A 55673-nucleotide genomic window follows, 5' to 3' on the forward strand; every position below is an offset into this window, starting at 1 on the left:
CCTAGCCGAGCCGGGCAGGGGCCTGCAACCGGCACGCGCGGCGACAATCTCTTGCGAATGGTTCTCATTGTCGTTAAATGGGGGCTCAACGTCGGGAGAGACCCATGCACCGCCGCCTTCTTCTGCCTGTCCTCGCCGCCATCGGCCTCGCCCCGTTCGCCGCGCCGGCCGTGGCGCAGAACGCCGGGGAGGTCGCGGTCTATTCCGCGCGGCACTACGACACCGATCGCCGGCTCTACGACGCCTTCACGCGCGAGACCGGCATCCGCGTCCGCCTGATCGAGGGCAATGCCGACCAGCTCATCGAGCGCATCCGCAACGAGGGTGCGAACAGCCCGGCCGATGTGTTCATTACCGTGGACGCCGCCCGCCTCGCCCGTGCCAAGGAGGCGGGGATCACCGCGCCGCACGGCTCGGCGCTGATCGACCAGCGCGTGCCGCAGGGCCTGCGCGACCCGCAGGGCAACTGGTTCGCCCTGTCGCAGCGCGCCCGGGTGATCATGTACGACAAGCAGCGCGGACTGCCCCAGGGCCTGCTACGCTACGAGGATCTCGCCGATCCGCGCTTCCGCGGCCAGATCTGCGTGCGCGCGGCGAACCATCCGTACAACGTCAGCCTCGCCGCCTCGATCCTCGCCGCCGATGGCGAGGCTGCGACCGAGTCCTGGGCGAAGGGCGTGGCGGCGAACCTCGCCCGCCCGCCGCAGGGCGGCGACCGCGATCAGTTCCGCGCCATCCCTTCCGGCCAGTGCCAGCTCGCCATCGCCAACACCTACTACCTCGCGGGCATCGGCGCGTCCCAGGCGCCCGCCGACAAGGAGCTGTTCGAGCGTATCGGGGTTATCTTCCCGAACCAGGCGCCGGGCGATCGCGGCGCGCATGTGAACATCTCCGGCGCCGCGCTGGTGAAGACGGCGCCGCATCGCGCCAATGCCGTGCGTTTCCTGGAGTTCCTGACCAACCGCGAGGCGCAGGAGATCCTCGCGCTGGGCAACATGGAATACCCGGTGGTCGAGGACGTGCCGCTGCATCCGGCGCTGGCAGCGCTCGGCCGCTTCCGCGCGGAGCCGATCAATGGCGACCGGCTGGCCGCGAATTCCGCCGAGGCGCTGCGCATCATGCAGCGCGCCGGCTGGCGCTGAGCCTGCGCCGCGCTGGCCGGACAGGCCGGCCACAATGACGGGAACGGCGTGCCGCATCCTTGGTGCGGCACGCCTTCCCGTGCTCCCCTCCCGCCAATGCCATTCGGATAAGGGCCGGACGAATGCTGCGTGACCCAAAGGTTGTCGAACACCTCAACATCCAGCTCACCAACGAGCTGACCGCGATCAACCAGTATTTCCTGCATTCCCGCACGCTGATGCATTGGGGCGTCACGAAGCTCGGCAAGAAGGAATACGAGGAATCGATCGAGGAGATGCGCCACGCCGACTGGCTGATCGAGCGCATCCTGTTCCTCGGCGGCCTGCCCAACGTGCAGCGGCTGAACCAGGTGCTGATCGGGCAGAATGTCCAGGAGATCCTGGAATGCGACATGAAGCTCGAGGAGAAGGCGCTCAACGACCTGCGCGAGGGCATCGCCTATTGCGAATCCGTGCGCGACTACGTCTCCCGCGACCTGCTGCTCAAGATCCTCGCGAACGAGGAGGAGCACGAGGACTACCTCGACCGGCAGTTCGACCTGATCCGGCAGATCGGGATCGAGCGCTACATCCTGCTCAACAGCGCGCCGGCGACGGAGCAGGAAGGGGAGTGAGCCGGGGCGCCTGACGCTCCCCGGCCCCCACCCGACGTCAGCCCCAGGTCCAGGGCGACGCCACGAACGCAAAGCCCTGGCCGCGGCGCTCGACATGCCCGAGGCCGGGCCAGGGGAAGTGATAGCCCAGCACCTGCAGGCGGTCGGTCGCGGCCATGTCCAGCACGCGGCGCCGCGTGGCGGCGGCGATCGCCGGGTCGGCGTCGAAGCCGAAGGGCCAGTCGGGGCGCTGCAGGGCCAGCACCGCGTGGTTCGCCACGTCGCCCATCGCCAGCAGGCGCTGACCCTCGCTCTCGATGAGGAAGCTGACATGGCCGAGCGTGTGGCCATGCGTCGGCATCGCGCGGATGCCGGGCACGACCTCGGCGGAGGTCGCCAGCGTGCCGAAACGCGCGCGGCGCGGCAGCACCACCTCGCGCGTGCCGGCCACCAGCGTGCGCAGCGGCTCCGGCAGGGCGAGATTCGCCTCGGCGGTCCAGAAGTCGATGTCCGCGCCGGTCATCAGGAAGCGCGCATTGGGGAAGACATCGGCGCCGGCCGCGTCCGCGATGCCCCAGCTGTGGTCGGCATGGGCATGGGTGAAGGCGACCACGTCCACATCCGCGGGCGAGATCCCCGCGGCGGCCAGCGAGGCCGGCAGGCGTCCGGTGCCGGGGCCGAAGGCGGGTTTCGGTCCGACGCCGGCATCGAGCAGCACCAGCGACGGGCCCGTGTTCACGACCAGGCAGTTCACGAAGGTCGGCAGCCGGTCGGTCGGCAGGAAGGCGGCACGCAGCGCCTCCGTCACCTCCGCCTCGGTCGCGACGCTGCCGCCGAATGTCGGATAGGGCGGCGCCAGGTTGATCGCGCCGTCGGAGATCACCGTGCATTCGAAGGCGCCGAGCCGGAAGCGGTACCACCCCGCCACCTGCCCGCCGCGCATCGGCGCCGCGGCCTGCGCCGCACCCGCCCCGAGCAGCGCCACCCCGGCGCCGAGCGCCATCCGTCGCGTGAGCATCGATCCCTCCTGTTCCGTCAGCCCTAAGAAGAAGGTGTGGCGCGCCCGTCCGAGGTCAACGCCGCCGCCGCTGCGGCGAAGCGGGCGGGGTCGGCGATGACGCGCGGGACCTTGTGCTGGCCACCGAGCTTGCCCTGCGCGCGCATCCAGGCTTCGAAGCGGCCGGGCGGGACGATGTCCACCGAAGGCGGCAGCATCTGGCCGCCCTGGCGGTGCGCCGCGTAGTCGGCATTCGCCGCCGACAGCGCGGCATCCAGGCGCTCCGCCAGTTCGGCCGCGGCCATTGCCGCATTGCCTTCGGCCACCAGCCGGTGCCGGCCGAGCTCGCCCACGAATTCCGGGCCGCAGCACCACTCGCCGATCGCCGCGCCGGTGGCCGCCAGCGCGGCGGCGATCTCTTCCCCCGTCACATGCTCGCCGAAGGCCGAGAGCATCCAGGCGGTGCGCCCCGTCACCAGCAGCCGCGGCGGCGCGCGCTCCACGAAGCGCACGACATCGCCGAGCACATAGGCGAACAGCCCGGCATTGCTGGAGAGCACGACGGCGTAGTCCAGGCCGGTCTCGATCGTCGCGGCCCAGTGGCGCGTCGGGCTCGGGGCATCGAGTTCCCCGACCGGCACGAATTCGAAGAAGCAGCCGCGGTCCAGCACCAGCCGCATGCCCTCGCCCTCGGCGCGGTCCTGAATGGCAACGAAGCCTTCGCTCGCCGGATAGACCTCCCGCGTCGCGCAGCCTGGCGGCAGGAAGGGCGCGATGCGGTCGCGATAGGGCGCCCAGGCCACGCCGCCGTGGATCAGCAATTCGAGATTGGGCAAGGGCGGTGTGCCCTCCGCCGCCATCCGGTGCAGCAGCATCAGCAGCCAGGAGGGCGTGCCGGTCAGCGCGCACACATCCGCGCGCGGAGTCCGTTCGACGAGCGCGGCGAGCTTCGCATCCCAGTCCGGGATCAGCGCGAGATCCTCCGGCGGCCAGGCGCGGCGGCGCAGGAACCACGGCACCTCATGCGCCGCGATGCCCGAGAGGTCGCCGGCGCGCACGCCCGGTGCGAGTTCCTGCAGCGCGGTCGAGCCGCCGAGCAGGAAGGTGAGCCCGGCGAAGGGCCGCGCGCGTGGATGCGTGTGCAGGTGCCAGGCCAGCGTGTCGAAGGCGGCGCCACGATTGGCCGCCATCTGCGCGCGCGTGACGGGGATGTATTTCGTCGTGCCGGAGGTCGTGCCGGAGGACAGCGCGAGATAGGGGATGCGCCCCGGCCAGGTGACGCCATCCAGCACCGGGAAGGCGGGCTGCCAGAACTCGGACCAGACCTGCTCGTAGCGGCGCAGCGGCACGCGGGACTGGAAATCCGCGACGGAGGAGATGCGGTCGAAGCCGTGCGCGCGGCCAAAGCGCGTGTCCTGCGCGGTGCGGACCAGGCCCAGCAGCACGGCCTGCTGCGCCGCCGCGGGATCGAGCGCCAGCATCCGCGCGGCGCGGCGGCGCGCGAGGGGGCGCAGCAGCGGCGTGCCGTCCAGCATCAGGGCGGTGCCAGCCGCGTCACGCGCGGGAACTCCGCGGCGACGGTCTCGGGGCGAAGCGGGACGCGGATGGAGCGGCCCTCGCGCCATGGCGCTACCTGGTCCATGAAGGCGGCCGAGCCGAGCCAGCCATCCTGGCCGCCCCACAGCGTGAACCAGTTGGCGTCAGGGTCCGCCATGTCGCTGACATGGCGTGCCATGGAGCCGAATGTCGCGGCGCGCGGGGCATCGCCGACAAGTCCGTGGCTCGTCTTCATCGGCGTCTCGCGCGAGCCGCCGGTCGGGTAGTCGGCATAGACGAAATAACGCCCGAGGACGGGCAGGTTGACCAGCCAGTGCGACGCGCGCAGCCGATGCAGCTCGCCCCAGGTGCCGAGCCGATCGTGATCTGCCTGCGCGGCCAGCGCGGATTGGCGCAGCACGGCGTCGCGGCGCGCGGGCTCCAGCGCATCCAGGTCGCGCAGCAGGAAGGCGTTCAGAAAATTCCACTGCGTCTCGGCGCCGCGCGGGTTGCCGGTGGCGTCGCGCCGGCTTTCCGGAATGAGCGCCGGTACGAGGTGGCGCAGCAGCGCCTCGAACGCCACGGGCGCGCGGCTGTCGGCGGCGTAGTCGCCCTGCCAGCCCCGCAGCGCGGCGGCAAGGCGCGGCGCGGGATGACCGCCCGGCAGCGCCACAAGACGGCCGTTCAGCTCGGCCGAGAGCTGCGCGGCGCGCGGCGAGCGGATGTCGCGCTGGATCGCGGCCATGCTTTCGGGCGTGTGGCGCGGCGTCTCGGCCAGAAGCTGTTCCAGTCGCAGCACGCGGTCGTCGTCGGAGAAGAAGAAGCCGAGCGGTGGCGCGCCGGCCACCTCCGCCCAGCGCGGGCGATTGTTGGCGGAAGCCAGCGCGCCCTGCGGCGACGCGGTCTCGGCGGGCAGGGTGCGCGAATCCCGCAGCCGCGCCCAGGCGCCGGTGGCCTGCGGGTCGCGCGCGTCGAGCACGAAATCCTGCGCGGGAAAGCCGGTGCGGTCGGGCAGCGTCGCGGCGATGAAGCGGCCGACGCGGCCCTGGCTGTCCGCCCACAGCATGGTCTGGGCGGAGACGCCGAAGCCGGCGAAGGCCGCCCGGAAGCTGTCGCCATCCGTCGCGCGGGCGCCGCGCAGCAGGGCGGTGATCTCGTCGGTCGGGGTGTGTCCGGCCCAGCGCAGCGCCAGCGTCGCGCCGTTGCCGGGCAGCAGCGCCCCATCGGTCATCACCGGGCCGAGCGGCGTGACCCGCACCCTGCGCTCCGTGGTGAACCACAGGCGCTGGCGGATGCGCGCGGTCTCCGTGCGGAAGGCGTCGGGCGGCAGCGCGCCGACGTCGAACAGGTCGGAGGAGGCGGCGCGCAGGTTGGTGCCGCCCCAGGCGACATGCGGGTTCCGGCCGACGCCGAGGATCGGCAGCCCCGGCACCATCAGGCCGACCGCGTGGAAGCCCGGCGAGCGCATGCCGACCACGAGCCAGAGATTGGGCATGTTGAGCCCGAGATGCGGGTCCGACGCGATCAGCGCGCCGCCGGTCGCGCTGCGCGCCGCGCCGACGGCGATGGTGTTGCTGCCGCTGCGCGAGGTGCCTTCCAGGATGGTCTGCAGCAGACCGGCCTGCTGCGTCCCGACAGGATTGCCGCCGGCTTCCCGCGTGCGGGCCCAGAGCTCCGCGAAGCCCGGCTGGCCGCGCTGCGGCAGCAGCGACAGATAGGCCAGCCAGTTGATGTCGGTGCCGGCAAGGCGCCCAACGGCAAGCAGATCCTCCGGCGTGATCTCCTCATGGTCGAGTGCGAGCAGCCCGGCTTCCGGCGGGCGCGGTGCGTTGCGCAGCGCATGATTCAGGCCGCGCAGGAAGGCCAGGACGAAGCGCCGCGTCTCCGGCGGCCAGGCGGCGACGATCTGCGGCGCGGCGCGGCCGAAGCCCAGGATGCGCAGCGCGTGGTCCACATCGGCGGCCGGCGGTCCCGCGACCTCCGCAAGGCGGCCGAGCGCGACGCGGCGCATCAGCATCACCTGCGCACCGCGCAGATGGCCATGCACGAGGCCGAGCGCGACGGCGAGATCCTCGTCGTTCTCCGCGGTGATCCAGGGGATCATGGCGTCGTTCCAGCGGATCTCGACCGGACGCGAGACCGGCGCGCCGGCGACGGGCAGCGCGGCCAGCCGGTGCTCCACCGTCACCGGGCGCGGCGACATCGCCGCGCAGCCCGGCAGCAGGGCAAGGGCGGCGAACAGCAGCGCTCGCAGCCGTGACGTGAGGGGATTGCCGGTCATCGCCCGCGGGACATGGGGCGGCGCGCGGCCGCGCCAAGCGCCTGCCGGTGCTGGCGGAGGCGGCCGGCCTTGCCTAGGCTTCGTGCCGGCTGCGCAGCGTCCGCGTCGCCGGAGGATGGAGTGCGGCCGTGCGACCCAGGATCCTGGTGATCGATCCGCTGTTCGAGACCGAGGCCGACATCGAACTCGCGGCAGCCGGCCCGGATGTGGAGCTGGTGTTCCGACGCTCGGTGGAGGGGCGGCTGCCGGATCCGGCGGAGTACGCGGCAGCCGATGCCGTGCTGAACTGCCGCAGCGCGCACCGGCTGCCCGCGGAGGCGATCGCGCGGCTCACCCGCGCCTGCTGCATCGTGCAGGGCGGCGTCGGCGTCGGGCATATCGACCTGCAGGCGGCCGGCGCCCTCGGCATCCCCGTGATGCACACGCCGGATTACGGCACCACGGAGGTGGCGGACCATGCCGTGGCGTTGGCGCTGACCCTTCTGCGCGGCGTGCTGGCCTATGACCGGCGGCTGCGACGGTCCAACGCGTCCTGGGATGCACGGCAGTTGCGCACGGTGCGGCGCATCCCCGGGCTCCGCCTCGGCATCGTCGGGCTCGGGCGCATCGGCACCGCCGCCGCGCTGCGCTTCGAGCGGTTCGGGATGCAGGTCGGCTTCTACGATCCCTACCTGCCGGTCGGGCACGAGCTCGGCTTCGGCTGGCAGCGCTTCTCAAGCCTCGATGCGATGCTCGCCCGCAGCGACGTGCTCAGCCTGCATGCGCTGCTGACGCCGGAGACGCAGGGCATGATCGGGGCGGGGCAGCTCGCCCTGCTGCCCGAGGGCGCGGTGCTGGTGAATACGTCGCGCGGGGCCCTGGTGGATCTGGACGCGGTGCACGCCGCGTTGCGCGCGGGCCGCCTGGGCGCTGCGGGGCTCGACGTGTTCGAGACGGAGCCGCTGGACCGCGCGCATCCGCTGATCGCCGAATGGGCGGCCGGCGCGGAATGGCTGGATGATCGCCTGGTCCTGACGCCGCACAGCGCCTTCTACAGCACGGCCAGCATCCTCGACATCCGGCGGCTGTCGATGACCTACCTGATGGACTACCTGCGCGACGGCAGCCTTGCGACCTGCGTCAACGCCGCATTGCTGCGCGAGCCGCGCCGGCCGCGCATTGGTCCAGGGCGGCGGGCGTGACGCCGCCGCCGCGCCGGTGCAGGCTGGCCCGCGCAACCGGAGAGATCGCATGGCCCTGACCGACGACATCGCGCGCAAGCTCTCCGCCTGCGCGGTTCCGACCATCAACGCGGTGATGGCGAAGTCGGGCCTCGGCAGCAACCACATGCGCCAGGTCGCGCCGGTCGGCCCGGCACGGCGCTTCGTCGGCCGGGCAGTGACGCTGCGCGCCATCCCCACGCGGGAGGACCTGAAGAAGCGCGTGGCCGCGGGCGAACTGCCGGACCTGCAGGCGCGTGCCTTCGCGGAACTCGGCCAGGGCGACGTGCTGGTGATCGAGGCCGGGGGCGACCTGCGCGCCTCGGTCTTCGGCGACATCATGGCGACCTATGCGATGGTGCGCGGCGCGGCGGGCATCGTGATCGATGGCTGCGTCTCGGACCAGGAGGCGATCGCGAAGCTGGACCTGCCGGTCTTCGCGCGCGGCAATGCGGCGACCTCCGCCTCGCTGTTCCTGCACTTCACGGAGATGGGCGGGCCGGTGGGCTGCGACGGTGTCGGCGTGATGCAGGGCGACATCCTCGTGGGCGACGGCAACGGTGTGGTGCTGGTGCCGGCGGCGCATGCGCAGGCCGTCGCCGACGCCGCCTTCGAGCGCGAAGAATTCGAGGCCTACATCGTCGATCGTATCAAGGCCGGCGCGCCGCTGATCGGCACCTATCCGCCGAACGAGGCGACGCGCGAGGCTTATCGCAGGTTCCGCGAGGGTCGCTAGGGAACCTGCATGCCGCGGGCCACGCCGGGGCGGGCTGCCATCGTCGCCATCCAGCGGCGCAGCGCCGGCAGGCCTCCTGCGCGGTCCAGCAGGCGCGTCCGGAAGGCGGCGGTGGGGTAGAGCGCGAAATCCGCCACCGTGATCTCGTTGCCGGCGAGCCAGGGCGACTGTGCGAGCTGCGCATCGGCCTGGCCCAGGAAGCGCAGCAGCCGCGCCTCGTAATGCGCGATGATCGGCGCCGGCGTGTCCTTCAGCTCACTGGTGAGGACGAAGATCGGATGCGTGGCGCTGATCACGTCCGTCATCACCTGAGACATCCATTGCAGAGTCGCGGCGCGCGCGGCGGGCTCGACCGGCAGGAAGCGGCCTGCCTTCTCGCAGAGATGCAGCATGATCGCGAAGGACTGGCTCATGCCGATCCCGGTCTCATGATCCAGCATGACCGGGATCGCGCCGGAGGGGTTGATGGCGCGCATCGCGGCCGGCTTCGTCGCCTCGTCATCGATGTCCACGGCATGTGCCGTGTAGGGCAGGCCGAGCTCCTCCAGCATGATGGAGACCCGCAGCCCGTTGGTGGTGCGGGCGGTCCAGATCTCGATCATTGCGGTGCGAAGCTCCTGAGCACCGGCGCCCAGAGGACCTCCTGCGCGCGCATGAAGGCGAGATGGTCGGCGGCGGAGGAGGGTGTCGGGTTCGTGCCGAGGCGTTCGAAGGTGGCGCGCGCGGCGGGGTCGGCAAAGACGCTGTCGAAGCCCTCGCGCAATCGCGCCAGGATGGGGGCGGGCACGCCCTTGGGCGCGAACAGGCCCTGCCAACTCAGCACGACATAGCCGGGCAGCCCGGCTTCCTCGAGCGTCGGCAGGTCGGGGAAGGCGGGCGAGCGCGTGGAGCCGGTGGTGGCCAGCGCGCGCCACTGGCCCTGCTGCACCGGCTCGATGCTGCTGGTGATGGCGTTGAACATCACCTGCACGGCGCCATTGGTCAGGTCGGCCCGCGCCAGCGCGTCGCCGCGATAGGGCACATGCACCATCTGCGTGCCGGTCATCTTCATGAACATCTCGGCGGAGAGATGAATGGAGCCGCCGGCGCCCGCCGACGCGAAGTTCAGCTTGCCGGGGTTGGCGCGCAGATAGGCGATGAATTCCGGCACCGTCCGCGCCGGTACGGAGGGATGCACTACGAGCACGTTGGCGGAGGCGAACATCAGCCCGATCGGATCGAGGTCGCGCTCCCACTGGAAGGGTGTGTCGCGCAGCAGATAGCGCGTGTTGATGACGTTCGGCCCGCCGATCACCAGCGTGTAGCCATCGGGCGGCGATTTCGCCGCGGCATCGGTGCCGAGATTGCCGCCGGCGCCGGGGCGGTTGTCCACCAGCACCCGCTGGCCGAAATAGGCGGACAGGGCGTCGGCGAAGGCGCGGGTCTGGATGTCCGCGGCCCCACCCGCGGGGAAAGGCACGATGATGCGCATCGGCCGCGTCGGGAATTGCTGGGCGGCCGCGGGCCGGAAGGGCGACGCTGCGCCAAGCAGGGGCAGCATTCGCAGCAGCGTGCGTCGGCGGATCATTCCGGCTCTCCAGGAGACGCGCCACAGTGCGGCGCGATGCGGCGTCGCGCAAGCGCTTCGATCGCGGCTGCTCAGCCGCGGCGCATCGCGCGGACCAGCACCGCAACCGGCAGCAGGCCGACCAGCACGATCAGCAGTGCCGCGGTGGACGCCTCGGCGAGCCGCTCGTCGGAGGCGAGGTTGTGCACGCGCACCGCCAGCGTGTCGAAGTCGAAAGGACGGACGATCAGCGTCGCCGGCAGTTCCTTCATCGTGTCGACGAAGACCAGCACGGCGCCGGTCAGCAGAGCGCCGCGCGCGAGCGGCAGCTCCACCTCCCGCACCGCCTGGCCGGGGCGGCGGCCGAGGACGCGGGCGGCGGCGAAGAGAGAAGGCCTGATCCGGGTCAGCCCGCTTTCGACGGCCGAGAGCGCGACGGCGAGGAAGCGCACGATATAGGCGAAGACCAGCGCGGCGATCGTGCCGGACAGCAGCAGGCCGGTGGAGACGCCGAAGGTCGCCCGCATCCAGCCATCGAGCGCATTGTCGAAGAGCGCGAAGGGCACCAGCGCGCCGACCGCGATGACCGAGCCTGGGATGGCGTAGCCCATCGACGCGATGCGGTTCGCCGCCGCGCGGATGGGCGAGGGATAGAGCCGCTGCGCCCAGGCGAGCAGCGCCGCCAGCACGATCGCGATGCCGGCCGCCACGATGGCGAGCGTCAGGCTGTTGAGCGCGAAGGGCACCGTCTGCGCCGCATCCAGCGGGTCTCCCACCGTGACGGCCAGCACCAGCATGGCGCCCGCGGGGATGACGAAGCCCAGCAGCACCGGCATCGCGCAGGCGGTGATCGCCGCCGCCTGCTTCCACCCCCGCAGCACCACCGGCCGCAGCGGCGGATGGCGCGTGGTGGTGGGGTGGTAGCGCCGCCCGCCGCGGGAGGCGCGTTCCAGCACTAGCAGCAACGCCACGAGGCCCATCAGGCACACCGCAAGCTGGGCCGCGGCAGGCCGGTTGCCCTGCCCGAACCAGGCTTCGTAGATGCCGGTGGTGAAGGTGCGGACAGCGAAGTGGTCGACCGTGCCGAAATCCGCCAGCGTCTCCATCAGCACCAGCGCCACGCCGGCGGCGAGCGCGGGGCGCGCCATCGGCAGCGCGACATGCAGGAAGGTGCGCGGCAGGCCGTGGCCGAGGGTGCGGCTGGCTTCCAGCAGGCAGACGCTTTGCGTCAGGAAGGCGCCGCGGCAGAGCAGGTAGACATAGGGGTAGAGAACGGAAGCCAGCATCAGCGCTGCGCCGGGCAGGCTGCGGATCTCGGGGAACCAGTACTGCCCCCATCGCAGGCCGGTGACGTCGCGCAGCGTGGTCTGCACCGGACCTGCCACGTCGAGCAGCCAGACATAGGCGTATCCACAGACATAGGCCGGCATCGCCATGGGCAGCAGCAGGGCCACCTCCAGCACGGCGCGGCCGCGGAAGGCGCAGGCGGCGACGAGCCAGGCGCTGATCGCGCCCATGCTGGCCGCCATCAGCCCGACCAGCAGGGCGAGTGCCAGGGAGTTCTCCAGCAGTTCCGGCAGGTCGGTGCGGAGGAGATGGCCCCAGGCCTCGCCACCCGGGGCCAGGGCCGTGACGACGACCGAGAGGATCGGGGCGGCAATCAGCGCGGCGACGGCGACGGAGGCCCAGGCCCAGCCCGGCACGCCTCGACGCCGCACGGCGGGGCCGCGCTGCGCGACCGGCGGCGGTGCGCCCGCGGCATCGCTGAAGGACATGCCGGATGTCTACAACGCCGATGCGGCGACGGCCATGCGGTGCAGGCCGCCTTCAGGAGCGGGGCGGTACGCGCCCCATGTCGTTCAGCTCCGCCTCGGCCACCAGTTCGGCGGAATCGGCCAGTGCGGCGGTCAGCGGCAGCCCGAGCGCATGCGCTTCAAGGCTGAGCGAGGCGATCTTGGCGCGCAGCCGCTCGGCATCGGCATGGTTGGCGGCCAGTGCGCCGCCGAGCGCACGGGCGGGGTCGGGCAGGTCGAACACCAGGGTGCGGCTGCCGTCAGGATTGCGGTTCACCAGGGGCGTCTGCAGCATCAGCAGATGGAACACGTCGATGTCGGGATAGGTGTCCAGCTTCCCGTCCCGGTCCTGCACGAACAAGGTGATGCGAGCCGCCCGCCGCATGGCCGTCACGCACCGAACCGGCGGTAGATCGTCGCTTGCATACGAATGGAACTTTCCAGGCTGAAACACACGCCTAAAAATTGTGCCATCCGCCGTGAATGTCAATCTTTAGTTGGACAGATGTTGTAAGGTTTTGCATTTAAGTTAGACGATCAAGTGCAACCTTTGCGTGTAGGAGAACTGCATCAAGGTTGCCGAGCGCACGCTCTCCCATGGCGATGCGTGTCTCGATCGTGGCGCTGCCGAGATGCGGAAGCAGCGCGACGTTCTCGAGGTCGAGATAGGCGGGATGGATGCGCGGCTCGCCGTCATACACGTCGAGCCCCGCCGCCCGGATGTGACCGGATCGCAGCGCCGCGGCCAGCGCCGCATCGTCGACCGAGCCGCCGCGACCGGTGTTCACCACCAGGCTGCCCGCCTTCATCATCGCCAGGCGATCCGCATTCAGCCATTTCCGTGTCGCATCGCCACCGGGCATGTGCATGGAGAGGATATCGATAGCACGCAGGAACGTCTCGTCATTGTCATGAAATGTGGCGCCCTGTTCGAGATCCTCCGGCGCGCGGCGCAGGTCGCGGTAATGGATCCGCATGCGGAAGCCGCGCGCCATGGCTGCCAGCTCCCGCCCGATCCGCCCGAAGCCGGCGATGCCGAGCGCCTTGCCTTCCAGCGTGACGCCCATCAACTGGGTCGGCGCCCAGCCTTCCCACTTGCCGGCGCGGACCATGCGCTCGCCCTCGCCGGCGCGGCGGGCTGCCATCAGCATCAGGGTGAAGGCGCATTCGGCGGTGGCGAAGGACAGCACCTCCGGCGTGTTGGTCACGACGATGCCGCGCGCCTTCGCCGCGGCGAGGTCGATGTGGTCGTAGCCGACGGAGAAGGTGGCGATGATCCGCACGCTGTCCGGCAGGGCGGCGATGGTCGCGGCGTTCATCGGGTCGCCGGCGGCGCAGAGGATGCCCTGCGCCCCGGTTGCCGCGGCGCGGCGCGCGATCTCCGCCCCATCGCGATACCAGGGCTCGTCCGTGCTGTTCAGCGTGGCGGCGTAGTCGCGCGCGGCGCGGGCCTCGATCGCGTCTGGCAGCCTGCGGGTGAGCAGCAGCACGGGCTTGGACATCGATGTTCTCTCCTGGGCTTGTGCCAGGGATAGCAGGGCCGGCCCGCCTTGCCAGCAGGGGCGCCCGGGGACATGGTCGCGCCCAATCCGCCAAGGGAGTTTCGGTGATGGATCTCGGCCTCAAGGGCAAGCGCGCGCTGGTGATGGGGGCCTCCAAGGGGCTCGGGCGCTCGATCGCGGATGCGCTGGCGGCAGAAGGCGCCGCGGTGGTGGTCAGCGGGCGCGATCAGGCCTCGCTGGACAAGGTCGCGTCCGAGCTGAAGGCCGCTGGCGCTTCCGCCGCGCATGGCGTGGTGGCCGACGTGGCCAAGGGCGAGCAGATGGACCATCTGGCGGACGAGGCGGTGCGGCTGCTCGGCGGCGTGGACATCCTGGTGCTGAACCATGGCGGCCCAACGCCCTGCACCGCATCCGAGATCACGGACGCCGCGCTCCGCACCTGGTTCGAACAGGTAGTGGCCTCGCCCATTCGTATCGCGAACAAGCTGATCCCGGCGATGCGGGAGCGGAAGTGGGGCAGGGTGCTGGTGATCGGCAGTTCGGGCATGCAGCACCCGATCCCGAACCTGGCGCTGTCCAACGTTCTGCGCTCGGCGATATGGGGCTGGCTCAAGACCTATTCCGGCGAGGTCGCGAAGGACGGCGTGACGATGAACGTCATCGCGCCGGGCAGCATCATGACGGACCGGATCATGCAGAACGCGTCGTCGCGCGCGTCCAAGGCCGGCACGAGCGCCGAGCAGGAGCTGGACAAGATGGCCGAGGAAATCCCGGCCGGGCGCATCGGCACGCCCGCGGAATTCGGCCCGACCGGTGCGTTCCTGGCCAGCGAGCAGGCTGGCTACATCACCGGCAGCATGATCCGGGTCGATGGCGGCCGCGTGCGCAGCATGTTCTGAGCGGTCCGATGATCCCCAACCTCACCCCCGATGTCGCGCTCGCCGAACGGCTGTTCGACGAGCTACGCGCGGCGACGCATGACGGCGTCGGCATCACGCGCACGGCCTATGGCGAAGGCGAGCGCAAGGCGCACGCCATCGTCCGCGCCGCGGCGGAGGCGGTGGGGCTGGAGACGCGCGCGGACCCCGTCGGCAACCTGCTGATGACGCTGCCGGGCGCCGACCGTGCGGCGAAGCGCGTGCTGCTCGGCAGCCACCTCGATTCCGTGCAGTCCGGCGGCAATTACGACGGCGCCGCCGGCGTGCTGGCCGGGCTGGCGGCGGTGGCGGGGATGAAGCGCGCGGGCTTCGTGCCCGGGCGCGACGTGACCGTCGTCGCGGTGCGCGCGGAGGAGGCGGGGAGCTGGTTCCCGGTGAGCTATCCCGGCAGCCGCGGAGCGCTCGGCCTGCTGAAGGCTGAGGAACTTGCGGTGAAGCGGCAGGATTCCGGGCGCGCGCTAGCCGAGCACATGCGGGAGGAGGGGTTCGATCCGGGCTTCGTCGAGGCCGGCGGAAAGACCTTCTCGGCGGCCGACACCGCGGCTTTCCTGGAACTGCATATCGAGCAGGGGCCAGTGCTGGACGTGGAGGGCATTCCCGTCGGCATCATCACCGGCATCCCCGGCAGCCGCCGCCTGCGCGCGGCGCGCGTGGTGGGGGAGTACAACCACTCCGGCGCGACGCCGCGCAAATACCGGCGCGACGCGGCGATCGCGCTGGCTGAACTCGCGCATCGCGTGGACGAGCGCTGGGTGGAGTTGGAGGCGCAAGGCCATGTGCTGGTCTGCACCTTCTGCGTGCTCGGCACCACCGATGACGCCGGCTTCACCAAGATCGCGGGCGAGGCGGAATTCCAGTTGGATGTGCGCAGCGTCAATCCGCACAGCGTGGATGCGCTGATGGAGACGCTGTACGACATCGTGCCGGAGATCGAGGCCCGCCGCGGCGTGCGCTTCGAACTGGGCAAGGAAACCAGCAGCCGCGCCGCGCCGATGGATGCGGCGGTGCAGGCCGGGCTGACGCGCGCGGCGGAGCAGCTGGGCATCAGGCACAAGGTGATGGCGAGCGGCGGCGGGCACGACGCCGCGGCCTTTGTGCAGGCGGGCATCCCCGCGGGCATGATTTTCGTTCGTAACCAGAACGGCAGCCACAATCCGAACGAGGCGATGCGGATGGACGACTTTGCGGCGGCCTGCGCCGTGGTGACGCGCTGGGCGGCGGAGGCGGCGCAGTGACCGCACGGCTGGCAGTCGATATCGGCGGCACCTTCACCGACCTCGCCATCGAGCGCGGCAGCGGCGAGGAGACGGATCGCTGGACGGCGAAGGTGCTCACCACGCCGCATGCGCCCGAACTCGGCGTGCTGGAGGGCGTGCGCGTCGTGCTCGGGCGCGCGGGGCTGCAGGCCGCTGACATTTCCGTGGTGATCCACGGCACGACGCTCGCCACCAACGCCGTCATCGAGCGCAAGGGCGCCAGGACCGCGCTGCTGACGACGGAGGGTTTCCGGGACGTCCTCGCGCTGGGCAATGAGAGCCGCTACGACCAGTACGACCTCAACATCGAGCTGCCGCAGCCGCTGGTGCCGCGGCGCTGGCGCGTGACCGTGCCGGAGCGGCTGGACAACGAGGGCCATGTGCTGCGCGCGCTGGACGAGGGCGCGGTGCGCAAGCAGCTCGACTTCCTGCGCGCCGAGGGCATCGAGAGCCTGGCGATCGGCTTCCTGCACAGCTTCGTCAACCCCGCGCATGAGAAGCGCGCGGCGGCAATCGTGCGGCAGGTTTTCCCCGAGTTGCCGGTCTCCCTGAGCAGCGAGGTCTCGCCGGAGATGCGCGAATGGGAGCGCTTCTCCACCACCGTCGCGAATGCCTATGTGCAGCCGAAGATGGCGTCCTACCTGCACCGGCTGGAGGAAGGGCTGCGCGAGGCCGGGCTGACCTGCCCGCTGTTCCTGATGCTGTCGGGCGGCGGGCTCACCACGCTGGAGACCGCGGCGCGCTTCCCGATCCGCCTTGTGGAATCGGGCCCCGCGGGCGGCGCGATCTTTGCCGCCCATGTCGCGCGCCAGAAGGGCTGGCAGAAGGTGCTCTCCTTCGACATGGGCGGCACCACCGCGAAGGTCTGCCTGGTGGATGACTACGCGCCGCAGGCGGCGCGCGCCTTCGAGGTCGCCCGCGTCGGCCGCTTCAAGAAGGGCTCCGGCCTGCCGCTGCGGATCCCCGTGATCGAGATGGTGGAGATCGGCGCCGGCGGCGGCTCGATCGCGCATCTCGATTCCATGGGCCGCATCCAGGTGGGGCCGGAGAGCGCCGGTGCCGATCCCGGCCCCGCCTGCTACGGCCGCGGCGGCAAGCAGCCCGCGGTGACCGACGCCAACCTGTTGCTCGGCCGCTACGAGCCGGACCTGTTCGCTGGCGGTGCGCTGAAGCTGCATCCCGGCGCGGCGAAGGACGCGATGGGCGCGGAAGTTGGCGCGCGGCTCAATCTCTCGCCCGAGATGGCGGCGCTCGGCGTGGTCGAGATGGTGGACGAGAACATGGCGAATGCCGCGCGCGTCCACGCGATCGAGTCCGGCAAGGGCTATGAGGGCCGCGCCATCATCGCCTTCGGCGGCGGCGGGCCGGTGCATGGGTACCGCGTGGCGGAAAAGATCGGTGTGACGCGGCTGCTGGTGCCGAGCGGCGCCGGCGTCGGCTCCGCCATCGGCTTCCTGCGCGCGCCGGTGGCCTATGAGGTGGTGAAGTCGCTGTACCAGCGTTTCGCCAGCTTCGACCTGGATGCGGTGAACGCGCTGCTGGCCGCGATGTCGGCGGAGGCGAGCGCGGTGGTGGCGGAAGGCAGCTTCGGCGCGCCGGCTGCCGAGCACCGGCTGGCCTTCATGCGCTATGTCGGGCAGGGCCACGAGATCGCGGTCGCGATCCCGGCGCGCGAATTGACGAACGACGACGTGGCGGCGATCCGCGCGGCCTATGACGTGGAATACACGCGCTTCTACGACCGGCCGGTGCCCGGCAGCGACGTGGAGATTCTTTCGTTCGCCGTGACGGTGGCAACCATCGTCGATGAGGTGAAACCCATCGCGCCGGTGCATGACGCGCCCGCACCGAATCCGGTGCGCGTGCAATCGGTGCGCGACACCGCGACGGGCGAGGTTGCGGAGTGGGCGGTGTACGACCGCGCCGCGATGGCACAGGGCGCGGAAGTGCCCGGCCCCTGCATCGTGGCGGAGGACGAGACCTCCACGCTGGTCGGGCCGGGCTGGCACTGCCGGGTGGATGGGCTGGGCTACCTCGAGCTGAGCCGCTTGGCCCGCTGAGATGGGCGGTCCGCCGCGTTCCGTCCTGCTCGCACGCGGCCTGCGGGCGTTGTCCTCGCTCGGGATCGAGGCCGGCCCCTGGGTCGAGCGGCAGCGCGGGCGCATCAACCGGCCCGTCGCGGCGGAGGTCGCCGCGCTGCAGGCGGAGCTCGCGGCCACGCAGGCCGTCGCCGCGGCGCGACAGGCCGGGCTCGACGCACGGCTTTCCGCGCTGGAGGCGGGCGGCGGGCCGCGCGTGCTCTACGCTCTCTGGCACTATCCGCAGATCACCGAGCAGTACATCGAGACCGAGATCCGTGCGATGCAGCGCCGCGGCGCCCAGGTGGAAGTGTGGTCGGAGTGCGATGTCGCCTCAGCCTATCCGCCGGCCGCGCGCTTCCATCGCGGCAGTCTGGAGGATGCCATTGCGGCGTTCCGGCCCGACCTCGTGCATGTGCATTGGCTGGCGCATGCCGCGCCCTATGCGCCGGCCGTCGCGGCCGCCGGACTTCCGCTTACCGTGCGCGCGCATGGCTTCGAGACGACGCAGGAGACCATCGCCGCCACGCTGCGCATCCCGAACCTGGCGCGCATCTACCTGTTCCCCGGCATGGATGCCGGGGCGGCGACCGGCGATCCGCTGCTGATGGTGGTGCCTGCGGCGTTCGAATCACCGCTGTTCGTTCCCTCCGTCGCAGCGAAGGATCGCCGCCTGGTGGTGCGCACGGCGGCGGCGCTCGCGTCGAAGGAACTCGACCTGTTCCTCGACCTGGCGCAGCGGCTGCCGCACTTTCGCTTCGTGCTGGTGATCGGCACCTGCCTGCTGCGCGAAGGCGTGCCCGCGGAGATCCTGGCGATGAACGAGGCGCGCGGCCGGCCGGCGGAGATCCACGTGGACCTGCCGCGCGAGGAGGTCGCAAAGCTGATGCGCCAGGCCGCGATCTATCTGCACACGGCGCTGCCGCCGGGCCAGGCCGATGCGACGCCGATCGGTGCGCCGATCTCGATCGCGGAGGCGATGGCGACCGGCGCGCTGGTGCTGGTGCGCGACCTGCCGGCGTTGCGTGACTATGTCGGCGAGGCCGGGCGCTGCTATCGCGACCGCGAGAAGGCGGCCGCGCTGATCGCCGGCACCGCCGCGTGGAGCGAGGCCGAGTGGCGCCGGGCAGGACATGTGGCGGTGGCGCACGCCTGGTCGCGCCATGCGGACGATGTGGCACTGGCGCCGATCCACGCGGATTGGCGCGGCATCGCGGGGCGCCGTGCCGCGGCGCCGGCGACAAGGGAGATGGCATGAGCACCGACAGCGCACTCGCAACCATCCAGCGCCAGATCCAGTGGAACCGCCTGATCGCGGTGGTGGAGGAGCAGGCGCAGATCATGATCCGCACCGCCTTCAGCACCACGGTGCGCGAGGCGGGCGATCTCTCGGCCGGCATCTTCGACCTCAAGGGCCGCATGTTGGCGCAGGCCGTGACGGGAACGCCGGGTCACGTGAACTCCATGATGGAGAGCGTCGGGCATTTCCTGCAGAAATTCCCGGCGGAGACGATGAAGCCGGGCGACCACTACATCACCAACGATCCCTGGCTCGGCACCGGGCATCTGCACGACCTGACGGTCGTCACGCCCGCCTTCCGGCGCGGGAAGATCGTCGGGCTGTTCGCCAACACGGCGCATGTGATCGATGTCGGCGGGCTCGGCATGGGACCGGAAGGGCGGAGCGTCTTCGAGGAAGGGCTCTACATCCCCATCGTGAAGTGCTTCGACCGCGGCCAGGCGAACGAGACTTTTTTCGATTTTATCCGCGCCGGGTCGCGCACGCCGGTGGAGCTGGAGGGCGATGTCTATTCCCTCTGCGCCTGCAACGACGCCGGTGCGAAGCGCCTAGTAGAGATGATGGACGAGTTCGCGATGGAAAGCATCGACGACCTCGCCGAGTACATCTTCGATGCCTCCCTCAAGGCGACGCTGGACGAGATCGCGAAGATCCCCGCCGGCAGCTATCGCGCCGAAATCGTCTCGGACGGCTACGAGGCGCCGGTGACGCTGAAGGCGGCGATGACCGTGCGCAGGGACGAGATCGTGGTGGACTATGCCGGCACCTCCGGCCTGTCGAACCGCGGCATCAACGTGCCCGCCGCCTATTGCCGGGCCTATTCCTGCTTCGGCATCAAATGCGTCGTCGCGCCGGAGATCCCGAACAACTGGGCCTCGCTCGCGCCCTTCCGCATGGAGATCCCGGAAGGCTGCATCCTGAATGCGCCGCGGCCCTACCCGGTCAGCGTGCGGCATGTGGTGGGGCAGTTGCTGCCCGACCTGATGATGGGCTGCCTGCACCAGGCGGTGCCGGACCGCGTGAATGCGGAAGGCTCCTCGGCGCTCTGGAACCCGCCGTTGCGCGGCGGCGCGCAGGTGAGCGGGGCGGAGGCCGAGCTGCCGGACTTCGAGATCATCACCTTCAACTCCGGCGGCACCGGCGCGCGCCCGACCAAGGACGGGCTGGACGGCACCGCCTTCCCCTCCGGCGTGCGCACCATGCCGGTGGAGGCGACGGAGAATGTCGCGCCGGTGATTTTCTGGCAGAACCAGCTGCGCGAGGATTCCGCCGGGCCGGGGCGCACCCGCGGCGGTTTCGGCAAGGTGATGGAGATCGGCGCGAAGGGCGATGCGGAATTCGCGGTGAACGCGACCTTCGACCGCGTCGCCAATGCGCCGAAGGGGCGCGAGGGCGGCGGCGAAGGCGCGCCAGGCTGGGTCGGCCTCGATGACGGAACGCGCATCCGCACCAAGGGCTACCAGACCATCCCGAAGGGGCGGCACCTGCTGCTGAAGCTGCCCGGCGGCGGTGGCATGGGCGATCCGCGGCAGCGCGACCGGGCGCTGGTGGCGCGCGACGTGGCCGATGGGCTGGTCAGCGAGGCGCAGGCAAGGGCGCTCTACGGCACGGATTGAGCGTCACGGAATGTGACGTGATCGCCAGCAGGCTTCCGCCTGCCGCCGCGTGGCGCCACCTTGCCGCCATGCCGGTCCCGTTCCCGCGCCGAGCCCTGCTCGCCGCCGCGCTTCCGCTGCCAGCGCTGGCGCAGACCGCGGGGCTCGGACCCGTGCTGGACAGCGCGGCGTCGCTGCCCACGCTGCGCACGCTGATCGTCGCGCGTGACGGCGCGCCGGTGGCGGAGCGGGTGTTCCGCGGCCCGGGGCTGGACCGCCCTGCCAACATCAAGTCGGCATCGAAGACCGTTCTGGCGACGCTGGTGGGCATCGCGGTGGCGAAGGGCGTGCTGCGCGACCTGGACTTGCCCATTGGACCGATCCTTGGACGCTCCATCCCGAGCGAGGCCGACCCGCGGGTGCGCGACATCACCATCCGCGACCTGCTTTCCATGCGCGCGGGGCTGGAGCGGACCTCCGGCAGCAACTACGGCCGCTGGGTGTCGTCGCGCGACTGGCTGCGCTTCGCGCTGACCCGCCCGATGGAGGCGGAGCCGGGCGGGCCGATGATCTATTCCACCGGCACCTCCCACATCCTCGGCGCCGTGCTGGCGCGCGCGAGCGGCAACACGCTGCACGCCCTGGCGCGGGACTGGCTCGGCGGGCCGCTCGACATCGCCATCCCCGACTGGACCCGCGCGCCGGAAGGGCTGCACTTCGGCGGCAACGAGATGGCGCTCAATCCGCGCGCGCTGCTGGCCTTCGCGGAATGCTGGCGAAACGACGGGCGGCATGCGGGCCGCCAGGTTGTGCCGCCGGATTTCCGCCAGGCCGCCTGGACGCCCCAGGCGCGCTCCGCCTGGAGCGGCCAGATGTACGGCCTCGGCTGGTGGATCGGCCATGCCCGCGGGCAGGCGGTGTATTTCGCCTGGGGCTATGGCGGACAGATGGCCTATGTGATCCCCGGCCTGGCGCTGAGCGTCGTGATGACCTCGGACCCCGACGTGCCGCGCGCCAATGGGCAGGTGCACACGCTGCACGCGCTGCTGGTGGACGGCATCCTGCCGGCCTTCGCCCCGCCGGCCTGAGTTGACAGCGCAGGTCGGATGGCCGACCTGCCCCGGAATGCTCCGTCAGTTCCTGTCCTACTACCGCCCGCACAAGCGGCTGCTGCTGCTCGATTTCGGCTGCGCGGCGGTCTCGGGCCTGCTGGAGCTGCTGTTCCCGATGGCCGTGCGGGCCTTCGTGGACCGGCTGCTGCCCGGGCAGGACATCCCGCTGATCGTGCTCGCCATCGCGGCGCTCCTGGCCGTCTATGTGCTGAACGGCGTGCTGATGGCGGTGGTGACCTATTGGGGCCATGTGCTCGGAATCGCCATCGAGACGGAGCTGCGCCGTCGCGCCTTCGACCACCTGATGAAGCTCTCCTTCCGCTTCTATGACGGGCAGAAGACGGGGCACCTGGTCGGGCGGCTGACCAAGGACCTCGAGGAGATCGGGGAGGTCGCGCATCACGGGCCGGAAGACCTGCTGATCGCGGTCCTGACCTTCCTCGGCGCCTTCGCACTGATGCTCTACGTGAATGTCGAGCTGGCGCTGATCACGCTGCTGGTCGTGCCGGCAGCGGCCTTCGTCATCGCGCATTACGGCGGGCGGATGACCGGCAACTGGCAGCAGCAATTCGCCCGCGTCGGCGCCTTCAACGCGCGGATCGAGGAAGCGGTGGGCGGTATCCGCGTGGTCAAGGCCTTCGCCAACGAGGCGCATGAGCGGCGGCTGTTTGCCGCCGACAACGACGGCTATCGCCGCACCAAGCTCGACGCCTACCGGTTGATGGCGACGGGAATCACGCTGAACTACCTCGGCCTCCGGCTGGTGCAGGTGGTGGTGATGCTTGCGGGTTCGCTGTTCATCGTGCGCGGCAGCATGAGCGTCGGCGATTTCGTCGCCTTCCTCCTGCTGGTGGGCGTGTTCTATCGCCCGATGGACAAGATCGCCGCGGTGATCGAGACCTATCCCAAGGGCATCGCCGGCTTCCGGCGCTACCTGGAATTGCTGGACATCGCACCGGACATCGCCGACCGGCCCGATGCGCGGCCCGCGCCGCCGCTGCGCGGCGCCGTGCGGTTCGAGGGTGTGGGCTTCGGCTATGACGCCGCGCGCCCGGTGCTGCGCAACCTGGACCTGGCTATCGCGCCGGGCGAGACGGTGGCGCTGGTCGGGCCCTCCGGCGCCGGCAAGACCACGCTCTGCTCGCTGCTGCCCCGCTTCTACGAGGTGGATCGCGGGCGGATCACCGTGGACGCCATCGACATCCGTGACATGACGATGGAAAGCCTGCGCGGTCAGATCGGCATCGTGCAGCAGGACGTGTTCCTCTTCGCCGGCACGCTGCGCGAGAACATCGCCTATGGCCGCCTGGGTGCGACGGATGCCGAGATCCGCGACGCGGCGCGGCGTGCGCGGTTGGACGCGCTGATCGCCGACCTGCCGGAGGGGCTGGACACGGTGGTGGGGGAGCGTGGCGTGAAGCTTTCGGGCGGGCAGAAGCAGCGGCTCGCGATCGCGCGCATCTTCCTGAAGAACCCGCCGATCCTGATCCTGGACGAGGCGACCTCCGCGCTGGATACGGAGACCGAGCGCGCGATCCAGGCCTCGCTGACCGAGCTGGCGCGCGGCCGCACCACGCTGGTGATCGCGCATCGCCTGGCGACGATCCGCGACGCCGACCGGATCGTGGTGGTGGCCGATGGCGGCATCGCGGAGCAGGGCAGCCACGCGACGCTGCTGGCCCGCGGCGGTCTCTATCGCGGGCTGCACGCGGCGCAGTTCGGCGGCGAAGCGGCGGCCGGCTAGTCGTCCGGCGCGCCCTTGGTGTCCTCCGTCACGCCCGGCGGGTCCGGGTAGAGGTCGGAGGGGACCTTCGCCTTCGGATTGCGCGTGATGTCGCCGCGCTGGACCTTCGCGGCGGTGTTCGCGGCTCCGGGATCGGCGCTGTTCATGCGCTCCGCGGCGCCGGTCGGCAGGGTGGGCTTCGGGGACTTCGCCATGCAGCCGGAACGCCTGGGCCGGCCGCTGGCTCCCTTCCGTCCGGCGCCGGCGCTTGCCATGATCACCCAACTCGACGCCTGCACGGAACGGAACGCCCCATGGCACTGCGCTGCGACCTCATCATCCGCGATGCCACCATCTTCGACGGCACCGGCGCGCCGCGCCGCGTCGGCGATGTCGGCGTGACCGGCGAGCGCATCGTCGGTGTCGGCGACCTCGGCGGCGCCTCCGCGGACCGGGAGGTGATCGCGACCGGCAAGGCGATCGCGCCCGGCTTCATCGACGCGCACACCCATGACGACCGCGCGGTGCTGATGGGCGAGGAGGGGACGCTCTGCAAGACAAGCCAGGGCGTCACCACCGTGGTGTGCGGCTGCTGCGGCGTCTCGCTCGCGCCGGCACGCTTCAAGCAGGAGCCGCCCCCGCCGCTGGACCTGGTGGGCGCGGGCGGCTGGTGGCGCTTCGGCGACTTCGGCGAATACGCGCACGAGATCAACAGCAAGGGGTCCGAGGTCAACGTCTACGCCCTGGTGGGGAACCAGACGCTCCGCGTCGAGGCCATGAATGGTGACGTCTACCGTCCGGCCACGGACAAGGAGATCCACCACATGCACCAGCGGGTGAAGCAGTCCATGGCGGAAGGCGCCTCGGGCTTCTCCACCGGCCTCTACTACAAGCCCAACATGCATGCGACGACGGACGAGGTGGTCGCCATCACGGAGGCGCTGAAGCCTTTCGATGGCCTCTACTCCACGCATATGCGCGACGAGGCGGACCACATCCTCGCCGCCATCGAGGAGACGATGGAGATCGGCAAGCGCGCCGGCGTGCAGGTGCAGATCAGCCACCACAAATGCTCGCAGCCGGAGAATTACGGCCGCTCGATCCAGACGCTACCGCTGCTCGAGGCCTACGCCCGCACGCAGCAGCTGGCCTACGATGTCTATCCGTATCCGGCGGGCTCGACCGTGCTGATGCCGGACCGGCTGCGCGACGACGTGAAGGTGATGATCACCTGGTCCATCCCGCATCCCGAGATGGCCGGGCGCTACCTGCACGAGATCGCGCGCGGCTGGAACACCGACATCAAGGCCGCGGCCGAGCAGCTTCTTCCCGCCGGCCAGATCAGCTTCCAGATGGACGAGGACGACGTGCAGCGCATCATGGCGCATCCGATGTCCATGATCGGCAGCGACGGCATCCCGCATGACGCGCATCCGCATCCGCGCCTGTGGGGCACCTTCCCGCGCGTGCTGGGGCATTACGCGCGCGGGCTCGGCCTGTTCAGCATGGAGGTCGCGATCCACAAGATGACCGGCCGCTGCGCGGAGGCCTACGGCATCGTGGATCGCGGCGTGCTGCGCGAAGGCGCCTATGCCGACCTCGTCCTGTTCGACCCCGCCACGGTGATCGACGCGGCCACCTTCGAGAAGCCGAAGGTGCCCTCCATCGGCATCGAGGAGGTCTGGGCGAATGGCGTTGCGACATTCCGCGCAGGCAAGGGCGCGACCGGCGAGCGGCCTGGGCGGCTGGTGACTCGCCACAAGGGCTAGGCTTGTCAGGTCAGTATTGCTGACCTATATGGAAGTGCCATGCCCGACATCCTGCCGCTGCTGGGCTTTGCCGTCGCAGGCTCCGTCACCCCGGGGCCGAATGTTCTGATGGTCGCCGCGGGCGCGGCGGGCAGCGGAGTATGGGCGGTGATGCCGCATATGCTCGGCATCACCTTCGGCTTCGCGGCGATGATCGCGCTGGTGGGGCTCGGCCTGGCCGGGCCGCTGGCCGCCAACCCGACGATCCATGCCGGGCTGCAGGTGGTCGCGGTGCTGTGGCTGCTCTGGCTCGCCTGGAAGATCGCGACTGCGCCGCCGCCGGGCGAGGGACCGGCGCGACCACCGATGAATTTCATCCAGGCCGCACTGTTCCAATGGGTGAACCCGAAGGCCTGGATGGTCGCCGGCGCCGCCATTGCAGGCTATGCGCGGCCGGGCGAGGCCCTGCTGCCGCAGGTGCTGACCATCGCGCTGGTGTTCGGGCTGGTCTCGATGCCCTGCCTGCTGCTCTGGGCCAGCCTCGGCGCCGGCGCGCGGCGGCTGCTGCGTGACGGGCGCCGGCTGCGCGCCTTCAACGTGACGATGGGCGTGCTGCTTGCCCTGTCGGTCCTGCCTCTGCTGTTCTGAACCTCCGCCGCCGTGACGAGGGCGCCGGACTGCCTTCGCCGGGAGACGAGACATGGCCGACGCCTCGGGCTTCGGGCTGGGACATGCCGTGGTGCTGCTCGCGGCGGGCGTGGTGGCGGTGCCGCTGTTCCGCCGCGCCGGCCTCGGCTCCGTGCTCGGCTACCTTGCGGCGGGGCTGGCGATCGGGCCCTTCGGCCTCGCCATCTTCACCGATGCCGGGACGCTGCTGCATATCGCCGAGCTCGGCGTGGTGATGTTCCTCTTCGTCATCGGGCTGGAAATGCGCCCGATGAAGCTGTGGAAGATGCGAAGACAGATCTTCGGCCTCGGCCTCGCGCAGGTCATTACCTGCGGCAGTCTGCTGACGCTGGTCGGCATGGGCGCGGGCCTGTCGCCCGCGGTCGCCGCCGTGGGCGCGATGGGGTTCGTGCTGTCCTCCACCGCGGTGATCATGCAGATCCTGGAGGAGCAGGGCGAGACGCAGAGCGCGGACGGGCAGCGCGACATCGCCATCCTTCTGCTGGAGGACCTCTCCATCGTGCCGCTGCTGGCGCTGGTGGCGCTGTGGGGTGCGATGCACGGCGCAGCGGACGAGAATGCGCCGCCGGCCTGGCAGGGCGCGCTGATCGCCCTCGGCGCGCTCGGCCTGCTGCTGGCGGCGGGGCGCTGGCTGCTCGACCCGATCTTCGGCATCATCGCCCGCGCCGGCGCGCGCGAGGTGCTGACCGCGGCGGCTCTGCTGCTGGTGCTTGGCTCCGCGCTGTTCATGCAGAGCGCGGGCCTGTCCATGGCGATGGGCGCCTTCCTGGCGGGGGTGCTGCTGTCCGAATCCACCTTCCGGCATCAGCTTGAAGCGGATATCGAGCCCTTCCGCGGCATCCTGCTGGGCCTGTTCTTCCTCAGCGTAGGCATGTCGCTCAACCTCGCCATCGTCTTCGCGGAATGGCAGGCAGTGCTCGGCGGCGTGATCGCCTTCATGGCGGTGAAGGCCATCGGCATCTACGTGGTCGCGCGGCTTGCCGGGTCGGCGCATCGTGCGGCCAGCGACCGCGCGGCGCTGTTCGCGCAAGGCGGCGAATTCGCCTTCGTGCTCTATGCCGCGGCCATCGGCGTCGGTCTCTTCGATGCGCGGATCGCCGCGATCATGACGGCCATCGTCGTGCTGTCCATGGCGCTGACGCCGCTGGTGCTGATCCTTCAGCGCCGGCTGCGCCGCGCCGCGCCGGTCTCGCTGGATGGCATCGACAAGGCGCAGGACCTGCATGGGCGCGTGCTGTTCATCGGCTTCGGCCGCTTCGCCCAGGTGGCGACGCAGGCGCTGCTGGCCCGGCGCGTGGAGCTTTCCCTGATCGAGACGGATGTGGAGATGATCCGCGCCGCGGCCAATTTCGGCTTCAAGGTCCATTACGGCGACGGGACACGGCTGGACGTGCTGCACGCCTCCGGCGCCGCGACGGCGGAGGCGATCCTCGTCTGCGTGGACAGGCCGGAGGCCGCCGACCGCATCGTGGAACTGTGCCGGGCGGAGTTTCCGCTCGCGAAGCTCTATGTCCGCGCCTATGACCGCGGCCATGCGCGCCGCCTGATCCTGGCCGGCGTGGACTACCAGATCCGCGAGACCTTCGAATCCGCGCTGGCCTTCAGCGAGAACGTGCTGCTCGGCCTGGGCTTCGACTTGGAGGAGGCGCGCGAATCCATCGCCGAGGTGCGTGAGCGCGATGCGCGGCGCGTGCAGCTTGAACTGGTGGGCGGGGTAGCCGCGGGGCGAAGCCTGATGCGCGGCAATGTCGCGACGCCGGAGCCAGAACCCTTCTTCCCCCCGCCGCGCGAGACCGAGAAGGCCGAGCCGCGCGCCTGACGACGCCCTATGGCGGGCCGCTTCGGCGGGACGCGATCTCCAGGGAGACGAGCCGCGCCAGCAGGATGGCGATGAACATCTGGCCCGTGACCGCCTGCAACGTCACCAGGGTGCGCGCGACGGCGCCCGCGGGCACGATGTCGCCGAGGCCGGTGCTGGTCTGGACGACCAGGCTGAGGTAGCGCAGCGATCCCGGGTCCTCCATCGGGCCCGCGAAGCTGCCGGGCAGGGCGGCGGCCAGCCCTTCATAGAGATGCGCGAAGAGCAGCGCGACGACGAGGTAAAGCGTAAGCGCGCCCTGGATGCGGGCGATCGTCACCTGGCCGGGGCCCAGCACGCTGCGCAGCAGCGCCAGGGCAAGCAGGAACAATGCGCCCGCCATGGTCCAGTCCGGCGTGGGTCCCGGCACGCCCTGGGTGACGCCGGCCAGGATCATCGCGGCGGCCACGGCCCAGCCGAAGAACCCGTCACGCCGCAGGGCGAGGCTTCCGGCGACGAGGGTGGCGAGCGTGACGCCGCCGGGCAGCCAGGTTGGCAGCCAGCCGGCGGCCGCCAGCAGCGGCATCAGGAACAGCCCGGAGATCAGACCCAGCAGCATTGCATGCGCGGCTGCGTCCGGCCTCGTGTCGGCGGCTTGGCGGGATGCCTTGCTGAAGATCTGCACGGCGGCAGCCTTGCCGACCGGGCCCCGCCGGGCAAGCTGTGCCTGGACAGGGGCGGGACCGCGCCGTAATCCGCCCCGGCCAGGAGAGCCGATGATGGACATGCACAGCGCCGCCGACCCGCATGCCGAGATCCGCGCGGAGGTCCGCAAACTCTGCGCGAAATTCCCCGGCGAGTACTGGCGCGAGCTGGATGCGCGGCGCGGCTACCCGACCGAGTTCGTGAACGCCCTGACCGAGGCCGGCTGGCTCGCTGCCCTGATCCCGGAGGAGTTCGGCGGCGCCGGCCTGCCGCTCTCGGGCGCCGCGGCCATCCTGGAGGAGATCCAGGCGAGCGGCTGCAACGGCGCCGCCTGCCATGCTCAGATGTACATCATGGGCACGATCCTGCGGCACGGCTCGGCGGAGCAGAAGGCGCAGTACCTTCCCGCCATCGCCGCGGGCGAGTTGCGCCTGCAGGCTTTCGGCGTGACGGAACCGACCAGCGGCACCGACACCACCGCGCTGCGCACCACGGCGCGGCGCGAAGGCGACAAATACGTCGTGAACGGCCAGAAGATCTGGACCAGCCGCGCCGAGCATTCCGACCTGATGCTGCTGCTGGCGCGCACCACGCCGCGCGACCAGGTGGCGAAGAAGACCGAGGGGCTTTCGACCTTCATCGTTGATATGCGCACCGTGCTGGGGAAGGGGCTCACCATCCGGCCGATCCGCACGATGATGAACCACAATTCCTGCGAGGTCTTCTTCGACAACATGGAGGTGCCGGCGGCCAATCTGGTCGGGCAGGAGGGCAGGGGCTTCCGCTACATCCTGGACGGCATGAACGCCGAGCGGCTGCTGATCGCGGCGGAATGCATCGGCGACGCCAAGTGGTTCATCGAGAAGGCGCGCAACTACGCCAAGGAACGCGTGCTGTTCGGCAAGCCGATCGGCGCGAACCAGGGCGTGCAGTTCCCGATCGCCAAGGCGTATGCGCAAATGCGCGCGGCGGAGGCCATCGTGAAGCAGGGGCTGCAGAAATTCGAGGCCGGGCAACCCTGCGGCGAGGAAGCGAACATGGGCAAGATGCTGGCCGCGGAGGCGAGCTGGGCCGCGGGCGAGGCCTGCGTGAACACCCATGGCGGCTTCGGCTTCGCCGAGGAATACGACATCGAGCGCAAGTTCCGCGAGACGCGGCTCTATCAGGTGGCGCCGATCAGCACGAACCTGATCCTGAGCTACATCGGGGAGCACGTGCTGGGGATGCCGCGGAGCTATTGAGCGGAATCTGTGTGTGACGAAGCGCGGCATGGAAGTTAAGGTAAAGCACTTAGCGCTAAAGGCCGTGCCGCGCTGGGACCAACTGCGCTCGCTTGGAGAGTTGAGGGTTCTCAGCCAAGCATCCTATATCTCGTTGGTCACCGTTCCAGTATTGGCATCGGTTTGGCCGGCTGTCCGCAATGTGCTTCGCGATCTCGGGGCTGAGTTCACCGACCTGCCGCTGACGCTGGCTGTAGCGTTTTTCGGCGCAGTCGGGGCAGTCATTGGTCAGACGATCTACCAAGCTTCCGCGCCGGCCAACCTGCGCAATTTTAGCCGAATGGAACATACAGCTTTTCGCATTCGCGACTTTCAGTTGAACCCGACGAACGAGAATCTCCAGGTGTTTCGTAGAAATGTAATGCGGCGGTTCGAGAGCTTCGATCACGGATTTCGACGAATTCTAGAAGCTCGCATAGCCCGTGCCGAGGCTGCATTCACAGAAGGCAATTCGCAGTTGTCGTCCGACCAGATGACAGATGCTGTACGGGCCTATGCTGAAGTCCACTACGACATTGGTGCGCGCACTGCGCCTCTTCCAAGAGCGACCTGCGCGCTGGCTTACTCGGTCACGCTGATGTCAATTATATTTATATTTTGTCGTCAATGCTATATTGTGGCGCAAGAGGCTGGCCTGTTGAATATGGCCTCGTGATGGTAGAAGAGATGTCCGGCATACGGCCTCTTGCAGGTCTTCTTGTCATCTCGATGGAGCAGGCTGTCGCCGCGCCGACCTGTTCCCAAAAGCTCTGCGATGCCGGCGCGCGGGTGATCAAGATCGAACGCAGGGAAGGCGACTTCGCGCGCGGCTACGACACCGCGGCCGCCGGGCAGTCCAGCTATTTCGTCTGGCTGAATCGCGGCAAGGAGAGCATCGCCCTCGATATCAAGGATCCCGCCGACAAGGCGCTGCTGGAGCGGATGATCGCGAAGGCTGACGTCTTCATCCAGAACCTGGCGCCCGGCGCGCTGGCGCGCGCGGGCTTCGGCAGCGCCGAATTGCGGGCAAAACACCCGCGCCTCATCACCGTGGACATCTCCGGCTATGGCGAGGAGGGCGAATACGCCCGGATGAAAGCCTACGACCTGCTGGTTCAGGCCGAGTCCGGGCTGGCCTCGATCACGGGGCATCCGGCGGGGCCCGGGCGGGTCGGCGTCTCCGTGGTGGACATCGCCTGCGGCATGAACGCCCATGCCGCGGTGCTGGAGGCGCTGATCGCGCGGGGCATCACGGGGCAGGGGTCCGGCATTGCCGTCTCCCTGTTCGACGCCATGGCGGACTGGATGAACGTGCCGCTGCTGTTCTTCGAAGGCACCGGCAAGGCGCCGCAGCGGGTCGGGCTCGCCCATCCCTCGATCTGCCCGTACGGGGCGTTTGCCTGCGCCGACGGCGCGCTGGTGCTGATCTCCATACAGAACGAGCGGGAATGGGCCGGCTTCTGCGCGGGCGTGCTGGGCGAGGCCGACCTCCCGCAGCGCGAGGGGTGGCGCAGCAACAACGAGCGTGTCGCTAACCGATCCGTGGTTGATTCCCATGTCGCCACGACCTTCGCCGGGCTGACCCGGCCGGAAGCGGCGGCGAAGCTGGATGCGGCGGGCACCGCCTATGGCTTCGTCAACGGCGTTGCCGAGTTCGCCTGCCACCCCGCGCTGCGCCGGCTCAGCGTGCCGACGCCGAACGGACCCGTCCTGCTGGCCGCGCCCGCACCTCGGTTCGCCGACACCGCTCGTGAAAGCGGCGCCGTGCCCATGCTGAACGAGCATGGTGCTGCCATCCGAGCGGAATTCACCTGATCTCAGTTAACTCGCGTGGCCCGCTTCAAGCGCCATGCGAGGATTGCATGCCGGATTTCTGCTGCGCTGCAAAAAGAGCCCTTGCGTGGGCCGGGTCACACCCCTAATTTGTGCATCGCAGCAAGGACGGTTCGTCCGCTTGCTGTCTTTCTTGGACGTTTCCTCCCTAAACTCGGCGGCACCGCAAGGTGCCGCCGCTTTTTTCCGCGCGCCGCGCCAAACGTTGCGCGCCGATCAGGGGGCCAGGAAGGACCAGTCCGTCGCCGCCAGGCAGGCGACGAAGTGCCGCAGGTTGCGTTGCAGCCCGGCCATGCCCGGGGCCCGCTCCACCCGCGCCTCATCCATGTAGAGCCGGCGGGCGATCTCGATCTGCAGCACATGCACGCCCTCGCGCGGGTGCCCGTAGTGCCGTGTCACATAGCCGCCGGCGTAGGGGTCGTTGCGGCGGATGCGGTAGCCGAAGCCGGCGAGCGCATCTTCCACCAGCCTGGTCGCCCGGGGCGCGCAGGACGTGCCATGCGCGTCGCCCAGCACGAAATCCGCCGGCGCGGCGGACTGCACCGGATGCGTCGGCATGGAATGGCAGTCGAGCAGCAGGCAGTAGCCGAAGCGCGCCCGCGTCTCCGCGATCAGCTCGGACAGCGCGGCGTGGTAGGGCTGCCAGCAGCCGCGTACCCGCGCCTCGGCTTCGGCGAAGGGCAGCTTGTGGCTGTAGACCGGCTCGCCGGTCGCCACGACCCGCGCGATGGTGCCGAGTCCCGCGCCGACCCGCGGGGAGGCGCTGTTGACCCACTCCGGCAGCGGCCCGTCGAACATCGCGGGGTCGAGTTCCCAGGGCTCGCGGTTCGCATCGCAGAACACCCGCGGGAAGGTCGCGGTGAGCAGCGGCGCGCCGAAGCTGGGGGCGGCGGCAAAGAGCTCGTCGACGAAGCTGTCCTCGCTGCGCCGCAGCGCCACCGGGTCCAGCCGGGCCTCGGCCAGGAAATCGGCACTGTAATGCGCGCCGCTATGCGGCGAGGCGAAGATCAGGGGGACGCAGGGTCCATCCGGCCGCACCAGCCTGACGGGGGGCGGCGACACCGCGACGGCAGGAGGGGAAGGGGAAGGCAGGTCCATGCGCCGCGCGATCAAGCCACAGCCCTGCCATGCTTGTCATCCCTGGCGCAGCACGCTCGGGTCTCCGTGCCGGGGTTGCGTGGCAAAGGCGGCAAGGCTAAGCAGGCGCTCCGCACGAAACGGGCTTCGCGGGCGCGTAGCTCAGCGGGAGAGCGTCCCCCTGACACGGGGAAGGTCACAGGTTCAATCCCTGTCGCGCCCATTCCCGGCCGTTTCGCGGCGTGTTTTCCTGCCATCCGCTGCGCTTTCCAGCCGATTGACCCGCGCGCGACGCTGTCGCAAAGGTCGCCGACCGGCTCGAAATCCCTGGGGAGGACATCCATGAACCGCCGCACCCTGCTTGCCGCCAGCACGCTGCTGGCCGCCCCGGCGCTGCGCAGCGCACGCGCCCAGGCGCAGGTGACGATGCGCCTGTCGCACCAGTTCCCGCCCTCGCACCACAATGCCCGCGTGATCGCCGCCTTCGCCGAGGATGTGAAGCAGCGCTCCGGCGGCCAGGTGGAGGTGCAGGTCTTCCCGGCGGAGCAGCTCGCCAAGGCCGGCGAGAACTTCCCCGGCGTCGCGCGCGGCGCCTTCGAGGCAGCGGCGGCGGTGAACTTCCAGTGGGGCACCACCATCCCCGAGATGAACGCGCCCACCATCCCCTACCTGTTCACGGATTTCCCGCGCATCCAGCGCTTCCCCGGCAGCGACGCCGCGACATTCCTGAACGGCCTGCTGGAGCGCCGCGCGGTGCGAAACCTGATGTGGCTCTACACCACGCGGATGAGCATCTTCACCTCCAACCGCAAGCCGATCGTGAACCTCGAGGATTTCCGCGGCCTGAAGATCCGCGGCCTGAACGCGCTGACCGACCATGCGCTGACGGCGGTCGGCGCCGCGCCTTCCGCCATGCCGGGGCCGGAGGTGTCGCCGGCGCTGCAGTCGGGCGTGCTGGATGCCGGGCTGACCGACGTCTCGGCCGCCGTCTCGCGCCGCTACTACGAGATCCAGAAGTTCGGCACGGTCGCGCCGTATTTCACCGTGATCAGCCATGTCTACGTCAACCCGCGCTGGTGGGCCGGCCTGACCGACGCGCAGCGCGGCTTCATCGAGGGCGCGGCGCGCAAGGCCGAGCAGGACCAGATGAAGGTCACCGAGGACACCGCGGCCGCGGCGGTGGGCGAGCTGCGGGCCAAGGGCATGACGATCCACGAGCAGACGCCGGCGGAAAGCGCGACCTGGCGGGCAGCGATGCAGCAGCCGGTGATCGACGCCTTCCTGCGCCTGGCGCCGCAGGGGGGGCCGCGCGCGCTCGAACTGCTGCGCGCCATTCCCGCGGCCTGATGGGCGCCCTGGAGCGCGCCGTCGCCGGCGTGTCGCGCCTGGCCGGCGCGCTCGGCGCGGTGGCAACGGTGTGCTGCCTGCTGCTCATCGGCTACGCGGTGGGGATGCGCTACCTGCTGGGCCAGCCTGAGCCTTGGACCGACAAGGTGGCGGGCTGGCTGGTCGTGGCGCTGGTGATGCTCGCCGCGCCCGAGGCGCAGCGGCGATTCGAGCATATCGGCGTGGACATCGCGGTGAAGCGCGTCGGCCCGCGGCTGGCGCGCGTCGCGCATCTCATCGGCGTGCTTTCGGTGGCTGTCGTCGCCGCCGTGCTGCTGGTCGCCGGCTGGGAGATGGTGGCATTCAGCCGGATGATCGGCGTGATGACGGACCTGGAAGGCGTGCCGCAATGGTGGGTCCAGGTGCTGATGCCGATCGGCGCGGCGCTGCTGCTGCTGGTGGCGCTTTGCCAGGCGCTGCTGCTGCTGGCGGGGCGCGAGCCGGCCTACCTGCCGAAGCCCGAGGACGACGTGCTGGCCCGCGATCCGCTCGCGCGGGCCGAGTAAGGGCATGACCTTCCTTCTGCTGCTCGGTGCGCTGATCGCGCTGCTGTATCTCGGCATGCCGATGTTCGCGGCGCTCTTCCTGCTGCCGCTGGGCGTGCTGCTGTATGTCGAGGGCGGCGTCCCCGCCCTTGGCGAGATGGTGATCGGCAAGCTCGACGGCTATCTGCTGGTCGCGATCCCGCTGTTCATGCTGATGGCGCATGTCATGGTGCGCGGGAAGGTCGTGGACGACCTCTACAATGCGGCCTTCGCCATGCTGCGCCGCGTGCGGGGCGGCGTCGGCATGGCGACGGTCGCGGCCTGCACCATCTTCGCCGCGATCAGTGGCAGTTCCGTCGCAACGGCGCTGACCATCGGCAAGATCGCCATCCCGCAGATGCTGCGCTACGGCATGAGCCGGCGCGGCGCCTTCGGCGTGGTGGCGGGCGGCGGCACGCTCGGCATCCTGATCCCGCCTTCGGCGCCCATGGTGCTCTACGCCTATGTCACGGAGACCTCGGTCGCGGCGCTTTTCCTGGCGGGGGTGATCCCCGGGCTGATGATTGCCGGCTTCTTCGCGCTGTATGTCTTCATCACCGAAGGCCGTGCGGTGGTGCCGGCCGATGAGCCGCCGCCGGAGGCAACCTCGGTGGCGCTGATGCGCGCAAGCTGGTCGCTCAGCCTGCCGATCTTCGTGCTGGGCGGCATCTATCTCGGCATCTTCACGGCGACGGAAGCAGCGGGGACCGGCACGATCTACGCGCTGATCGTCGCCGCGCTGATCTACCGCGCGCTGACCTGGCGCGACCTGCTGGATGGCGTGCAGGAGGCGACGCGCACCTCCGCGATGCTGCTGATGATCATCGCGGGGGCTGCGATCTACGGCTACATGCTGACCAAGCTGCGCATCCCGCAGGAGCTGACGCAGCTTGTCGCGGATTTCGGCCTGGGACGGACAGGCTTCCTGATCGCGATGATGGTGCTGCTGTTCGTGCTGGGGCTGGTGCTGGAGAGCTTCTCCATCATCCTGCTCACGATGCCGGCAATCCTGCCGCTGCTGGCTGCGCTCGACATCGACAAGGTCTGGTACGGCGTGCTGCTGACGCTGAGCCTGGAGATGGCGTTGATCTCGCCGCCCGTCGCGCTGAACCTGGTGGTGATCAAGGCGATCACCGGCGCGCCGCTGGCGGAGGTGAACCGCAGCATCTATCCCTACATGCTGATGCTGGCCTTCGGCACGGCGCTGCTGATCGCCTTCCCCGACATCGCGCTGTGGCTGCCGCGGCAGGCGGGATACGGCGGTTAGAGCAGATCGCGTTCAGATGGACTCATCTGAACGCGTGAAGATGCTCTGAAAACAAAGGCTAGAGCCTGCGGAGTGAGCGCGGGCGAACGCAGCATGCTCTAGCGCGGCGGGCAGGGCTGCAGGCCGAAGGCGGGGGCGGGGTCCACGCGCTGGCCGTTTTCCACGAGTTCCAGGTGCAGATGCGTGCCGTAGGTGATGCCGGTGCGGCCGATGCGCCCGATCGGCTCCCCGGCCGCGACGCGGCGCTGTCCGTTCGCCAGCCTGGGCGCGACGGTGCCGAGATGGGCGTAGCGCGTGAGGCGGCCATCAGCGTGCCGCAGCTCGATCTCAAGGCCCACGCCGGCGCGCGTGGTGCGGCGGATCGCCACCACCTCGCCGGCGGCCGCGGCGCGTACCCAGGCGCCGGCGGGGGCGGGAATGTCGATCCCCTGATGCATGCGGCTGCCGCGCGGGCCGGGATTGGCGCGCGGGCCGAAGGGCGAGGAGATGCAGGCCGGGGACAGCGGCGGGGAGAACGTCACGGGCTCTGCGCGGAGCGGCAGCGCGATGCCGCATGCCGCGAGCAGGACCGTGGCCCGCGGCACGGCGCGGCATGCGGATGAACCGCAGCCGGGCTGCCCGCCGCTGCCCTCTGACGAAGGCAGGGGGCCGGGGACGATCATCGTCCCCGGAATCCGACGCTACGCCTGCGCGTACTTCCCCGCCGTTTGCTTCGCGAGCACGCCGGTGGTGGGCGGCGTCTCGCCCTTCGCCCGCAGCTTCTCCGCTTCCTCGTGTCGGCTGCCGCGCGTCCAGCTCCGCTTCAGCTCGTCGCGCACGTTGAAGTGCAGCTTGCCCATGCCGGCGACCTCCAGCTCCACCCGGTCGCCGTCATGCAGCGCGGAGAGGCCGCGATGATTGGTTCCCGTCGCCACGACGTCGCCCGGCTCCAGCGTATGGATGCTGCTGAGCCAGGCAATGCATTTCGGGATCTTGTGGGCCATGTCGCTGGTGTTGAAGGACTGCCGCACATCGCCGTTGATGGTGAGCCGGACATCGAGGTTCTGCGGGTCCGCGACCTCGTCGGCGGTGACGATCCAGGGACCCATGGGCGCGAAGGTGTCGCGCGACTTCGCCTGGAAGAACACGTTGTTGGCCGGCGGCATGCCACGGGCCGAGCCGTCGATGAAGTTCATGTAGCCGAACACGTGGCTCATCGCCTCGGCCTCGGACACGTTGGTCGCACGCTTGCCGATGACGAGCGCGAGTTCCGCCTCCGCCTCGAAGACGATTGCGGGTATGTCGGGCAGGACCATGGTGTCGCCGGTGCCGATCACCGCGCTCGGCGACTTGTGGAAGGCGTTGATCGGCGGCGGCGCGGGCAGCGTGCCGTTCTCCATGTAGTTCACGGCCATGCAGTCGATCTGGCGTGCGCGCGGCAGCGGGGCGCGGATGCGGACGGAGCCGAGCGGCGTGGCCGTGGCGCCGGCGACATGCGCTTCCAGCCGGGCGCGATGCGCTGCGAAATCGGCGATCAGCGCGGGCATCAGGTCCTGCGTGTCGCGATGCGGCAGGCCGGTGAGCAGGGCGGTGACATCCACGATGCCCTCGCCCTTCAGCACGCCAAGTCGGAAGTCGTTGAAGTAGGTGAGCCGCATGCGTTTCCCCCGGGATCGGCTGGGCGGCACGGCCTGTGCCGCGCATGGATGACCGCCACGACATTGAGTCGCCGCCGATGCGACGGCGAGGCTAGGAGGCGGTTCCTCAGGCCGTCAAGCAGCCCGGGGGGGGGGGGGCGGGCGGGATCGCGGCGGCAGTTGCAAATGACCGGTTGTTCACGAACGCGCCTCAGCTATGCTGAACGCCAAGAAGTCAAGACTGGAGGAGAACGTTCATGAGCATCAACGCGACAAGGCTGGCGCGGCGAAGCGCGCTCGGGCTGCTGGCCCTTCCGCTTCTGGCGCGCGGCGCCGCCGCGCAGGGCCGCAACCTGCGCCAGATCGTCTTCGTGCAGCCCAGCCCGTCGGCCATCAATTCCTACCCGATCTTCGTCGGCATGGGTGAAGGCTACTTCCAGGCTGAGGGGCTGACGGTGCGGTCGGAGGCCGTGAACGGCTCCGGCCCGGTGCTCCAGGCGCTCTCCTCCGGCCAGGCGCAGTTCGGCCGGCCCGGCCCGGGCCCCGTGCTGCGGGCGCGGGCGCGCGGGGTGGACGTGGTGTTCCTCTACAACTCGCTGCCGCGCAGTTCCTTCGGCATCCTGGTGAAGACCGGTTCCAGCTACCGGACGCCCGACCAGCTTCGCGGCAAGGTCATCGGCGTCGGCACCGCGGATGGCGCGGAAGTCGGCTTTGCGCGTGCCATCCTGAGCGACCTCGGCATGCAGGAGCCGCGCGACTACCGCTTCATCCCCGTGGGCGATGGCGGCCCGGCGGTGGCCGGCTTCATGCGTGGCGACATCGAGGCGTATGTCGGTTCCACCGCCGACGCGGCGATCCTGAACTTCCGTGGCATGGCGGTGCGCGACATCACGCCGGACCGCTACCAGACCTTCTTCGGCAACGGCTACGTCGCCATGGGCCCGTTCATCAACGCAAACCCGCAGGTGGTGGAGGGCTTCGGGCGCGCGCTGGTGCGCGCGACGCGCTTCACCAACGATCCCGCGAACCGCGACAAGGTGTTGCGACACCTGGCCGTGGGCAATCCGCAGGAGATCGAGAACCGGAACTTCGCCAACGCGCTGCTCGACCAGGTGCTGGAGAAGGGCAAGCCGCATGATCCCTCGAAGGGCTGGGGCTGGCAGGACCCGGCGCATTGGGCCGCCTGGCACCAGAGCCTGGTGGACAGCAAGGAACTCGCCGCGCCGCTGCCGAACCTGGAGGCGGCCTACACGAACCGCTTCATCGAGGCCTGGAACCGCACCTGACATGTCGGCCGCACGCCTCGAGGCCCTCGCCCCCTCCGGGCAGCGCGGCCGATCCGTCTACGAGCTGCGCGGGGTCAGCAAGACCTATGCGCGGCGCAACATCCAGGCGCTGGGCAGCGTGGACCTGACGTTGACCGAGGGCAGCTTCTCCGCCGTTATCGGAGCTTCGGGCTGCGGCAAGTCCACACTGCTGAAGATCATGGCCGGCCTCGTGCCGCCTTCCGCGGGGCGCGTGATGCTGGCGGGCAGCCCGGTGACAGGGCCGCGCCGCGACATCGGCATGATGTTCCAGCAGGCGACGCTGTTCCCGTGGAAGACGGCGCTGGAAAACGTGGTGCTGCCGATCGAGATCCGCGACGGCAAGGCCGCCGCGCGCGCCAAGCAGGACGAGGCGCGCGGCTTGCTGGAACTTGTCGGCCTGAAGGGCTTCGAGAACGTCTATCCGAGCGAGCTTTCCGGCGGCATGGCGCAGCGCGCGGCGATCTGCCGCATGCTGATCATGGAGCCGGCAGTGCTGCTGCTGGACGAGCCCTTCAGCGCTCTGGACGAGCTGACGCGCGACTACATGAACATGGAACTGCAGCGCATCTGCATGGCGCGCAACGCCACGGCCTTCCTGGTGACGCATTCGATTTCCGAGGCGGTGATCCTCTCCGACACGGTCTACGTAATGTCGCCGCGCCCGGGCCGCTTCGTGGAGGCGGTAGAGGTGGACCTGCCGCGGCCGCGCACGCTGGACATGATCACCACGCCGCGCTTCGGCGCGCTGGTGGACCGCATCCGTGGCCATCTCGACAAGGGATCCTTCCTGTGAGCGACGCCACCCTGCGTGCCGAGCCCGCGCCCGGCGATACCGTCTGGGTCGAGCAGGTCTCCTGGTTCGATCGCATCCCGCGTTCCGTCGCGATGCTTCTGCTGGCCGTGGCGTTCATCGGGCTGTGGCACCTGGTCTCCACCGTCGGCATCGTCTCGCCCATCATCCTGCCGACGCCGGCGGAGACCCTGCGGCACCTCATCTTCGTCGGCGAGAACCTGGCGACCGGCGGCTACATGCTCACCTCGCTGCTCGTCACGCTGCAGGAGCTGGTGATCTCCTTCGCGCTGGCGATCTTCATCGGCTTCACGCTCGGCGTGCTGGTGGGCGAGACCGCCTTCGGCGAGCGTGCGGTGATGCCCTATCTCGTCGCGCTCGACACCATGCCGAAAGTGGCCTTCGCGCCGATCTTCATCGCCTGGCTCGGCTTCGGGATCGAGAGCAAGGTGGCGCTGGCGACCTTCATCGCGACCTTCCCGATCGTGGTCGGCACGGCGGCGGGCCTGCATGCGGCGGACGAGAATGCGCGCATGGCCTTCAAGACGATGGGGGCGACGCGTTGGCAGACGCTGGTGAAGATGAAGCTGCCGATGGGCCTGCCGCAGTTCTTCACGGGGCTCAAGATCGCCTCGGTCGGCGTGATGGCCGGCGTGATCACCGGCGAGTTCCTTGGCGGCGGCAAGGGCTTCGGCGAGCTGATCCGCGTGGCCTCCACCAACCTCGACACGGCGCGGGTCTTCGCGCTGATCCTCTATCTCAGCCTGCTCGGATTGCTGACCTTCGGGCTGGTGGTGCTGGCGGAGCGCAAGCTGGTGTTCTGGCACCGGTCCAGCGTGCGCGCGGCAGGATAGACAATCAGACCTTGGCGCCCGAAGCCTCGGCGCGGGCGGCAGTCTCGATCTCGCGTTGCAGGAAGAAGTTCAGCAGCGTCCGCAGCGCGGCGATGGCGGCAAGCTTGCCGATGTCGTCCCAGGTGGGTGCGACCGCGGTGCGCAGGATGTCGGCCGCCAGCGTGAACTCCAGCGCGACGGCGAGCCAGCGCGCCAGGCGCAGCCGCAGGCCCTCGATGCCGGCTTCGACGCTGCTGGTGCGGCCGACCCAGACGAGGATGCTGCGCCCGACCGCGCCAAGCACGGCGACGGCGATGATCAGCACCGCGGCGAGCTCGACGCCGATCGCGACCCATTGCGTGACGTGCTTGATCAGCTCTTCCATCGCGCCAGCGGATCAGAAGCCGCCGCCGGCGTCCAGCCAGGCCTGCTCGGCCGGGGTGTTGTGGCGGCCGAGCGCGGCATTGCGGTGCGGAAAGCGGCCGAAGCGCCGGATCACCGCGCGGTGCCGCCAGGCGTAGTCGATGGTGCCGTCCGGCGCGCGCATGGCGGGATCGTCGCGCAGGCCTTCGAAAAGCGCGACGGAGAGGTCCTGGTCCTCCATCGCCTCGCCATGCTCGAAGGGCAGGTAGAGGAAGATCCGTTCCACCGGCGTCAGCGCCATGTCGAAGCGGTCCCGCAGCACGGCGTTGCGGGCCACCGCGCGCGCATGGGGATCGGAGGCGAAGGCGTCGGCATGGCCGCGGAACAGGTTGCGCGGGAACTGGTCCAGCAGCAGCAGTAGCGCCAGCGCGCCCTTCGGCGTTGCCGCCCAGCCATCCAGCGCCCCCTCTCGCGCCGGGACGACAAGCGCGCCGAATCCCTCGCGGCAGGAGGTGTCGAAGGCCGGGTCCTTGACGAACCAGGCCTTGCGGAAGTTGTCGGGGCCTTCGGCGAACCAGAAGGCGAGCAGGCGGTCGGCGTCGGGGGTCATGCCAGGGCGCGCTCCAGCAGGAGGACGGAGTGGACAGCCTCGCGGCCAGCAAGATCGCGGATCTGGTGGCGGCAGGAGGTGCCGTCGGCGACGATGATGGCCTCGGCGCCGGTCTTGCGGATATGCGGCAGCAGTGACAATTCGGCCATCGCCTTGCTGACCGGCAGGTTCTTCGCCTCGTAGCCGAACGACCCCGCCATGCCGCAGCAGGAGGAGGTGATCGGCGTCACCTTCAGGCCCGGGATGCGGGTGAGCGCCGCGACGGCGGCGGGGAAGGCGCCAAAGGCCTTCTGGTGGCAGTGGCCGTGGATATGCGCCTCGCCCTCCAGCGGCTTCAGCGCGAGGTCCGGCTTCGCCTTCGCCAGCCATTCCGAGACGAGCATCGCCCGTGCCGCAAGCTTCTCCGCGGCGTCGCCGGGCAGCAGCGAAAGAAACTCGTCGCGCAGCGTCGTCAGGCAGGACGGCTCCAGGCCCAGAACGGGGCTTTCCCAGCGGGACAGCACCTCCAGTGTGCGGCGAGCCTCGGCGCGCGCCGCGTCTATCATGCCGGCCGCCAGGTAGGTGCGGCCATCGTCCAGCGGGCGCATGCCGCGGAGCGGGCGCGCCACGGCGGGATCGGCGCCGGCGGCGCGCAGCACGCGCAACGCCGCGCGGAGATTTTCCGGCTCGAAGTAGCGGTTGAACAGGTCGGGCAGCAGGATGACCTCGTCCGCGCGTCCATCCGGCTCGCGGCACTCCCAGTCGTGGAAGGCGTTTCGGCGGAAGCGCGGCAGCTTGCGGTCGGCGAAGCCGAGCAGCTTTGGCGCACCGGGAATCATGGCGGGCCAATTGACGAAGGGCGCCAGCATCGCGGCGAACGGTGCCCAGCGCGGCATGCTCGCGATGATGCGGTCCTTGGGCGAGAGCCCGCGCGCGGCGTTGCGCGCGGCCGCGGCCTCCAGCTTCATCTTCGCCATGTCCACGCCGGTCGGGCATTCGCGCTTGCAGCCCTTGCACGCAACGCAAAGGGAGAGCGCATCCGCCACCTCGTCCGAGGCAAGCCCGCCGGGGATCTGGCCCGTCAGCGCAAGCCGCAGCGTGTTGGCGCGGCCGCGGGTGACGTGCTGCTCGTCGCGCGTCGCGCGGTAGCTCGGGCACATCGTGCCGGCATCGAACTTCCGGCAGGTGCCGTTGTTGTTGCACATCTCGACCGCGCCGAGCAGGCCGCCTTGCGGGCCGGGCCAGGCCGACCAGTCGAGCGCAGGCGTCACGGTGCGATCGGGCGTGTAGCCGTCGAAGTAGCGCAGCAGGCTGCGGTCATCCATCCGCGGCGGATGCACGACCCGGTTCGGGTTGAGCAGGCCATGCGGCAGCGCCGGCGTCGCGGGGTCGAAGGCGTCCTTCACCTGTTCGAAGGCGCGCACGATGCGGGCGCCGAACATCGGCTCGTGGAACTCGCTGCGCACGATGCCGTCGCCATGCTCGCCGGAATGGCTGCCCTTGTACTCGCGCACCAGCGCGAAGCATTCTTCGGCGATCGCGCGCATCTTCGTCACGTCCGCCCCGTCCTTCATGTTCAGGACGGGGCGGACATGCAGGCAGCCGACGCTCGCATGGGCATACCAGGTGCCCTTGGTGCCGTGGCGTTCGAACACGTCGTTCAGGCGTTCGGTGTAGTCGGCCAGGTCCTCCAGCGCGACGGCGGCGTCCTCGATGAAGGAGACCGGCTTCCCGTCGCCCTTCATGCTCATCATGATGTTGAGGCCCGCTTCGCGCACCTCCGCGACCTGCGCCTGGAAGCTGGCATCGGTGACGCGCACCACCTGGCCGGGCAGGCCGAGGTCGCCCATCATTTCCTCCAGCCGATCCAGCGCCGCAAGCAACGGCGCGTCCTCATGGCCGTGGAATTCCACGATCAGCAGGCTGTCAGGCTCGCCGATCAGGATGCGGTCGATCGTGTTGCGGTAGATCGGGATGGAGCGGCCAAGATCGATCATCGTCCGGTCCACCAGCTCCACCGCCTCGGGGTCCAGCGTGACGAGATGCTGGGAGGCCTCCATTGCGCGGCGGAACGACGGGAACTGGCAGATGCCGAGCATCTTGCGCGGCTTGATCGGCCACAGCTTGAGATCGAGCGCGGCGGAGAAGGCGAGGGTGCCCTCGCTGCCCACCAGCAGGCGTGCCAGGCTCGCGCGACCGTTCGTACGCGCATCCGGCGTCAGCGCATCCAGGTTGTAGCCACCGACGCGGCGGAGCTGGTGCGGGAACTTCGCTGCGATCTCCTCCGCCTCGCGCGCGCCGATGGCGCGCAGCTTCGCCACGATGTCCCCGACGGAAGGCGGCACGTCGGGGCCGAGATTGTCCGGCAAGTCGCCGAAGGTGAAGCGGGTGCCGTCCGCCAGGATCGCGTCGATGGCACGGACATTGTCGGCCATCAGCCCGTAGCGGATCGACTTGGAGCCGCAGGAATTGTTCCCGGCCATGCCGCCGATGGTGCAGCGCATCCAGGTCGAGGGATCGACCGGATAGAAGTGTTTGTGCGCCTTCAAGGCTTCGTTGAGGGCACCGAGCGTGATGCCCGGTTCCACGCGCGCGGTATCGCCCTCGATGGACAGCACGCGGCGCAGGAACTTGGTGCAATCCACCACCAGCGCGCGGTTCACCGTCTGGCCGCACTGGCTGGTGCCGCCGCCGCGTGGCAGGACGGGAATACCTTCCTCGCGGCAGATCGCCATCGCCGCCGCGACATCCTCCGCGCTGCGCGGCACCAGCACGCCGACCGGCTCCATCTGGTAGATGCTGGCATCGGTGGCGTAGCGGCCGCGATCGCCGGGCGAGAACAGCACCTCGCCCTGCGTCTCCCGCCGGAGCCGGTCCGCGAGCCGGCTGTCCCCGATCTTGGCGCGCCCGGTGATGGCGTTCATGCCTCGTCTCCCCGCATCGGCGGGCGGATTAGCGCGGGGCTGGCCGCAGGTCGCATCTATAATGCTCATCAATCCAACGGGGCTTACTCATTGGCAGACCGCATGGCCGGACGCTAGACACGCCGCAGCAAGAGGACCCGTCCCATGGCCTATTTCCAGTCCAAGCCGGTCGCCGGCCGCCACTTCCTGCAGATCCCCGGCCCGACCAACGTGCCCGACCGCGTGCTGCGGGCGATGGACAACCCGACGATGGACCATCGTGGTCCGGACTTCGGGAAGTTGGGCCACGCGGTGCTGGAGAAGGTCAAGGCGGTCTTCAAGACGAAGGGGCATGTCGTGATCTACCCGGCTTCCGGCACCGGGGCGTGGGAGGCGGCGCTGGTCAACACGCTCTCGCCCGGTGACCGCGTGCTGATGTGCGAAACCGGCTGGTTTGCGCATCTCTGGCACGAGATGGCGACCCGGCTGCAGCTCGTTCCCGACTACATCCGCACCGACTGGCGCCGCGGCGCCGACGTGGCGGCGATCGAGGCGAAGCTGCGCGAGGACAAGGCCAACACGATCAAGGCCGTCTGCGTGGTCCACAACGAGACCAGCACCGGCTGCACCAGCCGCATCGACGAGGTGCGCAACGCGATGGACGCCGCCGGCCACCCGGCGCTGCTGCTGGTGGACACCATCTCCTCGCTCGCCAGCATCGACTACCGGCATGACGAATGGGGCGTGGACGTCACCGTCTCCGGCTCGCAGAAGGGGCTGATGCTGCCGCCGGGCCTCAGCTTCAACGCGGTCAGCGAGAAGGCGCTGAAGGCCAGCGAGACGGCCAAGCTGCCGCGCGCCTTCTGGGACTGGAAGCCGATGATCGCGGCCAATGCCACGGGCTACTTCCCCTACACGCCCGCCACCAACATGCTCTACGCGCTGGACACCGCCGTGGACATGCTGCTGGAGGAAGGCCTCGACAACGTGTTCCACCGCCATGATCGCCATGCCGAGGCGACGCGCCGCGCGGTGCGCCACTGGGGCTTCGAGACGCAATGCGCGGAGCCGCGGCACTACTCCAGCGCCCTCACCGCGGTGCGGCTGCCGGAAGGCCACAGCGCGAACGCGCTGCGCGCCACCATCCTCGAAAAGTTCAACATGAGCCTGGGGAACGGGCTGGGGCAGCTCAACGACCGGGTGTTCCGCATCGGCCATCTCGGTGATTTCGGCGACCTCCAGCTGGTGGGCACGCTGGGCGGGGTGGAGATGGGGCTGCGCGCGGCGGGCATCCCGCACCAGACGGGCGGGGTGCTGGCGGCGATGGACTACCTGAACGGCAACGCGTGATCTGATGCAAACATGATCGGGGCGGGGCTTACGCCCGCGCCGGGCCGGGCCACTCTACGGGAATGGCCCATGTCTACCTGAACCGGATCGGTACCGCCGTGCCCCGCCATGAGGTGCACGGCGCCTTCCGCGCCTTCGCCGGGGCGCGCGTGCGGGACTGCGACCGCGCGCTGTTCGCCCGGATGGATGCGCGGGCCGGCATCGATCGGCGTTGGTCCGTGCTGGAGCCCGCCGCACCCGAAGGCAGCGGCACAAGCTGCGGCTTCTACCGATCGGGCGCCGCCTTCCCGACCACCCGCACCCGCATGGCCCGCTACGAGGCGGAGGCGCCGGCGCTGGCGGACCACGCGCTGGCCGATCTCGGCTTCGCGGCGGAGGCACCGCGGGTGACGCATCTGGTGGTCGCCACCTGCACCGGCTTCGTCGCGCCGTTCCTCGACCGCCACCTGGTGGAGCGCCACGGCGTGACGCGGGAGGTGGAGCGCACGCTGATCGGCTTCATGGGCTGCCAGGCCGCCATCAACGCGCTGAAGGCCGCCTGGCACATCGTGCGCAGCGATCCCGGCGCTCGCGTGCTGGTGGTGTGCCTGGAACTCTGCACGCTGCATCTGCAGGGCAGCAGCGCGTTGGAGCAGTTGCTGTGCTTCCTGCTGTTCGCCGATGGCTGCGCCGCCGCGATCGTCAGCGCTGAGCCCACGGGGTTGCGCATGGATGGCTTCCGCAGCGTGGTGATGCCGGAGGCCGCGGACATGATCACCTGGCGCATCGGCGATGACGGCTTCGACATGACGCTGTCCGGCCTGGTGCCGGTGACGCTGGCGCATGCGCTGCCGGATTGGCGCGCGGCGATGCTGGATGGCGCAGCGGTGGAGGATGTGGACCTATGGGCCGTGCATCCCGGCGGGCGCAGCATCCTGGATGCCGTGGAGCACGGTCTGTCGCTGCACCAGGGGGCGCTGGCCGAAAGCCGGGCGGTGCTGCGCGACCATGGCAACATGTCCTCCGCCACGGTCATGTTCGTGCTCGCCGCGATGATGCGCCGCGCGCAGGCGGGACAGCGCGGCTGCGCGCTGGCCTTCGGCCCCGGCCTCTCGGCCGAGGCGATGCGCTTCCGCGCGGTGTAGGCCATGCCGCGCATCCTGGCCGCGGAGATCATGGACGATCCCGGACAGTCCGAGGCGGATTTCCGCGCGGCGCTGGACGGGCTGGAGACGCTCAACCGCATTACCTTCGCGCATGCGCCGCTCCGCCGCTTCCTGGACGAGGTCGTGGCGGAGAGCGGCGCGACGTCGCTTTCGCTGCTGGATGTCGGGGCGGGCGGCGGCGATGCGCTGCGCGCGGCAGCGGCCTGGGGCAGGGCGCGCGGCGTCGCGCTTGATCTGTGGGGGCTGGATCGCAGCCCCTGGGCGGAGCGGCATGCAATGGAGCGTGGCACGCCGGCGCGCTGGATCACCAGCGACCTGTTCGACCTGCCCGCCGAACGCCGCTTCGACGTGGTGATGTGCAGCCTGTTCGCGCATCACCTGGACGATCCGACGCTGGTGCGCTTCCTGCGCTGGCTGCCGGCGCATGCCGCGCGAAGTTGGCTGATCCTGGACCTGCACCGCCATCGCGTGCCCTGGGCGGCGGTCTGGGCGGGCACGCGTCTGATGCGGATGCATCCGATGGTCAGCCATGACGGGCCTATCTCCGTGATGCGCGGCTTCACCCGCGCGGACTGGCGGCGGCTGCTGGAGGAGGCGAGCGTGGCGGCGGAGGTCCGCTGGGTGCTGCCGTTCCGCTGGGCGGTGACGGGGCGCGGGGGATGAGCGGCGCGGCGATCGTCGGCGGCGGCCCGGCCGGCGCTGCGGCAGCGATTGCCCTGGCCCGCGCCGGGCTGCGGCCGCGCCTGCTGGAACGCGACGCTGTCGCGCAGGAGAAGGTCTGCGGCGAGTTCCTGGCCGAGGATGCGGCGCGCGGGCTGGCGGAACTCGGCCTCGATCTGGTGGCGCTCGGCGCGCTGCCCTTGCGCCGTGCGATCTTCGCCGCCGGGCGCGCGACGGCGGAGATCAAGCTGCCCTTCGCCGCCTGGAGCCTGCCGCGCGCGCGCCTGGACGCGGCGCTGCTGGAGGCCGCGGCTGCAGCCGGTGCCTGGGTGGAGATGGGCATGGCCGTGGCCGAAGCGGTGCCGGACGGTTCCGGCTGGGCCTTGCGACTAGCTGATGGCACCGCGCTGCACGCGCCGGCGCTGGTGCTCGCCACCGGCAAGCATGAACTGCGCGGCCTGCGGCGCGCCGCGCAGGGCGGCGCGCTCGGGCTGAAGCTGGTGCTGCAGGGGGCGGCGCCAGACGCCGCCGTGACGCTGCTGGTCTGCCCGGGCGGCTATGCCGGGCTGCAGCCACGGCCCGATGGCGGCGCCAATCTCTGCGCCGCGCTCGATCCGCATGCGGCGGGCGTCGCCGCGGCGGCGCGATCGGCCGAGGCCTTCGTGGCGCATGTCGCACAGGGCTCGGAGCTGGCGGCGCGGCTGCTCGGTGCGATGCGGCCGGCCATGGCGCGACCCTTGGCGGTGGCCGGAATTCCCTATGGCTTCCTGCATCGCGGGGATGGGCCGTTCCGCGTCGGCGACCAGGCGGCCGTGATCCCCTCCTTCTGCGGCGATGGCGTCGCGATGGCCTTGCGCTCGGGCCTGCGGGCCGCGCAGGCACTGCGCGCGGGCGTGACGGCGCCGGCGCATCACGCGGCCTTCGCCGCGGATATCGCGGGCGGCATGCGTATCGCGCGTGGCGTCTCCGCCGCGGCGCTGCGCGCGCCGTCGGTCATGATCGCGGGGCTGCGGCTGTTCCCGGGGCTCGCGGGCTTGGCCGCGCGCAGGACGCGCCTGGGCTAGGTTGCGGCCAGGCTGTTGAGCACCGTGGCCGCATCCTCCTGCGCGTCGAGCGCCAGCAGCGTCTCCACCGCCTGTTCCGCCCGGCTCGCCGGCAGCACGCCCTGCACATTGGCCAGGAACTTCGCCACGATGTCCTCGCGCGTCATCGGGTTGGCGCGGGTGCCGCGCATGTCCTCGATCACATGTGTCAGCACGCGGCCGTCCTTCATGTGCAGCGTCACGCTGCCGCCGGAGCGCGAGGCGACCGTGGCGGGATCGTCCTCATGCAGCACGCTGTCGGCCAGTGCGTTGATCACGGGGTCGCGCAGTGCGTCCTCGGCATAGGCGCTCTTGTCCATGCGGCCGCGCACCAGCGCTTCCGCCACGGTGTGCTGCAGGCTGATGCGGCCATGCCAGGTGGTGGCGGGGCGGCGCTTGTCCTCCACCGGCTCGCAGACGGTCGCGAAGGAGCGGCGGCCGATGCGGCAGACCACCTGCGCGATGTCCTGCGGCCGCACGCCATGGCGTTCGCGCAGCTCCAGCGCGCAGGCGATGTGCGGGATCATGGTGAAGGCGCAGGGATGCAGCTTGGAGGCGATGTTCAGCACTTCCCATCGCTCGCCCAGCTGGTCGCACAACGCGTCGAAGCGCAGGTCGTCGCGGCCCTGGACATGGCTGCGGAACCAGCCGAAGCGTCCGTCATAAACCGTGCGCGGGCCGGAGATGCCGGCCTCGGCCAGCGCCATCGCGCGCATCGCGCCGGTCGCGGCCATGCCGACATGCATCATCTTGGTCGAGCTGCCATCCTCGAAGGAGGCGTTGATCCCCGCGGAGAGGCTGCCCGCTGCGCCGATCGCATCGGCAATCAGCGGTGCCGCATGGCCGCGCAGCTTCGCCAGGGCATACACGCCGCCGAAGCCGCCGAAGACCGCGGTGGGATGGAAGCCGAGCGTGTGCAGCCGGACCGGCGTGACGAGGCCGAGCCGGCAGGTCAGCTCGCCGCCCGTCAGCACGGCCAGGATCAGCGCGCGACCCGTGACGCGACGGCGATGGCATTCGGGGAACGCGACGGAGACGACCGGGGCGGTGGGATGGATGAAGCTCTCGATATGCGTGTCGTCGAATTCCAGCACGGCGGAGAGCACGCCGTTGACGAAGGCGGCTGCCATCGGCGCGACATTCTCGGCCTCGCCCAGGATGCGCGCGCCGCTTCCCTGGTCCAGCGCGAGCGCGGCACGGCGCGCCTGGGCAACCAGCGGGACCTCGCGCGCGGCGAGCATGACGCCGATGAGGTCGAGGATGCGCAGCGTCGTGCTCTCGACGACCGTGCTCGGCACGCGCTCGAAGGTCAGGCCGGTCGCCCATTCGGCAACGCGAAGGCTGAGCCCGCTCACTCCGCGCGGATCGCGGCGGCGCGGATCATGGCGCCGAACTGGCGGTTGTCCTCGCGCAGATCCTCGGCGAGCTGCTGCGGGTTGCGGAAGCTCGGCACGACGCCGATCCGGGCGAGCCGTTCCACCACGGTGGGATCGCGCAGCATGACCTCCACCGCATCGGCGATGCGCTGCACCACCTCGTCCGGCATGCCCGGCGGCCCCATCAGCGCCTGCCAGCCGGAGGTCCGCACGCCCGGATAGCCCTGCTCGGCGAGCGTCGCGATATCCGGCAGCTGCGGCAGCCGCTGCTCGCCCACTGCCGCCAGGCCGCGCAGGCGGCCCTGTTGGACATGCGGTATCACGCCGGTGTCGATCATGAAGTCCACGTCGCCGCTCAGCATCGCCTGCACCGCGGGCGCGGACCCGCGGAAGGGGATGTGCACGGCCTGGATCCCCGCCTCCCGCAGCAGCATCTCCGTCATGACATGCAGTGTCGAGCCGATGCCGGCGGAGCCGTAGTTCAGCTTGCCCGGATTCTGCTTCGCATAGGCCACGAGCTCCGCCAGCGTCGTGACGCCGAGCGTGTTGCGCACGGCAAGCAGGCGTTGCGATTCGCTGATGTTCGCGATCGCGGTGAAGCCGTTCACGGGATCGAAGCCGACATTGCCGAGATGCGGCAGGATCGCGAAGATCGCATTGCCCGCCAGCATGATGGTGTAGCCATCCGGCGCGGCGCGGCTGACGTTGCGCGCGGCTATGGCGCCGCCGGCGCCGCCCTGGTTCTCCACCACGACGGTGCCGCCGAGGCGGGACGCGATGCCTTCGGCTGCCAGGCGACCGACCAGGTCGCCGGTTCCGCCCGGCGCATAGGCGACGATCATGCGGATGGGGCGATCGGGGAAGGCGGCCAGGGCCGGCGCCGGCAGCAACGCCGCGGCGAGCAGCCCGAGGCTGCGTCGCCCTAGGCGGCCCGCGGTCCGATCATCCTCCGGCTGCATGGCACCATCCTTTCCGCAACGTTTCCTGCGCGCTGATCCTACCGGATCGTCGGGAAGGAATCGCGCGGCGCGTTGCTGCCTTCCGCGATACGGAATGTCGGCCTGCGCGGCCTCAATGCGTCCGCACGCTCTCCAGGTTCAGCAGGCGCGCCGAATTCCCGCTGATGAGCTTCCGGATGTCAGTCTTCGACACCTGCTGGTCGAGCAGGATGCGCACGATCTGCCGGTAGCCCTCCACCGGGCGCGGCGAGCCGAGCAGGCCGAGGTCCGAGCAGAGGCAGGTGCGGTCCACGCCCGCGACCTCGATCAGGTGAATCAGCTCCTCCGGCGTGAACTTCTTCGACTTGCCCTCCACCCACATGCAGATGGAGTGCTCGATATGGGCACCGAGCGAGACCAGTTCCCGGATGTCATCGTCGGTGCAGCCGATCATGTAGGTGGGGTGGTTCACCAGCATCTTCTGCACGCCGCGCCGCTTCGCCTCGGCGAAGACCTTGATCATCTCCGCGGCATCGAGATGCCCGCCGGCGAGGATGACGTCGGCCTCCGCAATGAGGTCCAGTACCTGCTTCGTGTCGTCGGTTACCTCGCCATTCGCGTCCGTCGCGCGCAGCGGAATGGCGTCCAGCATCTTCTTCGCGGGCTTCGGGAAGTTCTTGCCGACGGTCGCGACCAGCTCCAGATGGTTCGCGGCGGAGAGCGTGGGCATCCACACGATCTTCGCGCCGAGCTTCACCGCATGGTCCACCGCATGCGGATTGATGCCGCCATTCGCGTTGTTCAGCGCGATGCCCGAGAACAGCTTCACGCCGAGTTCGGGGAACAGCTTCTCCAGCATCATCGCATGCGCGGTGCCAAGGTAGAAATGGTCCTTGTAGAGGAGTGCGGTGAACTTCGCCTCCGCCGCGTCCAGCAGCGCCTCGTGATGATCGAGCAGGCGCGGCATGGCGGCCGGGCCGGAATGGCAGTGCAGGTCTACCGCGCCGACCAGGAGCTCGGCGACCTCGGCGTCGCGGGCGGTGTCGTTCGTCGTCGTGCTCATGCGGTCCTCTCGGAAGAATGGATCAGGCGGCGCCGAGGCTGCGGAGATCCGCCAGCGCCCTGGCCGCGGCCTGCTTCATCAGGCCCTGGTCGGAGGAATAGACGAAGGCGGTGGCGCCCACGCCGCGAAGCCACTCGGCTTCCTTCATCCCGCCGACGAAGACCATCACAGGCTTGCCGGCGCGCTTCGCCGCGGCGGCGATGCGGTCCACTGCGTCGCGGATCTGCGGCGCGTCATTGGTCGGCGCGCCCATCGCGGCGGTCAGGTCGCCGCGACCGATGAAGAGGGCGTCGATCCCCTCGGTGGCGGCGATGGCGTCGATCTCGTCCAGTGCCTCGGGGTCCTCGATCTGCGCGACCACCGTGGCTGCAGCGTCGGCGGCTTCGATGTAGTCCCACATCTTCCCGCCGCCATAGCCCGCGGCGCGGATCGAGCCGGAATAGCCGCGCCTGCCGCCCTTGTACCGGCAGGCGGCCGCCACCTGCCGCGCGAGCGCGGCGCTGGCGACATGCGGCACCAGCACGCCGGCCGCGCCGCAATCGAGCACCGAGAGCAGGTGATGCGGCTGCGCGCTCTGAACCCGCACCAGCCCGGCGGCGCCGGTCGCCCGTGCGGCGAAGAGCGCGGCGTCAGTGGATTGGCGGTCGAAGGGCGAGTGCTCCTCGTCCACGATCAGGAAGTCGAAGCCGAGCATGCCCAGGATCTCCGCCCCGTGCAGCGTTGGCGTCTTCAGGAAGCTGCCAGCGAGGATGTCGCCGCGCAGCAGCCTGGCGCGGAAGCTGTCGGGGGAGGGGGAAGGGACCATCCGGACGTTCCCAGGTTGCGCCGGTTTGACCGCGGCTATCGTGTTCCGCTACTGGGAACAGGCATTTGATATTCAGAACACCCGCCGGTCCGAAGTCAAGGCCGCCGGCCAGCAGGAGCGATGCATGCCGCGGAGCGACGCCCCGACGCGAGGCGATGGGTTGCAGGCCGTCACCATGGCCTTCCGCATCCTGGAGTTCCTGGCCGAGCAGCGCGGCGGCGTCGGCGTGACCCAGCTTGCCCGCGCGCTCGGGACAACGAAGAGCCGGGTGCACCGCCACCTCCGCACCCTGGTAGAGGCTGGCTATATCGTGCAGTCGCCGGAGACGGAGAAGTACCGTGTCGGCAGCCGGCTGGTGACGCTGGGGCGCGCCGTCGCCGAGAACTTCGATCTCGCCGCCATTGCGCGCGACGAGATGCGGTCGCTGCGGGACATGCTCGGGCAATCCGTGGTGATCAGCCGTGCCGACAGTGCCGGCGCGGTGGTGCTCGCCACCCTTCCCGGCCGCGAGGCCATCGAGATCGCAGTGAAGCCGGGCTCCATCATGCCCGCTCACTGCACTGCCCAGGGCAAGCTCGGCCTGGCCTTCGGCGAGCCCGCGCTGCGGGAGCGCGTGCTGATGTCGCGCCTCGACCTGCGCACGCCCCATACCATCACCAGCCCGACCGCGCTGCGCGAGGAACTGGTGCGTATCGCCGCCCGCGGCTGGGCGGTGGCGCCAGGCGAAAGCATGCTGGGGGTCAACGCGCTGGCCGCGCCGATCTTCGAGGGCGGCGGGCATATGGTCGGCGCCATCGCGCTGCTCGGCTCGATCCAGTTCATCGAGGCAGAGCCTTCGGTGGCGCAGATCCGTCATGTGATGCAGGCTGCCGCGCGGATCTCGGCGCAACTCGGCTACGCTCCGCCGGAGCGCGTTGACAGGGCGGCGGGCTGACAACACACTTCGGTCGCCCCTCGGGAACGATGTTCCGAGATGCGATACACGCCGAGGCGGCCGAGGAGACGTCCCGATGGCCTATGATGCCTCCGATCCCCGCGCGGCGCTCGCCGCCTCGGCCGCTGCGCCGAAGCCAGAGGCGGGACCTTTCTTCGGCGCCCACTACGCCAGGTTCTACGAGGAAGCGCCGCAGGAGGACACGAACGGCGTCCGCACCTGGTATGCGCGTGGCCGGAACTTCATCGTCGCCTATTCCGAGGTTCCGGCCGGCGCGGTGTTCGAGCGCCGCGGCCAGCCCGACGAATATGTGCTGCTGCAACCCGATCGCGACACCGCGGCGGAGGTGACCGCAAGTGGCGAGACGAAGCAGGTGGAGGGCTACACGGTCACCTTCGTTCCGCCCGGCGACAGCCGCATCACCATCAAGGCCGCGGGGCGTGTCGTGCGGCTGTTCACGCCGCGCTCCGAGGACCTGGCGGCGAAATGCAGCAACGCGGCGGCCTTCGCCGAGCCCGATCCGCGAATCCCGCCGCTGCAGGACTGGCCGACGCCGCCCGACGGCTTCAAGGTCCGCAGCTACACGCTGGACGTGCCGCCGGAGCCCGGCCGCTTCGGCAAGATCTGGCGCTGCACCACCTTCATGGTGAATTACCTGGAGCCCGCGAAGGGCGCGCGCGACGTGACGAAGATGTCGCCGCACCATCATGACGCATTCGAGCAGTGCTCCCTGGTGCTGAACGGCGCCTATACGCACCACATCCGCTGGCCGTGGACGACCAACATGAACCACTGGCGGGACGACGAGCACGAATACTGCCGCGGGCCGTCCGTCACGGTCATCCCGCCGCCGTCGATCCACACCTCGCGCGCCGAGGAAGCCGGGCAGATGGTGGACATCTTCTGCCCGCCGCGGATGGATTTCTCGCTGAAGCCCGGCTGGGTGCTGAACGCCGCCGACTACCCGATGCCGTCGCAGGGCTGATGCCGCGCATCGCCGCCGTCGAGGCGATCGCCTACCGCCAGGCGGTGCGGCATCGCGGCGCGATGGCGACGCTGGCCGGCGTGCCGCGCCGCGCCTTCGACACGCTGCTGGTACGGGTGGAAGCGGAGGATGGCCTGGTCGGCTGGGGCGAGTGCTTCGGCCTTTATGAGTCCTGGCCTGTCGTTCGGGAAATGCTGCGCCAACTGGTGGGGCCGGGCGCGATCGGGCTGGATGCGCAGGACCCCGCCGGCACGGCGGAAGCGATCCTGCGGCGCTTCCATGGCCTGGGCGCATCCGGCCCGTTCCTGCACGCGGTGTCAGGCCTGGAGACGGCGCTCTGGGACATCAAGGGCAAGGCGGCGGGGCTGCCGCTGCATCGCCTGCTGGGCGGGGAGGGCTGCGAGTCGCTGCCGGCCTATGCCAGCCTGCCGCGCTACGGCGCAGCGGATGTGGTGATGCGGGAAACGGAGGAGGCTCTGTCGCGTGGCTTCCGCGCGATCAAGCTGCATGAGATCCGCGCGCCCGAAATCCGTGCTGCCGCCGCCTGTATGGGCGGGGCCGGCGATCTGATGGTGGATGTGAACTGCGCGTGGTCGGCGCAGGGCGCCCGGGCGATCCTCTCCGACCTCGCTGACACGCCGCTCGCCTGGGTGGAGGAGCCGCTCTATCCGCCCGATGACTATGAAGCCCTTGCCGCGCTGCGCCGCGACAGCGGCCGCGTCATCGCCTGCGGCGAGAACGCCGCGAGCATCCTGGATTTTGCGCGCGTGGCGCAGGCGGTGGATGTGGTGCAGCCGAGCGTCGCGAAGATCGGCGGTGTCTCCGCGATGCTGCACGTGGCGCAGATCGCGAAGCGCGACGGCGCGCGCTTCGCGCCACATTCCCCCTATTTCGGCCCGGCGCTGATCGCGACCATGCACATCCTCGCAGCCATCGCGCCGGAAACGCCGGTGGAAGCCTACTTCTTCGATCTCGATCCCGGTCCGTTCGGCGACACGGCGATGCCGCAGGGCGCGCGCTTCGCGGTGCCGCAGGGCCCTGGGCTGGGCTGCGACCCCGATGCGGAGATGCTGGCGCGCTGCGCCCTGCCGTGATCAGCGCGGCGTCGGCCGGCGCAGGATCCCGCTCGTGCGCAGGATCGGCTTGCCTTCGCAGGTGAGCCGACCTTCCGCGAAGATCATCGAGCCCGTCGCGCGCAGCACGTCCATCCGGCCTTCGAGCCACGCGCCGAGCGGCGCGGCATCGAGGAAGTCGCATTGCAGGCTGATCGTCACGGTGAAGTCGCGATAATCCAGCGCCGCGTGACTGCCGCCGATCAGCAGC

Annotated in this window: 51 protein-coding genes and 1 tRNA gene (1 of these 52 cut by a window edge); 31 read left to right on the forward strand and 21 right to left on the reverse strand. The window is 70.1% G+C overall.

Annotated elements, in window-relative coordinates; translation table 11 throughout:
- The first annotated feature begins 104 nt into the window (after nucleotides 1–104).
- Nucleotides 105–1142, forward strand: a complete 1038-nt coding sequence (locus E4T13_RS00505; RefSeq protein WP_206030048.1) for a Fe(3+) ABC transporter substrate-binding protein — start codon at nucleotides 105–107, stop codon at nucleotides 1140–1142.
- 122 nt (nucleotides 1143–1264) lie between these two features.
- Complete coding sequence (gene bfr, locus E4T13_RS00510) at nucleotides 1265–1756, forward strand: bacterioferritin (RefSeq protein ID WP_137176309.1); 492 nt, start codon at nucleotides 1265–1267, stop codon at nucleotides 1754–1756.
- 37 nt (nucleotides 1757–1793) lie between these two features.
- Here bfr and E4T13_RS00515 read toward each other — a convergent pair whose 3' ends face one another.
- The 3 genes from E4T13_RS00515 to E4T13_RS00525 are packed head-to-tail and all read right to left on the reverse strand — an operon-like array spanning nucleotide 1794 to nucleotide 6549.
- On the reverse strand, nucleotides 1794–2753 hold the full coding sequence (locus tag E4T13_RS00515; RefSeq protein WP_137176310.1) for an MBL fold metallo-hydrolase: 960 nt from the start codon (nucleotides 2751–2753) through the stop codon (nucleotides 1794–1796).
- Between the two features lie 23 nt (nucleotides 2754–2776).
- Nucleotides 2777–4267, reverse strand: coding sequence for a GH3 auxin-responsive promoter family protein (locus tag E4T13_RS00520; protein WP_137176311.1), 1491 nt, complete (start codon nucleotides 4265–4267; stop codon nucleotides 2777–2779).
- Nucleotides 4267–6549 (reverse strand): penicillin acylase family protein, encoded by a 2283-nt coding sequence (locus E4T13_RS00525; protein WP_137176312.1) that lies wholly within the window; start codon nucleotides 6547–6549, stop codon nucleotides 4267–4269. Before E4T13_RS00525 ends, E4T13_RS00520 begins: the two co-directional genes overlap by 1 nt.
- Before the next feature lie 128 nt (nucleotides 6550–6677).
- Here E4T13_RS00525 and E4T13_RS00530 point away from each other — a divergent pair, with 128 nt between their 5' ends.
- Nucleotides 6678–7730: a C-terminal binding protein gene (locus E4T13_RS00530; protein WP_170984721.1), complete on the forward strand. Its 1053-nt coding sequence runs from the start codon at nucleotides 6678–6680 to the stop codon at nucleotides 7728–7730.
- A gap of 49 nt (nucleotides 7731–7779) precedes the next feature.
- Nucleotides 7780–8484, forward strand: coding sequence for a ribonuclease activity regulator RraA (locus E4T13_RS00535; RefSeq protein WP_137176314.1), 705 nt, complete (start codon nucleotides 7780–7782; stop codon nucleotides 8482–8484).
- On the opposite strand, the gene E4T13_RS00540 is transcribed toward E4T13_RS00535, so the two are convergent.
- The 5 genes from E4T13_RS00540 to E4T13_RS00560 form a co-directional block, all read right to left on the reverse strand.
- The gene (locus E4T13_RS00540) at nucleotides 8481–9086 is read right to left on the reverse strand and encodes a glutathione S-transferase family protein (RefSeq protein ID WP_137176315.1); all 606 of its coding nucleotides are present in this window, start codon (nucleotides 9084–9086) and stop codon (nucleotides 8481–8483) included. The two genes, E4T13_RS00535 and E4T13_RS00540, sit on opposite strands and share 4 nt — an antisense overlap.
- A complete protein-coding gene (locus tag E4T13_RS00545) occupies nucleotides 9083–10051 on the reverse strand; it encodes a tripartite tricarboxylate transporter substrate binding protein (RefSeq protein WP_137176316.1) in 969 nt (322 codons plus the stop codon). The genes E4T13_RS00540 and E4T13_RS00545 overlap by 4 nt, the downstream gene beginning before the upstream one ends.
- A gap of 71 nt (nucleotides 10052–10122) precedes the next feature.
- A complete protein-coding gene (locus tag E4T13_RS00550) occupies nucleotides 10123–11805 on the reverse strand; it encodes an iron ABC transporter permease (RefSeq protein ID WP_170984722.1) in 1683 nt (560 codons plus the stop codon).
- Nucleotides 11806–11857: 52 nt separating this feature from the next.
- Nucleotides 11858–12208: a hypothetical protein gene (locus E4T13_RS00555; RefSeq protein ID WP_137176317.1), complete on the reverse strand. Its 351-nt coding sequence runs from the start codon at nucleotides 12206–12208 to the stop codon at nucleotides 11858–11860.
- Between the two features lie 139 nt (nucleotides 12209–12347).
- Nucleotides 12348–13325, reverse strand: coding sequence for a D-glycerate dehydrogenase (locus tag E4T13_RS00560; protein ID WP_137176318.1), 978 nt, complete (start codon nucleotides 13323–13325; stop codon nucleotides 12348–12350).
- Between the two features lie 107 nt (nucleotides 13326–13432).
- Here E4T13_RS00560 and E4T13_RS00565 point away from each other — a divergent pair, with 107 nt between their 5' ends.
- Genes E4T13_RS00565 through E4T13_RS00595 form a run of 7 tightly spaced genes read left to right on the forward strand, consistent with a single transcriptional unit; the run spans nucleotide 13433 to nucleotide 23348 of the window.
- The gene (locus tag E4T13_RS00565; RefSeq protein WP_137176319.1) at nucleotides 13433–14224 is read left to right on the forward strand and encodes an SDR family oxidoreductase; all 792 of its coding nucleotides are present in this window, start codon (nucleotides 13433–13435) and stop codon (nucleotides 14222–14224) included.
- Between the two features lie 8 nt (nucleotides 14225–14232).
- Nucleotides 14233–15498, forward strand: coding sequence for a hydantoinase/carbamoylase family amidase (locus tag E4T13_RS00570; RefSeq protein WP_137176320.1), 1266 nt, complete (start codon nucleotides 14233–14235; stop codon nucleotides 15496–15498).
- Entirely contained in the window at nucleotides 15495–17579 is a 2085-nt protein-coding gene (locus E4T13_RS00575) for a hydantoinase/oxoprolinase family protein (protein ID WP_137176321.1), read from the forward strand. Before E4T13_RS00570 ends, E4T13_RS00575 begins: the two co-directional genes overlap by 4 nt.
- A gap of 1 nt (nucleotide 17580) precedes the next feature.
- Complete coding sequence (locus tag E4T13_RS00580) at nucleotides 17581–18855, forward strand: glycosyltransferase (protein ID WP_137176322.1); 1275 nt, start codon at nucleotides 17581–17583, stop codon at nucleotides 18853–18855.
- Nucleotides 18852–20513, forward strand: a complete 1662-nt coding sequence (locus tag E4T13_RS00585) for a hydantoinase B/oxoprolinase family protein (protein ID WP_137176323.1) — start codon at nucleotides 18852–18854, stop codon at nucleotides 20511–20513. The genes E4T13_RS00580 and E4T13_RS00585 overlap by 4 nt, the downstream gene beginning before the upstream one ends.
- Nucleotides 20514–20530: 17 nt before the next feature.
- Nucleotides 20531–21580: a serine hydrolase gene (locus E4T13_RS00590; RefSeq protein ID WP_240790936.1), complete on the forward strand. Its 1050-nt coding sequence runs from the start codon at nucleotides 20531–20533 to the stop codon at nucleotides 21578–21580.
- A 37-nt stretch (nucleotides 21581–21617) separates the two neighbouring features.
- Nucleotides 21618–23348, forward strand: a complete 1731-nt coding sequence (locus E4T13_RS00595) for an ABC transporter ATP-binding protein (RefSeq protein ID WP_137176324.1) — start codon at nucleotides 21618–21620, stop codon at nucleotides 23346–23348.
- Here the strand turns inward: E4T13_RS00595 and E4T13_RS00600 are convergent.
- Complete coding sequence (locus tag E4T13_RS00600) at nucleotides 23345–23542, reverse strand: hypothetical protein (protein ID WP_137176325.1); 198 nt, start codon at nucleotides 23540–23542, stop codon at nucleotides 23345–23347. The genes E4T13_RS00595 and E4T13_RS00600 overlap by 4 nt on opposite strands.
- Nucleotides 23543–23641: 99 nt before the next feature.
- On the opposite strand from E4T13_RS00600, the gene E4T13_RS00605 reads away from it, so the two are divergent.
- From E4T13_RS00605 to E4T13_RS00615, 3 genes are read left to right on the forward strand one after another with little or no spacing between them, the layout of a single operon-like run.
- Entirely contained in the window at nucleotides 23642–25096 is a 1455-nt protein-coding gene (locus E4T13_RS00605) for an amidohydrolase family protein (RefSeq protein ID WP_137176326.1), read from the forward strand.
- A 39-nt stretch (nucleotides 25097–25135) separates the two neighbouring features.
- Nucleotides 25136–25723, forward strand: a complete 588-nt coding sequence (locus E4T13_RS00610) for a LysE family translocator (protein WP_137176327.1) — start codon at nucleotides 25136–25138, stop codon at nucleotides 25721–25723.
- A 52-nt stretch (nucleotides 25724–25775) separates the two neighbouring features.
- Complete coding sequence (locus E4T13_RS00615) at nucleotides 25776–27581, forward strand: monovalent cation:proton antiporter-2 (CPA2) family protein (protein ID WP_137176328.1); 1806 nt, start codon at nucleotides 25776–25778, stop codon at nucleotides 27579–27581.
- Nucleotides 27582–27588: 7 nt separating this feature from the next.
- Here E4T13_RS00615 and E4T13_RS00620 read toward each other — a convergent pair whose 3' ends face one another.
- A complete protein-coding gene (locus E4T13_RS00620; protein WP_170984723.1) occupies nucleotides 27589–28245 on the reverse strand; it encodes a two pore domain potassium channel family protein in 657 nt (218 codons plus the stop codon).
- 91 nt (nucleotides 28246–28336) lie between these two features.
- Here E4T13_RS00620 and E4T13_RS00625 point away from each other — a divergent pair, with 91 nt between their 5' ends.
- Genes E4T13_RS00625 through E4T13_RS00635 form a run of 3 tightly spaced genes read left to right on the forward strand, consistent with a single transcriptional unit; the run spans nucleotide 28337 to nucleotide 31339 of the window.
- Nucleotides 28337–29506, forward strand: a complete 1170-nt coding sequence (locus E4T13_RS00625; RefSeq protein ID WP_137176330.1) for an acyl-CoA dehydrogenase family protein — start codon at nucleotides 28337–28339, stop codon at nucleotides 29504–29506.
- 13 nt (nucleotides 29507–29519) lie between these two features.
- Complete coding sequence (locus tag E4T13_RS00630) at nucleotides 29520–30200, forward strand: hypothetical protein (RefSeq protein ID WP_137176331.1); 681 nt, start codon at nucleotides 29520–29522, stop codon at nucleotides 30198–30200.
- Nucleotides 30201–30211: 11 nt separating this feature from the next.
- Entirely contained in the window at nucleotides 30212–31339 is a 1128-nt protein-coding gene (locus E4T13_RS00635) for a CaiB/BaiF CoA-transferase family protein (protein WP_137176332.1), read from the forward strand.
- 234 nt (nucleotides 31340–31573) lie between these two features.
- Here E4T13_RS00635 and E4T13_RS00640 read toward each other — a convergent pair whose 3' ends face one another.
- On the reverse strand, nucleotides 31574–32455 hold the full coding sequence (locus E4T13_RS00640) for an N-formylglutamate amidohydrolase (protein ID WP_137176333.1): 882 nt from the start codon (nucleotides 32453–32455) through the stop codon (nucleotides 31574–31576).
- Nucleotides 32456–32585: 130 nt separating this feature from the next.
- Here E4T13_RS00640 and E4T13_RS00645 point away from each other — a divergent pair.
- From E4T13_RS00645 to E4T13_RS00660, 4 genes are all read left to right on the forward strand, one after another.
- A tRNA-Val gene (locus tag E4T13_RS00645) sits at nucleotides 32586–32657 on the forward strand.
- Between the two features lie 119 nt (nucleotides 32658–32776).
- The gene (gene dctP / locus E4T13_RS00650) at nucleotides 32777–33781 is read left to right on the forward strand and encodes a TRAP transporter substrate-binding protein DctP (RefSeq protein WP_137176334.1); all 1005 of its coding nucleotides are present in this window, start codon (nucleotides 32777–32779) and stop codon (nucleotides 33779–33781) included.
- Nucleotides 33781–34326 carry a TRAP transporter small permease gene (locus E4T13_RS00655; protein ID WP_137176335.1) on the forward strand — a complete coding sequence of 182 codons (546 nt, stop codon included), beginning with the start codon at nucleotides 33781–33783 and terminating at the stop codon, nucleotides 34324–34326. Before dctP ends, E4T13_RS00655 begins: the two co-directional genes overlap by 1 nt.
- A gap of 4 nt (nucleotides 34327–34330) precedes the next feature.
- The gene (locus tag E4T13_RS00660) at nucleotides 34331–35611 is read left to right on the forward strand and encodes a TRAP transporter large permease (protein ID WP_137176336.1); all 1281 of its coding nucleotides are present in this window, start codon (nucleotides 34331–34333) and stop codon (nucleotides 35609–35611) included.
- A gap of 98 nt (nucleotides 35612–35709) precedes the next feature.
- Here the strand turns inward: E4T13_RS00660 and E4T13_RS00665 are convergent, their stop codons facing one another.
- Both E4T13_RS00665 and E4T13_RS00670 read right to left on the reverse strand, forming a co-directional pair.
- Nucleotides 35710–36195 carry a M23 family metallopeptidase gene (locus E4T13_RS00665; protein WP_170984724.1) on the reverse strand — a complete coding sequence of 162 codons (486 nt, stop codon included), beginning with the start codon at nucleotides 36193–36195 and terminating at the stop codon, nucleotides 35710–35712.
- Nucleotides 36196–36291: 96 nt separating this feature from the next.
- Nucleotides 36292–37248 carry a fumarylacetoacetate hydrolase family protein gene (locus tag E4T13_RS00670; protein WP_137176338.1) on the reverse strand — a complete coding sequence of 319 codons (957 nt, stop codon included), beginning with the start codon at nucleotides 37246–37248 and terminating at the stop codon, nucleotides 36292–36294.
- A gap of 236 nt (nucleotides 37249–37484) precedes the next feature.
- On the opposite strand from E4T13_RS00670, the gene E4T13_RS00675 reads away from it, so the two are divergent.
- From E4T13_RS00675 to E4T13_RS00685, 3 genes are read left to right on the forward strand one after another with little or no spacing between them, the layout of a single operon-like run.
- Nucleotides 37485–38513: an ABC transporter substrate-binding protein gene (locus E4T13_RS00675; protein ID WP_137176339.1), complete on the forward strand. Its 1029-nt coding sequence runs from the start codon at nucleotides 37485–37487 to the stop codon at nucleotides 38511–38513.
- A 1-nt stretch (nucleotide 38514) separates the two neighbouring features.
- Complete coding sequence (locus E4T13_RS00680) at nucleotides 38515–39327, forward strand: ABC transporter ATP-binding protein (protein ID WP_137176340.1); 813 nt, start codon at nucleotides 38515–38517, stop codon at nucleotides 39325–39327.
- Nucleotides 39324–40178 (forward strand): ABC transporter permease, encoded by an 855-nt coding sequence (locus E4T13_RS00685; protein ID WP_206030049.1) that lies wholly within the window; start codon nucleotides 39324–39326, stop codon nucleotides 40176–40178. The genes E4T13_RS00680 and E4T13_RS00685 overlap by 4 nt, the downstream gene beginning before the upstream one ends.
- Nucleotides 40179–40182: 4 nt before the next feature.
- On the opposite strand, the gene E4T13_RS00690 is transcribed toward E4T13_RS00685, so the two are convergent.
- Genes E4T13_RS00690 through E4T13_RS00700 form a run of 3 tightly spaced genes read right to left on the reverse strand, consistent with a single transcriptional unit; the run spans nucleotide 40183 to nucleotide 44033 of the window.
- Entirely contained in the window at nucleotides 40183–40542 is a 360-nt protein-coding gene (locus tag E4T13_RS00690) for a DUF1622 domain-containing protein (protein ID WP_137176341.1), read from the reverse strand.
- 12 nt (nucleotides 40543–40554) lie between these two features.
- Entirely contained in the window at nucleotides 40555–41130 is a 576-nt protein-coding gene (locus E4T13_RS00695) for a DUF924 family protein (RefSeq protein WP_137176342.1), read from the reverse strand.
- Nucleotides 41127–44033: an FAD-binding and (Fe-S)-binding domain-containing protein gene (locus E4T13_RS00700; RefSeq protein ID WP_137176343.1), complete on the reverse strand. Its 2907-nt coding sequence runs from the start codon at nucleotides 44031–44033 to the stop codon at nucleotides 41127–41129. Before E4T13_RS00700 ends, E4T13_RS00695 begins: the two co-directional genes overlap by 4 nt.
- 144 nt (nucleotides 44034–44177) lie before the next feature.
- On the opposite strand from E4T13_RS00700, the gene E4T13_RS00705 reads away from it, so the two are divergent.
- The 4 genes from E4T13_RS00705 to E4T13_RS00720 all read left to right on the forward strand — a co-directional run bounded on the left by E4T13_RS00705 (nucleotide 44178) and on the right by E4T13_RS00720 (nucleotide 48231).
- Entirely contained in the window at nucleotides 44178–45362 is a 1185-nt protein-coding gene (locus tag E4T13_RS00705) for an alanine--glyoxylate aminotransferase family protein (RefSeq protein WP_137176344.1), read from the forward strand.
- Between the two features lie 62 nt (nucleotides 45363–45424).
- The gene (locus tag E4T13_RS00710; RefSeq protein ID WP_137176345.1) at nucleotides 45425–46486 is read left to right on the forward strand and encodes a type III polyketide synthase; all 1062 of its coding nucleotides are present in this window, start codon (nucleotides 45425–45427) and stop codon (nucleotides 46484–46486) included.
- A gap of 3 nt (nucleotides 46487–46489) precedes the next feature.
- A complete protein-coding gene (locus E4T13_RS00715) occupies nucleotides 46490–47170 on the forward strand; it encodes a methyltransferase domain-containing protein (RefSeq protein ID WP_137176346.1) in 681 nt (226 codons plus the stop codon).
- A complete protein-coding gene (locus E4T13_RS00720; RefSeq protein ID WP_137176347.1) occupies nucleotides 47167–48231 on the forward strand; it encodes an NAD(P)/FAD-dependent oxidoreductase in 1065 nt (354 codons plus the stop codon). Before E4T13_RS00715 ends, E4T13_RS00720 begins: the two co-directional genes overlap by 4 nt.
- Here E4T13_RS00720 and E4T13_RS00725 read toward each other — a convergent pair.
- The 4 genes from E4T13_RS00725 to E4T13_RS00740 all read right to left on the reverse strand — a co-directional run bounded on the left by E4T13_RS00725 (nucleotide 48228) and on the right by E4T13_RS00740 (nucleotide 52431).
- A complete protein-coding gene (locus E4T13_RS00725) occupies nucleotides 48228–49604 on the reverse strand; it encodes an MmgE/PrpD family protein (RefSeq protein WP_137176348.1) in 1377 nt (458 codons plus the stop codon). The genes E4T13_RS00720 and E4T13_RS00725 overlap by 4 nt on opposite strands.
- On the reverse strand, nucleotides 49601–50584 hold the full coding sequence (locus E4T13_RS00730) for a tripartite tricarboxylate transporter substrate binding protein (protein WP_137176349.1): 984 nt from the start codon (nucleotides 50582–50584) through the stop codon (nucleotides 49601–49603). The genes E4T13_RS00725 and E4T13_RS00730 overlap by 4 nt, the downstream gene beginning before the upstream one ends.
- A 112-nt stretch (nucleotides 50585–50696) precedes the next feature.
- The gene (locus tag E4T13_RS00735) at nucleotides 50697–51626 is read right to left on the reverse strand and encodes a DUF6282 family protein (protein WP_137176350.1); all 930 of its coding nucleotides are present in this window, start codon (nucleotides 51624–51626) and stop codon (nucleotides 50697–50699) included.
- A 22-nt stretch (nucleotides 51627–51648) separates the two neighbouring features.
- Nucleotides 51649–52431 carry an HpcH/HpaI aldolase/citrate lyase family protein gene (locus E4T13_RS00740; RefSeq protein WP_137176351.1) on the reverse strand — a complete coding sequence of 261 codons (783 nt, stop codon included), beginning with the start codon at nucleotides 52429–52431 and terminating at the stop codon, nucleotides 51649–51651.
- Between the two features lie 124 nt (nucleotides 52432–52555).
- Between E4T13_RS00740 and E4T13_RS00745 the strand changes: the two genes are divergently transcribed.
- The 3 genes from E4T13_RS00745 to E4T13_RS00755 all read left to right on the forward strand — a co-directional run bounded on the left by E4T13_RS00745 (nucleotide 52556) and on the right by E4T13_RS00755 (nucleotide 55444).
- Nucleotides 52556–53365: an IclR family transcriptional regulator gene (locus E4T13_RS00745; protein WP_170984725.1), complete on the forward strand. Its 810-nt coding sequence runs from the start codon at nucleotides 52556–52558 to the stop codon at nucleotides 53363–53365.
- 76 nt (nucleotides 53366–53441) lie between these two features.
- Nucleotides 53442–54350 (forward strand): hypothetical protein, encoded by a 909-nt coding sequence (locus E4T13_RS00750; protein WP_137176353.1) that lies wholly within the window; start codon nucleotides 53442–53444, stop codon nucleotides 54348–54350.
- Complete coding sequence (locus E4T13_RS00755; protein ID WP_137176354.1) at nucleotides 54350–55444, forward strand: mandelate racemase/muconate lactonizing enzyme family protein; 1095 nt, start codon at nucleotides 54350–54352, stop codon at nucleotides 55442–55444. The genes E4T13_RS00750 and E4T13_RS00755 overlap by 1 nt, the downstream gene beginning before the upstream one ends.
- Here E4T13_RS00755 and E4T13_RS00760 read toward each other — a convergent pair whose 3' ends face one another.
- A protein-coding gene (locus E4T13_RS00760) for a PaaI family thioesterase (RefSeq protein ID WP_137176355.1) crosses the window boundary here: on the reverse strand, nucleotides 55445–55673 show its 3' portion. The gene runs 188 nt beyond the window's last position; 229 of the gene's 417 nt are visible here — the last part of the coding sequence; its start codon lies beyond the right edge, outside the window; the stop codon is at nucleotides 55445–55447.

The sequence above is a fragment of the Roseomonas sp. AR75 genome, assembly GCF_005222815.1.
GTDB lineage: Bacteria > Pseudomonadota > Alphaproteobacteria > Acetobacterales > Acetobacteraceae > Falsiroseomonas.

Bases quoted from the DNA above. Each gene is read 5' to 3' on its own strand.
- E4T13_RS00505 (WP_206030048.1), top strand. From the start codon at position 105: ATGCACCGCCGCCTTCTTCTGCCTGTCCTCGCCGCCATCGGCCTCGCC.
- bfr (WP_137176309.1), top strand. From the start codon at position 1,265: ATGCTGCGTGACCCAAAGGTTGTCGAACACCTCAACATCCAGCTCACC.
- E4T13_RS00515 (WP_137176310.1), bottom strand. From the start codon at position 2,753: ATGCTCACGCGACGGATGGCGCTCGGCGCCGGGGTGGCGCTGCTCGGG.
- E4T13_RS00520 (WP_137176311.1), bottom strand. From the start codon at position 4,267: ATGCTGGACGGCACGCCGCTGCTGCGCCCCCTCGCGCGCCGCCGCGCC.
- E4T13_RS00525 (WP_137176312.1), bottom strand. From the start codon at position 6,549: ATGACCGGCAATCCCCTCACGTCACGGCTGCGAGCGCTGCTGTTCGCC.
- E4T13_RS00535 (WP_137176314.1), top strand. From the start codon at position 7,780: ATGGCCCTGACCGACGACATCGCGCGCAAGCTCTCCGCCTGCGCGGTT.
- E4T13_RS00540 (WP_137176315.1), bottom strand. From the start codon at position 9,086: ATGATCGAGATCTGGACCGCCCGCACCACCAACGGGCTGCGGGTCTCC.
- E4T13_RS00545 (WP_137176316.1), bottom strand. From the start codon at position 10,051: ATGATCCGCCGACGCACGCTGCTGCGAATGCTGCCCCTGCTTGGCGCA.
- E4T13_RS00550 (WP_170984722.1), bottom strand. From the start codon at position 11,805: ATGTCCTTCAGCGATGCCGCGGGCGCACCGCCGCCGGTCGCGCAGCGC.
- E4T13_RS00555 (WP_137176317.1), bottom strand. From the start codon at position 12,208: ATGCGGCGGGCGGCTCGCATCACCTTGTTCGTGCAGGACCGGGACGGG.
- E4T13_RS00560 (WP_137176318.1), bottom strand. From the start codon at position 13,325: ATGTCCAAGCCCGTGCTGCTGCTCACCCGCAGGCTGCCAGACGCGATC.
- E4T13_RS00565 (WP_137176319.1), top strand. From the start codon at position 13,433: ATGGATCTCGGCCTCAAGGGCAAGCGCGCGCTGGTGATGGGGGCCTCC.
- E4T13_RS00570 (WP_137176320.1), top strand. From the start codon at position 14,233: ATGATCCCCAACCTCACCCCCGATGTCGCGCTCGCCGAACGGCTGTTC.
- E4T13_RS00580 (WP_137176322.1), top strand. From the start codon at position 17,581: ATGGGCGGTCCGCCGCGTTCCGTCCTGCTCGCACGCGGCCTGCGGGCG.
- E4T13_RS00585 (WP_137176323.1), top strand. From the start codon at position 18,852: ATGAGCACCGACAGCGCACTCGCAACCATCCAGCGCCAGATCCAGTGG.
- E4T13_RS00595 (WP_137176324.1), top strand. From the start codon at position 21,618: ATGCTCCGTCAGTTCCTGTCCTACTACCGCCCGCACAAGCGGCTGCTG.
- E4T13_RS00600 (WP_137176325.1), bottom strand. From the start codon at position 23,542: ATGGCGAAGTCCCCGAAGCCCACCCTGCCGACCGGCGCCGCGGAGCGC.
- E4T13_RS00605 (WP_137176326.1), top strand. From the start codon at position 23,642: ATGGCACTGCGCTGCGACCTCATCATCCGCGATGCCACCATCTTCGAC.
- E4T13_RS00610 (WP_137176327.1), top strand. From the start codon at position 25,136: ATGCCCGACATCCTGCCGCTGCTGGGCTTTGCCGTCGCAGGCTCCGTC.
- E4T13_RS00615 (WP_137176328.1), top strand. From the start codon at position 25,776: ATGGCCGACGCCTCGGGCTTCGGGCTGGGACATGCCGTGGTGCTGCTC.
- E4T13_RS00625 (WP_137176330.1), top strand. From the start codon at position 28,337: ATGATGGACATGCACAGCGCCGCCGACCCGCATGCCGAGATCCGCGCG.
- E4T13_RS00635 (WP_137176332.1), top strand. From the start codon at position 30,212: ATGTCCGGCATACGGCCTCTTGCAGGTCTTCTTGTCATCTCGATGGAG.
- E4T13_RS00640 (WP_137176333.1), bottom strand. From the start codon at position 32,455: ATGGACCTGCCTTCCCCTTCCCCTCCTGCCGTCGCGGTGTCGCCGCCC.
- dctP (WP_137176334.1), top strand. From the start codon at position 32,777: ATGAACCGCCGCACCCTGCTTGCCGCCAGCACGCTGCTGGCCGCCCCG.
- E4T13_RS00655 (WP_137176335.1), top strand. From the start codon at position 33,781: ATGGGCGCCCTGGAGCGCGCCGTCGCCGGCGTGTCGCGCCTGGCCGGC.
- E4T13_RS00660 (WP_137176336.1), top strand. From the start codon at position 34,331: ATGACCTTCCTTCTGCTGCTCGGTGCGCTGATCGCGCTGCTGTATCTC.
- E4T13_RS00670 (WP_137176338.1), bottom strand. From the start codon at position 37,248: ATGCGGCTCACCTACTTCAACGACTTCCGACTTGGCGTGCTGAAGGGC.
- E4T13_RS00675 (WP_137176339.1), top strand. From the start codon at position 37,485: ATGAGCATCAACGCGACAAGGCTGGCGCGGCGAAGCGCGCTCGGGCTG.
- E4T13_RS00680 (WP_137176340.1), top strand. From the start codon at position 38,515: ATGTCGGCCGCACGCCTCGAGGCCCTCGCCCCCTCCGGGCAGCGCGGC.
- E4T13_RS00690 (WP_137176341.1), bottom strand. From the start codon at position 40,542: ATGGAAGAGCTGATCAAGCACGTCACGCAATGGGTCGCGATCGGCGTC.
- E4T13_RS00695 (WP_137176342.1), bottom strand. From the start codon at position 41,130: ATGACCCCCGACGCCGACCGCCTGCTCGCCTTCTGGTTCGCCGAAGGC.
- E4T13_RS00700 (WP_137176343.1), bottom strand. From the start codon at position 44,033: ATGAACGCCATCACCGGGCGCGCCAAGATCGGGGACAGCCGGCTCGCG.
- E4T13_RS00705 (WP_137176344.1), top strand. From the start codon at position 44,178: ATGGCCTATTTCCAGTCCAAGCCGGTCGCCGGCCGCCACTTCCTGCAG.
- E4T13_RS00710 (WP_137176345.1), top strand. From the start codon at position 45,425: ATGGCCCATGTCTACCTGAACCGGATCGGTACCGCCGTGCCCCGCCAT.
- E4T13_RS00715 (WP_137176346.1), top strand. From the start codon at position 46,490: ATGCCGCGCATCCTGGCCGCGGAGATCATGGACGATCCCGGACAGTCC.
- E4T13_RS00720 (WP_137176347.1), top strand. From the start codon at position 47,167: ATGAGCGGCGCGGCGATCGTCGGCGGCGGCCCGGCCGGCGCTGCGGCA.
- E4T13_RS00730 (WP_137176349.1), bottom strand. From the start codon at position 50,584: ATGCAGCCGGAGGATGATCGGACCGCGGGCCGCCTAGGGCGACGCAGC.
- E4T13_RS00735 (WP_137176350.1), bottom strand. From the start codon at position 51,626: ATGAGCACGACGACGAACGACACCGCCCGCGACGCCGAGGTCGCCGAG.
- E4T13_RS00740 (WP_137176351.1), bottom strand. From the start codon at position 52,431: ATGGTCCCTTCCCCCTCCCCCGACAGCTTCCGCGCCAGGCTGCTGCGC.
- E4T13_RS00745 (WP_170984725.1), top strand. From the start codon at position 52,556: ATGCCGCGGAGCGACGCCCCGACGCGAGGCGATGGGTTGCAGGCCGTC.
- E4T13_RS00750 (WP_137176353.1), top strand. From the start codon at position 53,442: ATGGCCTATGATGCCTCCGATCCCCGCGCGGCGCTCGCCGCCTCGGCC.
- E4T13_RS00755 (WP_137176354.1), top strand. From the start codon at position 54,350: ATGCCGCGCATCGCCGCCGTCGAGGCGATCGCCTACCGCCAGGCGGTG.